We start from the raw sequence: 57,671 nt of genomic DNA, 5'->3' as shown, positions 1-57,671 counted from the left end.
CCAACGCTGCCGCAGTGCCCGTTGCCAGCGGTAACAGCAGCAGCAAAAACAGCGACCTGCTGAGCAGCGATCTGAGCAAGAGTAACAAAGGCTCGACGCTGAACGCGTTAAGCGCGGCGTTGGGTAAAGTGAGCAGCGACGACGCTGACGCCGCGGGCACGGCCACCACGAAAACCGGCAGCGCTGGCGTACTGCTGCCGGGCAACTCCGACAGCGCGACTGCTGCGGCAAAATCCAGCACTAACCCGGGTGCGCAGACGCTTGACTCAGCTTTTCAGCAGGTTATGAACCACGTCAGCAAAGATAACGACAAAGAAAATTCAAGTTCTGCCCTCAACGCGACGATAACCAATAATGTGATCAGCGCCGCTTCTTCCGCGCAGACCCCGACTTCAACCTCGACGGTCAGCGCGCCGGCAACGCCACTGCTGAATTCTCAGCTTGGCAGCCCGGAATGGCAGCAGGCACTGGGACAACAGATCCTGATGTTCAGCCGCAACGGGCAGCAGACCGCCGAGTTGCATCTGCATCCGCAGGACCTGGGCAGCATCCAGATCTCTTTGAAGCTGGATAATGACCAGGCCCAGCTGAGTATGGTGTCGAACCATAGCCAGGTCAGGGCCGCGCTTGAGGCCGCTATCCCTCAACTGCGTACCTCACTGGCTGAAAGCGGCATCAGCCTGGGTCAAAGTAATGTCAGTAGCGATGCATTCCAGCAGGGTCAGTCCTTTAATGGCCAGCAGGAACAGCAGCGTAATAACAACGGAAACCCGTTTAGTCTTGCTAATGAAAATGACAGTGATGTGACGCAAATTGCCGTACCTGCCGCCCTGCAGGCGCGTGCAGCTGGCTCCAATGCTGTTGATATTTTCGCCTGACGGCAACAAACGCGCAAGCTGATGGCAAAACTCGCGTCTTTTCTGCCTATTGTTTGGTGCAAGACGCGGGATAATTCGCTCATAAAGCCGTGGGACAGTGAGAAATATGACGTGGCACCGCCCCTCGAAAATAATCACAGGAAGTTACAGCTAATATGACTGATAACGCTAAAGCCAAAAGCGGCAAACGTAAGCTCCTGATACCCGTGTTACTGATCGTGACTCTGGTCGCTTGCAGCGTGGCGGGATATACAGTCTGGCACATGATGAAGGCGCCGAAAGATGCCGCTGCGGCTGCAAAGCCTGAGCCGCCACCTGCCCCGGTCTTTTTTGCTCTGGATACGTTTACGGTCAACTTGATCAACCCAGACAACGACCCGGATCGCGTGCTTTATGTCGGCTTCACCCTGCGCTTGCCGGATGAAGAGACCCGTCGTCGCATGAACGATTATCTGCCGGAAGTACGCAGCCGTTTACTGCTGCTGCTGTCGCGTCAGAATGCTACGGGCCTCGCCAATGAGCAGGGCAAGCAGCAGTTAGTGACACAGATTAAACAGGTACTGGCACCTCCGCTGGTGCAGGGACAACCACAGCAGGTCGTGACAGATGTACTGTTTACGGCCTTCATTCTGCGGTGATGGATATACATGGGCGATAACATTCTTTCTCAGGCAGAAATTGACGCACTACTCAATGGCGACAGCGATAGTGCGGCAGAAGATAAGGTCAGTACCGGGGGCGAAAGCGATATTCGCCCTTACGATCCCAATACTCAGCGCCGCGTGGTACGCGAGCGTCTGCAGGCACTGGAGATCATCAACGAACGTTTTGCGCGTTCTTACCGTATGGCGCTGTTTAACCTGCTGCGTCGCAGCCCGGATATTTCCGTCGGCGCGATAAAGATCCAGCCATACCATGAGTTTGCCCGCAATCTGCCGGTACCTACCAACCTTAACCTTATCCACCTCAAGCCGCTGCGTGGCACGGCGCTGGTGGTATTTTCGCCGAGTCTGGTGTTTATCGCCGTTGATAACCTGTTTGGTGGTGACGGCCGTTTTCCGACCAAGGTCGAAGGACGCGAGTTTACCCACACCGAACAGCGCGTGATCCGCCGTATGTTAAAGCTGGCGCTGGAAGCCTACAGCGAAGCGTGGAAGCCGATCTATCCGCTGGACGTAGAGTACGTGCGTTCGGAAATGCAGGTGAAGTTCACCAACATTACTACCTCACCGAATGACATCGTGGTCACCACGCCATTCCAGGTGGAGATTGGTAACCTGACCGGTGAGTTCAACATCTGTATCCCATTCAGCATGATCGAGCCGCTGCGTGAAACGCTGGTGAACCCACCGCTGGAGAACTCGCGTACCGAAGATGAGAACTGGCGTGACACGCTGGTGAAACAGGTTCAGCACTCGGAGCTGGAGCTGGTGGCGAATTTTGCCGATGTCTCAATGAGAATTTCCCGTCTGCTGGAGTTAAAGCCCGGCGACGTCTTACCGATTGAAAAACCGGACCGCATTATCGCCCATGTCGATGGCGTGCCGGTGTTGACCAGCCAGTACGGAACACTGAATAAACAGTATGCACTGCGCGTGGAACACCTGATCAACCCGATTTTGAATTCGCTGAATGAGGAACAGCCCGATGAGTGATACCAATAAGCCGTCCGACGACGACATCTCTGCGGACGACCTGTGGGCTGACGCAATGAACGAACAGGTAAAATCCTCTTCAACCGGCGGCGTGTTTAAATCGCTGGAAAATGGCGATATTGCTGCTGGTTCGCAGGATATCGACATGATTATGGATATCCCGGTGAAGCTCACCGTGGAGCTTGGCCGTACCAAAATGACCATTAAAGAGCTGCTGCGCCTGTCGCAGGGTTCGGTAGTGGCGCTGGACGGCTTAGCCGGGGAGCCGCTGGATATCCTGATCAACGGCTATCTGATTGCCCAGGGTGAAGTGGTGGTGGTCGCCGATAAATATGGCGTGCGCATTACCGACATTATCACCCCGACCGAACGTATGCGTCGTCTGAGCCGCTAAATGAATACCACCCAGCAGCAGCCAGCCATCGGGCAGCCGGCCATTTCTACCGGTTCAATGCTGACTCAGGTGAGCGGGGTACTGGCGGCGATTATTATTCTGATCCTCGCCTGCGCCTGGGTGGCAAAGCGCTTCGGCTTTGCCACTAAGCGCAGCGGCAGTGAGAAACTGAATATCAGCGCCAGCTGCCAGCTGGGACAGCGTGAACGCGTGGTCGTGGTTGATGTGGATGATGTGCGTCTGGTTCTGGGCGTCACCGCTCAGCAGATCACCCATCTGCATACCCTGCCGGCGAAACCGCAGCAGCAACTCCCGGAAGCACCGGCTGTGACGGCAGATTTCCGTCAGGTTCTGCAGTCGTTAATGAAAGGTTCCGGGAAGATAAAATGAAACGTCTCCTTCCACTGTTAGCACTGGTTTTGCTGATGCTGACTCCGAACGTCTACGCGCAGCTGCCTGGGCTTATCAGTAAGCCGATGGCTAACGGCGGCCAGAGCTGGTCGCTGCCGGTGCAGACGCTGGTATTTATTACCTCGCTGACCTTCCTGCCGGCAATATTGCTGATGATGACCAGCTTCACGCGCATCATCATTGTTTTCGGCCTGCTGCGTAACGCGCTGGGTACCCCCTCTGCGCCACCCAACCAGGTGCTGCTTGGCCTGTCGCTGTTCCTGACCTTCTTTATTATGGGCCCGGTGTTCGACAAAATTTATACTGATGCCTATCTGCCGTTCAGCGAAGACAAGATCAGCATGCAGGAAGCCATTGATAAAGGTGCGCAGCCGCTGCGTGAGTTTATGCTGCGCCAGACGCGTGAAGCGGACCTTGCGCTGTTTGCCCGCCTGGCTAACACGCCACCGATTGCCGGGCCGGAAGCGGTGCCGATGCGTATTCTGCTGCCGGCTTACGTCACCAGTGAACTGAAAACGGCTTTCCAGATCGGCTTCACGGTATTTATTCCATTCCTGATTATCGACCTGGTGGTCGCCAGCGTGCTGATGGCGCTGGGGATGATGATGGTGCCCCCCGCCACCATCTCCCTGCCCTTTAAGCTGATGCTGTTTGTGCTGGTGGATGGCTGGCAGCTGCTCATCGGCTCACTGGCCCAAAGTTTCTACTCTTAAGCGAGGCCACAAAAATGACTCCTGAATCGGTAATGGTTTTGGGCCACGACGCGATGCAGATTGCGCTGGCGCTGGCCGCCCCGCTGCTGCTGGCAGCGCTGGTAAGCGGCCTGTTAATCAGCCTGCTGCAGGCGGCTACCCAGATTAACGAACAAACGCTCTCCTTTATTCCGAAGATCCTTTCCGTGGTGGCAACCATCGTGGTGGCCGGTCCGTGGATGCTCAATCTGATCCTCGACTATATGCGTACCCTGTTCTCCAACCTGCCTTATCTGATCGGATAATGATTCTTTTTGACAGCAGTCAACTTTTATTCTGGATAAGTCAGCTATTCTGGCCGCTTGCTCGCGTGCTGGCTTTGATCATGACGGCGCCGCTGCTGAGCGAAAAATCGATTAGCCGCAAGGTGAAAATTGGTCTGGGCCTGATGATTACCTGGGTATTGATCCCGTCGTTCCCCCCAACCAACGTTACGCTGTTTTCGGTTGGCGGCTTCTGGTTGCTGATTCAGCAGATACTGATTGGCGTCGCGATTGGTTTTACCATGCAGTTTGCCTTTGCGGCAGTGCGTACCGCGGGGGAAGTGATTGGTTTGCAGATGGGCTTATCCTTTGCCACCTTCTTTGATCCGGCCAGCCGACTGAACATGCCGGTTCTGGCGCGCTTTCTCGATATGCTGGCGATGTTGCTGTTTCTCTCCTTCAACGGTCACCTGTGGCTGATTTCGATGGTTGCGGACAGTTTTCATACTTTGCCTATTGGTGGCGAGCCGCTGAACAGCAATGCGTTCCTGGCGCTGACCAAAGCCGCCAATTTAATTTTCCTTAACGGCATGAGATTAGCGCTACCGTTAATCACCCTGTTACTCACCTTGAACCTGGCCCTGGGTTTGTTAAACCGCGTTTCACCACAGCTGTCGGTTTTCGCTATCGGCTTCCCGGTCACCTTATCGATAGGTATGGTGTTCATGAGCCTGATGATGCCCCTGCTGGCGCCCTTCTGCGAGCATTTATTCAGTGAAGTGTTCGACTTACTGTCGACATTACTCAGTGAACTACCCGGCAAGTAAACTTTAGTATTCTCCCTCTGACACAAAAGCATTGTTAAGCCATCGAAATATATCAGTGCATTTTTCACACCATTATTTGCAGAATTTCCTTAAGGAAATTCTGATAAATGCACTAGCGCGGTGAAAATAATTCTTATTAAAACCCAGTTAGCGTATTTTAAATCCTCAAACCGGTGATTTGTTGCGAAACAGTTAACGGTTAAAAAATGGGCAAATGTCTGTTTTTAATGAAGATTTTATTTTTCTCGGTTTTTCTTGTTTTAAAATTCATTTTACGGCATTGTCAATGCTTCCCGCATGCCTACACTTTCGGGGAATGAATGTTTTTAGGATTCGTCCTATCAGAGTTTTCCTGATTCTGCGCGATAGTGTCGACGTCAGCGGAAAACTGTGTCAGGTGCTGTACTAACTCAGATGTCTAAGCAGTCTCGCTGCTAACCCTCTGAAGTGGGTGACTTGTCAGAGCATCGCTCTGTCAAAAGCCAAATTAGCAGTCAGCAAGGACGCATGAGTACTCTCGCCGTAGATGGCAAAGCTTTATTCAGGCTGGGTAAAAATAACAAGATCGTGATTAAGAACTCTTTGCTCTCGTACCGCAAGCGCGTAATTCATCGTTGATTTAAACGGAAAACAAATTTGGTGAGGGTAGCTATTATGCCAACGATTATTATGGATTCATGTAACTACACACGACTAGGCTTAAGCGATTATATGGCGGTTAAAGGGGTTAAAAAGAAAAATATAACCTCCGTTAACGACATGGACCAATTGCAAATTAAATGCCAGCAGCTTCAACCTGGCGTGGTCTTTATTAATGAAGACTGTTTCATTCATGAGTCCGATGCAAGTCAGCGTATCAGAGATATTATCATGCAGCACCCTGATACCCTGTTCTTCATCTTCATGGCTATCTCCAATATCCATTTTGAGGAATACCTCTACGTTCGTAAGAACTTGATTATTACATCAAAATCGATAAAGCCGGCGACTCTTGATACGCTGCTTAGCAGCTACTTTCAAAAGAAAGTCAGTCTGTCACCCCGCTACCACTCAGGCTTCGACGTCCATCCATTAACGCTCAGCCAGACTGAGTCTAATATGCTTAAGATGTGGATGTCAGGTCACGATACAATACAAATCTCAGATAAAATGCAGATTAAAGCCAAAACGGTTTCATCGCATAAAGGCAATATAAAACGTAAAATTAAAACGCATAATAAGCAGGTTATTTATCATGTGGTTCGTTTAACTGATAATGTCACCAGCGGTATTTACGTCAACGTAAGATAACGCACCGGGCAGGTCCGCCTTCGCTGACCTGCCCGTTCTCCGTTTGCAGAATGCTCAATCTGTGAGCCTGCTCCCACTTCAAGACCTAATCCTTTTCACTTCTTTGCCGATGGTTTGTAGACGACCGGAGCGTTCCTTCGTCCCTACTGACAGAGAGCAAGGATATGAAATCACAATTACAATCTCACGAGCAGCCGACCATCAGCTTTTGGCAACATTTGCGCCTGGTTCCCCTGTTCGCCGCCATTCTTGGCGGAATTCTGCTGTTGTTTGCCCTGTGTATCGGCCTCGCCAGTTATTTTTTAGTCCAGAGTAATAAGTCGCTCAATGATATTACGCAAGAAATTGCTATCCGCATGGCGATCTCAAACAGTTCTAATAATTTGCGCGCTGCGCGTTTGACGGTGATCCATGCCGGTGCCGCTGCACGTATCGGTGAGATGGATGAATTCAAAGCCAATCTCGCCAATTCAGAAAAGCGCATCAAATCGGCACGCGACAATTTCAATATTTACCTCAACCGCCCGGTAAAAACCCCGGCAGGGATAGCGCTGGACGTGGAGCTGAAAAAACGCTTCGACGCTTATATTAAGCAGGGACTTGAGCCGATGCTGAAAAGCGCGGGTGATGGCAGCTTTGAAGGCGTTATCGCCCAGGAAACGGATTACACCCGCAAACTGGATGACGCTTATAACGAAGTGCTTTTTAAAGCGATCAAGCTGCGCACTGAGCGTTCCGACGGGCTTAATGAGCAGGCCGCTGCGCAAACCCGCCTTGGCTTTATTATGATGGCGGCGGCATTCGGCCTCGCACTGCTGCTGACGCTGGCAACCTTCATCTTCCTGCGCCGGGTGGTGATTACGCCGCTGCGCCAGGCGGTGGAAAGAATTGAGCAGATCTCCCACGGCGATTTGACCGCGCCGCCGCAGGTCTGGGGACGCAGTGAGATCGGCAGCCTGGGGAATAACCTGCAGCTGATGCAGCAGGCGCTGGTGAAAACGGTAGGGACCGTGCGCGAAGGGGCAGTGGCGATCTATCAGGGATCGAGCGAGATCTCCGCAGGCAATACCGACCTCTCCTCACGCACCGAACAGCAGGCTTCCGCGCTGGAGCAGACCGCTGCCAGCATGGAACAGCTGACCGCCACCGTGAAACAGAACGCTGAAAATGCCCATCACGCCAGCCAGCTGGCTGCCGATGCGTCGGGTAAAGCGCGCCAGGGCGGAGACATTGTGACCGGCGTAGTCAATACCATGAACAACATCTCCAGCAGCTCGAAGAAAATTGCCGAGATCACCACGGTGATCAACAGCATTGCCTTCCAGACCAATATCCTGGCGCTGAATGCCGCGGTGGAAGCCGCGCGGGCCGGTGAACAGGGGCGCGGCTTTGCCGTGGTCGCCAGCGAGGTGCGCAACCTGGCGCAGCGCAGCGCCGGAGCCGCGAAAGAGATTGAGGGGCTGATCGCCGAATCGGTGGAGCTGATTGGTAAGGGGTCTTCGCAGGTGGGGCACGCGGGCAATACCATGGGTGAAATCGTTGATGCGGTACGCCGCGTGACCGATATCATGGCCGAGATTGCCGCCGCATCCGACGAGCAAAGCAAAGGGATCCAGCAGGTTAGTCATGCAGTAACCGAGATGGACAACGTCACCCAGCAGAACGCCTCACTGGTGGAGGAAGCCTCATCTGCCGCTGCGTCGCTGGAAGATCAGGCGGCGCGCCTGACTCAGGCGGTGTCGGCATTTAAACTGAGTGGTGGCGCGGTTGCTGCGGTGAAAAACAGCAGCGTCAGCAGCAAACCCGCAGCGTTAGCCGCCACGCGCCCGGCGCTGGTCAGTAATGAGAATTGGGAAACATTTTAAGCGGGGTTAAGATGGATAATCAGGGCGAGGCAGACCTCGCCCTGACGAGAGTTGAGGGGTTCGTTGTCGGGTCGACCTGTTACCGGTCGGCCCGTTGCAACAACTCTGTGGCCTTATCCAACGCTATGCCCTCTTTATTACGGATAATCACTTCGCCAATCTCCTCTGCACATTGCAGAATATTATGGTGGTGGCACGCCAGCGGGATCACCGTCAAATCTTCGCAAACTTGCTGCAATCCATTATCCTGCACTGCCAGAAGCTCTCGCATTACGTCATCCGGCAGCTGTGGGTTGGGCTGGGTCGCTTTGAACAATGTCACGCGTGTGGTCATCAGCCTGCGCGAAATAACACCTTGTGCAAGCCGCTGTTCCGTTCCTGCAATGGCCATTGCCCGCTGTGCCGCCTCCGCAGTAATGCCCAGGGCAGACAGCAGATCGGATGATGGCTGTTCTTCCACGGCTTGCTGATAGAAACTGTCGAGCAGATACAGTGACACCTGGCCGACGCCCCTTGCTTCCAGCAGCGCGGCAACCTCCAACGCGATCAGTCCCCCCAACGACCATCCGACAATCTGTACTGGCGAACTTCCGCTTAACAGCCCGTGTGCCGTCATCTCATCAAGATAGCGAGCGGCAAGCGTGGGCAGAGAATCAATCGGCGGCCGATGATAAAGATTGTAGTTGTCGATACCGAAGCAGTTTATGCGGCCCTGGAAGGCCTGCGCAAACGGATAAAACGCTTCAGCGCCAACCAGTGCCGGATGGATCATCCATAACGCAGATGCATCGGGCGTAGGGGTGTTGAGCGCTATCACCAGGCTGTTGTGCTGGCTGGCTAACAGATTTTTCAGGGTACGGCACTGGAACAGTTTCACCACCGGGACCGGTGACCCCAAAATTTCAGCAAGCCTGATGCACAAAGAGATCGCGATAATTGACGTTCCCCCGGCGCGGAAAAAATCATCGGTCATACCGATGCGTTCGCAGTGCAGCGTTTCCTGCCACAGCGCACACAGCTGCGCCTCCAGCGCATTTTTCGGGGCAACATAATCAGTTTCGCTACTGCTGGCCGGGGCAGGCAGTGCTTTGCGATCCAGCTTACCGCTGGAGCTAAGCGGCAACGCATCCAGCCTTACCAACGCGGTCGGGATCATATATAGCGGCAGTTGCTGACTCATGAATTCCAGCAGCTCAACTTCCACCAGCGGCTCCTCACAGACGTAGTAAAGGACCAGCCGTTGCTGGCTGTCGTCATTTCTGACAATCGCGCAGCAGGACTTGATGGGACTGAATGCCATCGCGCAGTCTTCGACTTCCCCCAGCTCAACGCGATAGCCATTCAGCTTCACCTGAAAATCCATACGGCCTAAAAATTCAAGGTTGCCATCAGGCAGATAACGCCCGGCATCCCCGGTACGGTAAAGCCTCTCCCCCAGCACCGGATGCCAGATAAAACGCTCATCGGTAAGGGTGCGATTACGGTAATATTCACGAGCCACGCCTGCCCCACCGATATACTGCTCACCCGGCAGACAAGGCGGTAGGATACGCATATGGCGGTCAAGCACGTAAAAGCGCTGGTGCGCCATCGCTTTGCCGTAAGGCACGCTGGGAGCAAGTATCAATCCGTCAGGAATCTCATAGATGATCGACCATATAGAACTCTCGGTGGCCCCCCCCGTACTGCTAATACGACAGTGCGGCTGCCACTGGCGAATACGCGCGGGAAGCTGTCGGGAGATCACTTCCCCCACCAGCACCACATTGCGCAAGGCGGGCCAGCTGGCGCCGGGCTGCACGCCGGACTCAAGATACTCAACCAGTAATGTCATCACTGACGGGGCAGAGTTCCAGAACGTCACGTCGTGCTCAATCATCAGGCGATGCCAGGCATCTGGCTGATAACGCTGGGCTTCCGACGGTATCACCATCGTTGCACCAGCCGACAGAATGCCAAAGATATCAAATGCAGAAATATCAAAGCTCAACGCGCTCAGCGCCAGCCCTCGATCGTGCGGGCCAATGCTCAGCTGCCGCAGCGTATCAACAATACTGTTCACAGCGCCGCGATGCTCAACTGCCACCCCTTTGGGTGCCCCAGTAGAACCGGAAGTGAAGATGACATACGCCAGTTCACCCGACGCCGCGAATACCGGTTCGCCCGGCTGCGGCTGCGGAAGTTCCGCGACGCAGCCGTGACTATCTATCGCCAGCAGGCGAGCATTGTCGGTGGACTGCCAGGCGGCACTGCTAATAATGATCCGTGATTGTGACTGGCTGATGATGGCGCGCCGTCTGCGCTCCGGCCAGGATCCATCAAGCGGCAGATACGCCCGGCCGGCCATCAGGATAGCCATTACGGCAATAATCTGCGCGCGCCCTTTATCCACCATCACTGCAATAGTCTCCGCCTCCATATCGGTAAACTGCCGTAGTTGCAGAGAGAGATGCAGCGCCGCCTGATACAGTTCGCCGTAGCTCAGTGCCCCGTCGCTGTCTATCAGCGCCACCCTCTGCGGCTGCCGCCGGGCATGCTGGATAAAGTCATGATGAATGGCACGCTCAAAGTCATACTGCGGCAGGCTGGACTGCCACTCTGCTCGCTGACGCAACACGTCGGCTGAGTCGATCAGATGCATCTCTTTAATGTGCAGGCGGCTATGATTCACCAGCTGTTGCAGGATGCGCAGATAGTAACGCGCCAGGTATTCTATGGTTTCAGCACTGAACAACGCCGTGGCGTAGTTAAATATCAGCTGCGTCCCCTCCGTTTTTTTCTGTACGCTCAAGGTCATATCAAACTTGGCTACCTGATAATTTTTGTTCAGGCTTTGTGGCATAAGCCAGTCAGGGAATGACGGATTAACTTCCTCATCTTCCAACAGGAACATCACCTGGAACAAAGGGTGAGAAGCCAGGTCGCGCGGCACCTTCATCATATCGATCAGCTGGTCCAGAGGCAGGCCCTGATACTGCTGAATTTCCATCACCTGGTCGAACACACCCTGTATGTACGCGGCAAGCGTGATGTCATCATCGATCTGCGAGCGTAGCGGCAAGGTATTAACAAAGAAGCCGATAACATTATGCACCTCCTCCGTCGGGCGGTTAGCGACAGGCGTACCGACCAAAATATCCTGCTGACCGCTGAAGTAGCTCAGCAGCAGGTTAAAACTGGCGAGAAACAGCGCGAATGGCGTTACGCCATGCTGCTGAACAAAATGCTCACATTGAGCACCCAGTTCTGTTGGTAACCTGATGCAATAATTGGCCCCCCGATGATCAACCTTTGCCGGGCGGGGGTAGTCGAGCGGCAGCTCAAGAGGTTGCCAGTTGTGCAGCTTATCCCGCCAAAAGTTTTTCAGCGCCTGCGCCCGCCCGGAGTCAAGATACTCTCGCTGCCAGCAGGCATAGTCACCATACTGTAACGCGGGTGCGGACAACGGCAGCGTGCTGCCCAAACAGCAAGCGGGATACAGCTCGGCCAGCTCGCGGATAAACAACGCCTGCGACCAGCCATCGAAAGCCAGGTGATGGATAACAACCAGGCAGTAAACGTCCAGCGTATTCCCCTCATACACCTGGTAAATCGTGGCGCGGGTCGGAATTTCTGTGCTGAGATTAAATGGACGGTCGATATCCTGCTGCAGCTGCCGCGGCCACTCACCCGCAGCCAGCATCATGCGAGCCACCTCGAGCGCTGCATCAGTTCGCACTGACTCGGCTAGCTGCGCCTGCTGCTGATGGATCACGCTGCGCAGCACTTCATGACGGGCAACAATCGCCTGCAAACTGTGGCAACAGGCGTCAATATCTGTGCCTGGCGCCAGCCGGAACAGCATCGGAACATGGTACAGATTGCTGCCACCGTTAAGATTTTCAATAAACCACAGCTGCATCTGTGAGTAAGAGAGCGGCCAGCGGTCGCGTTGCTGGGCCGGGATAGAAATACCCGCTGTCTGCGGCCCACTCTGCGCCAGGTAAGCGCACAGCGATCTGATCGTGGGGTACTGCCCTATTTCGCTCAGCGTAACCTGCTTTTTCAGCCGTCGGCTAAGCTGGTAGCTGGCCTGGATAGCCAGCAGGGAATTGCCCCCCAGCGCAAAGAAGTTGTCCTCTACGCCGATTGGCTCCACGTTAAGCAATTCGCGCCAGATATCGCAACAAATCGTCTCTTCATGACTCGCTGCCTCCACAAACGCCTGCGCCTGAGGCACTGCTGGCGGCAGTAAATCGCGCGCGACTTTGCCATTCAGCGTCAGGGGGATCTGCTCAAGCTGCATAAGGGTTTTTGGCACCATGTACTGCGGCAGCTGGGCGCGTAACTGCTGAAGCAATAAGACAATATCAATCTCTTCACTGGCAGTGATATAGGCGACCAGAACCCTTTGGGGAGCGGAAGTCAATATCACGCAACAGCCCGTTATTCGCGGATAAGCCAGCACCACGTTTTCAATTTCACCCAGTTCAACCCGGTAGCCATTGATTTTGACTTGCTGGTCAATGCGCCCCATGAATTCGATATTGCCGTCGCTGAGGAAACGCCCGTAATCGCCAGTGCGATACACGCGCTGCTGCAGCTGGTGATGCCAGAAGAAACTGGCGTTGGTTCGCTCTTCATCCTGATAGTAACCGCGCGCTAATCCCTCTCCGGCAATAAAGAGCTCGCCTTTAACCCCTTCGGGCACGGGCCGCAGCCAGCGATCCAGGACGTAAAATTGTTCATGGGGCAGCGCCCGACCATACGGGATACTGACCGTCAGCACCTTTTCAGGTGGAACTTCGTACAGAATTGAGAAAATGGCGGCTTCTGTCGCGCCGCCTGCACTGCAGAACTGGCAGTCAGGTGCCCACTGGCGACAGCGCTCGGGTAAGGATGTGGCAATCCAGTCCCCTCCCACCATGACCAGCCGCAACGCCGGACGTGGGCGATCGAGGGATCCGGCATTAATAACGTAATCCAGCAACAGCTCCAGCAAGGCCGGAGCACTGAGCCAGAGGGTCACCCGATGCGACATCATCAGCTGATACCACGCCTGCGGGCTGGCGCGATGTTGTTCGGCAGGCATCACTACGGCGCCACCGACGGAAAGCGGGGCAAAAATGTCCCAAATGGCAAGGTCAAAACTCATTGCGCTGAGCGCCAGGCTGCGATCGTGCTTATCAATGCTGAAACGACGCTGTACCCCTTCCAGGGTATTCACCGCGCTACGATGTTCAATCGCGACCCCTTTCGGCGTACCGCCAGAGCCGGAAGTGAAAATAATATAGGCCAGGTCATTCGCGGCCACCTCCACCGGCGGCAGTAGCTGCTCTGCCAGCGGCAGTTCCGATGCCAGCCCCCTGCGGTCCAGCAGAATGACCTTGACGGCTTCACTGGCCCACGCTTCGCTGCTCAAAACGGTGTTAATCCCGGCCTGCGCCATGACCGCCAGTCTGCGCTGCAGCGGCCAGGCCTTATCCATTGGCAAAAAGGCTTTACCACACATCAGCACCGCGAGTATCGCAACAGGCTGCTGTCGCCCCTTATCCGCAAGGATAGCGACAGCTTCTCCAGTCACTTCCCCCTGTAATCGTAACTGGGTCGCCAACATTTGTGCGGCCTGATACAGCTCACCGTAGCTCATCTCGCCCCGATCATCGAACAGCGCTGCTGCCTGCGGGTTTTGCTGGGCATGACGAATAAAGTCCTGATGTAGCGGACGTTCAAAGTGATAGTCAAATGCTGCTTTCGGCGGCGAGAGGGCGATACCCGCCCCCAACCCGGCTGCCGCTAGCGGCCGTTCCTCATGCTCTATCAGCTGTTGCAGCATCTGCAGATAGTAGTGGGCGAGCCGGGAAATCGTTGATTTTCTGAAGAGTGCACTGGCAAAGTTGAAGCGCGCACGCATCCCCTCCTGGCAAGGCTTGAGCGTCAGAGTCAGATCAAATTTCGCCGTTCTCTCTTTCTCACTCAGATCCACCAACGACAGCCACTGCGGCACAGCGTCAGAGTGCTCCTCGCTTTCCAGGCTGAACATCACCTGAAACAGCGGATGATGGGAAAAGTCACGCGCAATGGCAAGATGGTCCACCAGCTGCTTCAGGGACATATCCTGATGCTGCTGCACCTGACGGGTGTTGTCCGCCACCTGACGGATAAATTCAGCGACAGAAAGTTGATTGTCCAGCTGGTGGCGCAGCGGCAGGGTATTGACAAAAAAGCCGATAAGATTTTCCAGCTCCGCCTGTCCGCGATTAGCCAGCGGCGAACCCACCACCACGTCGTCCTGCCCGGTATAACGGGATAACAGCAGCACAAAACCGGCCAGGGTCACGGCATGCAGCGTCACGCCCTGCCTGCGGGCCAACGCACGTAACGCCTCAATAAGCGCCGCCGGCAGCAGCACTTCAACATTATCACCCCGCACATCGGCGAAGGCTGGCCGGGAAAAATCCATCGGGATATCAAGTGGCTGAAGCCCGTCAAGCGCCCGAAGCCAGAAGTCCAAAGCGCTTTGCTGATTCGCCTGCTGCTGCTGCCACAGGGCGTAATCCAGATATTGCCGTTCAGGCACGACGGGATCCGCTGACGCTGTCTTACCGAAGTGCTGATATAAATCGTCGAGCTCCCGCATCACCACATTCAGCGACCAGCCATCAAAGGCAATATGATGAAATACCAGCAGGCAGGCGATACGTGCAGTGCCCGACACATCCTGATAATGATAAATCGTGGCCCGTATCGGAATCTCACGTTTCAGATCAAAGGGTTGCTGCAGTGCCTGCTCGACGCTGGCTGTAACATGGTCTTCCGTTGGCAGATGTTTCTGCGCCACTGTCAGAGTCTGTTGGGTAACTTGCTGGCTCGCTTCGCCCTGCTCATCCTGCACTATCAGGCTGCGTAATACCTGATGTCGCGCAACCAGCGCCTGCAGGCTGATAGCCAGCCGTTCGCAGTCAATTGTCGGGTCAAGCTGGAGCATCAGCGGCGTCAGATAATGTGTCGCCTGTGCAGACAGCTGCGCCATAAACCAGAGCTGAGACTGCTGGAAAGAGAGCGGTCCTCTGTCACGTCCCATGGCTGGAATAGTGACCTGTGGCACCGTTTCGTTGCTCAATGCCAGCTGATGGCTCAGCGTGGCAACGGTAGGATACTCACTCAGGGTTAAGGGCGACACATGCAGGCCAGTCCGCTTGTAAATCTCATGGCAGTATCTGATCGCCAGAATGGAGTCGCCTCCGAGAGCGAAGAAGTGATCGTCAGTGCCCGCCTGGCATTTCAATAGCTGATTAAGCAGTGCCAGAAGCTGGCTTTCCAGCGCATTGGCAGGCGCCCGATAGTGAGTACAGCTGTCAACGCTCTGCGGTTCGGGCAGCGCCTTATAGTCCACTTTGCTGTTGAGCGTCAGCGGGATCGCCGCAATCGCCCTCATTGCGCCAGGAATCATATACAGCGGCAGCTGAAGTTTAAGCACCTGTATGATCTTCTCTGCCGTGAGAGTACTGCCTGGCGACAACACGTACCAGGCTCGCAGCTGGAGCACAGGTTCGCTCTGCACGGCCGCGACCGCCCCCTGCACTCCCGGGATAGCGCGCATCACACTTTCGATCTCACCCAGTTCAATGCGATGACCGTGAATTTTTACCTGCTGATCTTGACGCCCGCAATACTCCATACTGCCGTCAGGCAGGCGGCGCGCCTTATCGCCGGAACGGTAAAAACGTTGATAATTTTCACCCTCCTCCAGCAGATTGTCCGTAAAGGTGCTCGCCGTCAGCTCCGGTAGGTTGAGATATCCGCGGGCCAGCCCAATCCCCGACAGGCAAAGATCGCCAACCACGCCAGTCGGCAGTATGTGCCCCCGTTCGTCGACGACATAGCAGCGCATATTGTCTATGCTGCAGCCAATATTACGCGCGCCATTATGCTGATAGAGGTTCACACTCACGCTGACCGAGGCTTCCGTGGGCCCATAGAGATTTGAGACGCGCATTCCCTGCGCCAGATAGTGGTTCAGTACCTCCTCCGCCACCGACTCGCCGCCCATACCGATGTAGCGCACAGATTCAGGGAACGCCGGGCAGGTACTGAGCAGGGCCGGTGGCAGGAAGCAGAAATGAATCTGCCAGGCAGCCATTTGCTGCGTCAGCTGCTGTAAATCTTTGCGCTGCTGTTCGCTGGCGATGTGCAGGCTGTGCCCGTTATGCAAAGCGATAAAGACTTCATAGACATGCGCGTCAAAGGCCAGGGTGGCAAACTGCAGGCAATTCAGCACGCCGCGCTCATCCGCAAGAATGCGGCGGGTGTGGCCGAGAATGGTATTGATCGCCCCACGGTGCTCACAGAGGGTCCCTTTGGGGCGCCCGGTGGTGCCGGAAGTGTAGATGACATAAGCCAGCTGTCGGTTATCAATCCGCGGCAGGTGTACCACTGGCTCATCGTCGTTGCACGGCGCCAGCGCATCTATCAGCAGGCAGTGTATGTTTTCTGCCCCTGTGCGAGCACGGTCCTGCAGGCTGGTTTGTGTCAGGATGATTGGGCTAGCCACATCCTGCAGGATCCAGCTCAGCCGCTGCTGCGGGGTGTGAGGGTCAAGCGGCACATAGGCTCCCCCTGCTTTCATGATCGCCAGCATACCGATGACCGCATCGTTGGTTCGCTCAATAAACAGCGGGATCAGGGTCTCCAACAGCATCGGCTCCCCCGTCAGCTGCCGGAAGGCGGTGTGCAGCTGGCTGGCCAGACGGTCAACCCGCTGTGACAGTTCGCCATAGCTAAGGCAGCCCTGTTCGTCGCGCAGGGCAATCCGCTCTGGATGGCGGCTGGCATGCTGCTCAAAACCGGATAGCAGTGTGGTAGAGCGCTGTATGACCACTTCGGGCTGGCTGCTCCACTGGTCGCGCAGTCGTGATTCCTGCTGGGCCGTGATCAAAGGGAAATCGGACAGCGGCCTGTCCGGCTGCTGCAAAGCCGCGTCCAGCAGTTCGCAATACTGTTCCGACATCTCAATCATCTGACGCTCATCGAACAGATCTGTGCGATATCTCAAGCGAAAATCGAAGCCATCATCAGCGGGTTGATACTCCAGAAGCAGCTCTGAACCGGATAGATCAATATTAAATCGATTGTTGATGCTGAGCTGGCAACCTTCCAACGAGAAAGGCGCATCCTTGAGATAAGCCTGGGAAAAGTTAACATTCAAATGTTGAATGCCAGTCTGTCTGATAACTTCATAAATCGGCAGCTGAGTATGGCGCAATTTTCCCGACGCTTTAATTTTTCGGATATAATTGATGCTTAGCTGATATATATCACGAAACGTCGACTCAGCAGAGAGGCTCAGAGGAAAAATCCCCATATTCACCTGAGCGCCGTAATACATCTCACTGCCGCCATCAATAGACACCGGATAGCCAATACAGACCGATTTGTCCTCTGACATTCTGGCAAGAAGAGTAGCCCATAATGTTTTAAAAATCAGGAAATGGCTCGCGTATTTCACACCGGATTTCAGACTATCCCACTGAGTATAAGAGATGTGAAAACGGACCTCAGACGAGTGTATCTGACCTGGTAGGGTGTTCTGATGGATTTTTGGAATATCATTAACTTTTTGACAACCCGCCAGCATCTCTTGCCAAAAATCCACTGAATTAAATTCAGTGCGCAGGCGTGATATCTCTTGCCTGAAACGGGCATTCTGTTCATCGATGGTTTCTCTGTTTTTGCGGCCGAACGGCTGTTGGCCCCGGTGATTATAATAGTGAGATAACGCGTCAATAAACTCCTGCCCCGAAAGGCCATCGAGGAGGGTATGATGCAGGATGACAATCAAATCATGGTGATGCGCATCGTGCCTTACCAGCAAGAAGCGGCAGAGTGGGCCACTACGCAGGTCAAAGGGGGCCTTTACTCGCGCGGACAGATCGCACGACGGGTCAAGCTGCTCAAGTATGATGCTTTTATTACCCGGCACCCAACGGAGTTGGTCGCCGCTATCACTCAGCACGTGACTAAACAGAATATTTTCTTCGACTAACTTTGCAATCGCATTTTCCAGACGTGCGATATCTAATGGCCCATTTATCGCCTGATCGACGACTAAATTATACTCACAGGATTTCGGATTGATTAAGAATTCATTCCAGAAAGTTTCAGTATATGGCGATACCGAAAAATCAATCATATTAACTCCATTTAAATAAACACAAACTTTTACTCTCGAATTTCTGCCGGAGTATGTTTAGAAATTAACATTAAATACGCCTAATTTCACACAGACAACTTATCTCAAAAAATGATGATAAATAAAATTATATTTTAGAAAAATAAGAAAAGAGCAGAGTTCACCAACGTCATAAGTTTGATTAACATAAAATGACGTAGGTTATGGCGATTTATCCGATTTACAGAGGGGGGATGATCATATTCGGTCAACGTGGTGAGCTAAAAAACCTTTGTCAGGGCATCAACAGGCACGGCAAGCCCCGCCCCTGCACTCGTTGAGGGGATCAATAGCAGAGGTCGGGCATGCCCGACCCGCTGTTAAAATTCAACCTGCGTATGGCGAGCGATCAGCGAGCGTAGCGGCACGCTGCTTTTCATAATCGGTGACTTGATCACGATATAGCTGAAGTACTTGTCGATGCCGACCTTGGCATCCAGCAGCCCTTCAATAACTTCCTGATAGTGCTCAATACTGCGGGTGATAAAGCGCAGCAGATAGTCGTAGCCGCCGGTGATCAGATGGCACTCCATCAGCTCGTCCACTTCGCGGATCGCATTTTCGAACTTGAGGAAATCCTCGCGTCGGTGACCGGAGAGCGTCACTTCGGTGAACACCGTGACTGAATCGGTGATTTTAGTCAGATTAATATGCGCTTCATAACCGGTGATAAAGCCCGCAGTTTCCAGACGCTTCACGCGTTGCAGGCAGGGGCTGGGCGAAAGCCCGACGGCGTCGGCAAGATTGACATTGCTGATACGGCCATCTTTCTGTAGCTGTACCAGAATGTTGATGTCGATACGGTCCAGTTTCATTAAGCCGTTCATAAAACCCCTCATTGGTTCACGTCACCCAGATGGTATAGCACGCTTAATCACTGGTACGCCAGTGATTTAACATCGCGTGCTATCCGGGCGTAATTATCAATAAAAGCAATAATATCAATGAGGAAGAGTGGTCAACCCAGGCGTCCGGTGGCGCGTGCCAGAGCGATATCAAAGATATGCAGCGCCTCTTCCAGCTGTGAGTCGCTGGTCACCAGCGGGGCAAGGAAGCGCACGGTATTACGCTGCAGGCCACACTTGATCAGCAGCAGCCCCTCCTGGCAGGCGCAGTCGAGGATCTTCTGCGTCAGCGCCGCATCGGGCTGCTTGCTTTCGAAGTCGATGATCTCCACCGCCTGCATAAAGCCAATGCCGCGCACCTCGCCGATGCAGGCATATTTATCCGCCAGCTGCTGCAGGCGCGCACTCATCTGCTCGCCGAGCTGGTTCGCACGCTCCAGCAGGTTGTCGTGCTCAAACAGATCGAGCACCGCCAGCGCAGCCGCGCAGCCCAGCGCGTTACCGCCGTAGGTGCCGCCGAGGCCGCCAGGGGTTGGCGCATCCATAATTGCCGCTTTACCCACCACACCGGAGATCGGCAGCCCGCCGCCGAGGCTTTTCGCCACGGTCACCAGGTCCGGCACCATCCCGGTGTGCTGGAAGCCAAACATCTTGCCGGTACGGCCAAAGCCGGTCTGCACTTCGTCACAGATCAGCAGAATGCCGTGGCGGGTGGTGATCTCACGCAGCGCCTGCATAAACGCCGGGGAAGCCGGCAGGAAGCCGCCATCGCCCTGCACCGGCTCGATGATTATTGCCGCTACGCGCTCCGGCAGGATCTGCACCGCAAACAGGGTATCCAGCGCTTTTAAGCAGTCCGCTTCGGAAACGCCGTGGAACGCGTTCGGGAACGGCACGCGGTAGATATCGCCGGGGAACGGGCCGAAGTTCTGCTTATACGGCTGGCTCATGCCGGTTAAGGTCACCCCCAATAAGGTACGGCCGTGGAATGCACCGTCAAAGGCAATAATGCCGGGGCGATTGGTGTGCGCACGGGCAATCTTCACCGCGTTCTCTACCGCTTCCGCGCCGCTGGTAAAGAACACGCTTTTGAACTCTTCACCGCCGCCAATCAGCTTATTCAGGCGTTTTGCCAGCTCAATATAGCCCGGGTACGCTGCCACCTGGAAACAGGCGTGGGAAACCAACTGCAGCTGCCGGGTGACGGCATTAATCACTGCCGGATGGCTGTGGCCGACGTTTAATACGCCGATGCCGCCAACGAAATCTAAATAGCGATTACCTTCCACATCCCACACTTCGGAACCTTTGCCTTTGGCAATCACAATCGGGTGCGCGGTGACCACGCCGCGCGGCACGTTTTCGGCACGGGCGTCCAGTAACAGGGCGTTATCAGAAAATGTCTGCTGCTCAGCCAGTAAATTATGCATTGTATGCCTCATTGACGTGAAAATGATGAATTGCCCCAGCGGGCATCTGCCAAGTATCGCAATAAGCCGGACCATTAAGCTGCCGTTCCGGGAGCGGCAGCAGCATTAACTTTCGTAATTCGGGCTAATCTTTCGGTTAAATTTCTGGTCCGAGCGTTTCCTGCACCAGCGCGCAATACCAGCGGATGCCGAACGGGATCAGCGCATCGTTAAAATCATATTCGGAGTGGTGCAGCGGGCGGCTGTCGGCACTGCCCAGCCACAGATAGGCACCGGGTTTTGCCTGCAACATAAACGAGAAATCTTCCGAGGTCAGCGCCGGTTTAGGCGCCTCGGCGTGCGCCAGCCCGGCACGTGCCGCCGCACGTAATGCGGTGGCCGCCTGTTCAGCGCCGTTAATGGTTGCCGGATAGTAACGGTCATATTGCACCGCAGCCGTCAGGCCGTGGGCGGCGGTGACGTGCTGCGCCAGCTCGCGCATGCGCTGCTCAATGCGGTCCTGCACGGCGCTGTCAAAGCTGCGCACCGTGCCGCTCAGCGTGGCCTGCGCCGGGATCATATTGTGCGAGAAGCCGCCGTTGATGCGCGTGACCGTCAGCACCGCCGGGTCGCACGGGTCGAGATCGCGGCTGACGATGGTGTGCAGGGCCACCACCAGCTCGCTGGTCGCCAGCAGCGTGTCCGGCGTCAACTGCGGCTGCGCGGCATGCCCGCCGCCGCCCTCAACGCGGATAGAAAACGCATCGCCCGCGCCCATGATAGGCCCCGGGCGCGTCTGCACCACGCCGAGCGGCAGCTGCGGCCAGTTGTGAATGGCGTAAACCTCATCGCAGGGGAAGCGCTCGAACAGGCCGTCGTCGATCATCGCCTGCGCGCCTGCCAGCCCCTCTTCTGCCGGTTGGAAGATGAAATTCACCGTGCCGTCGAACTGCGCATCGGCGGCGAGCGCCTGCGCCGCGCCGAGCAGCATCACCGTGTGGCCGTCATGGCCGCAGGCGTGGCAGACGTTCGGCTGCTGGCTTTTCCACGGCTGGGTGCCGTTATCGGCCATCGGCAGCGCATCCATATCGGCGCGCAGGCCGACGGCACGCGGGCTGGTGCCGCGCTTCAGCACCCCGACTACACCGGTTTTACCGATGCCCTGATAGACTTCCAGCCCCAGCCGGGCCAGGAATTCCGCCACCAGCCCGCTGGTGCGGTGCTCCTGATAGCCCAGCTCCGGGTGCTGGTGCAGATCGCGCCGCAGCGCCACTAATGCCGCAATATCCATCTCAATATCCCTGTTCGCGGTCGACCACGCCGACCATGGATTCACCGCGTTCATAGCGGCGAATATTGTCCAGCAGCGCTTTTACCGCGCTCTCCGGCTGGGTCTGGCTGGCAATGTGCGGCGTCAGCCAGATGGCCGGATGCTGCCAGAAGGCGTGCCCGGCGGGCAGCGGTTCCGGGGCGGTAACATCAACCACCGCCGCGCTCAGCTGCTGACGGTCGAGGGCAGCCACTAAGTCGTCATGATTGAGCTGCGCCCCGCGCCCGACCTGCACCAGCGCCGCGCCGGGCGGCAGCTGACTGAAAAGGTCGGCATTGAGCATCCCTTCGGTGCTGGCGGTGAGCGGCAGCAGGCAGATCAGGATATCGCTACGCGCAAGAAACTCAGCCAGCCGCTGGTTACCGGCAAAGCACTGCACGCCGGGCAGATCGCGTGGGGTGCGGCTCCAGCCTGCGCAGTCAAACCCGAGCGCCACCAGCGGTTTCAGCACCGCCTCGCCCAGCGCGCCGAGGCCCATCACGCCAACGCGCCGCTTGCCGGCGGTCTGTACCGGGTGCGTCTGCCAGATGCCCGCGCGCTGCTGTTGCAGATAGCGCGGCATATCGCGATGCAGGCCTAGTACGGCAAAGGTCACATACTCCACCATGCCGCTGGTCAGGCCCGGCTCGATCATGCGCACCACCGGCAGCTGCGGCGGCAGGCTGGCGTAATCGAACTGGTCTGCGCCCGCCCCGACGGAAAACAGCACCTTCAGGTTGGGAAACTGCTGCATGATATTGTCCGGCGGCACCCACGCGACCAGGTACTCCACCTCATGCGGGTTGCCAAACTCCGGCCACAGCCGGAAGCTGGCCGCCGGGGCCATTTCCGCCACCAGCGCGGCCCACTTCTGCCCGCGCTCGGGCTCTGATTTGTAGACAATATTCATCAGGCCATCGCCTGGCTCATTAGCCCGAATGCCTGCATGCCACCGCTCTCCGGCTGCCAGGGTTGCCCTTTGACCATGGTGGTTGGCGCATCCACTTCTACCAGCCCCAGCGTATTCAGCCACGGGCCAAGCCCGGCCGAACGGTCGCTATCAATGCGCACAAACTGCCCCGCTACGCCGCTTAGCAGCTCGCTGACCAGCAGTTTAGCGTTGGCGAGATTGCGCGCCACAATCGGCCCGATGGCATAGCCGTGACCGAAGCGGCGCAGGCTGGCGAACCCGGCAGCGGTACCGTTCTCCTCCAGCACCAGGAAGCGTTCGGCGCGCTCAAGCAGATGAGTGATCAACAGCGGGCGCTGCTGGCCGTGCGCCTGGCGGTCGAGCGCGGTCAGCAGCGCGGCATCCTGGAGGCCCGCGCTGCGCATCCGCTGCTGCGGCCCGCAGGCGATGGCCGCTACCGGAGCCAGTTCGCGGCACTGGTGCTGCTCAACGTGGCCGGTAGCGACAAATCCGAGTTTTTCATACAGCGGCTGCCCGGCGGCGGTGGCGTGCAGGCGCACGTTGCTGCCTTCAAGCCTGGCCAGCGCCGCCTGCATCAGCTGTTTGCCAATGCCGCGCCCCTGCTGTGCATCATCGACAATCACCAGGCCAAGGGTGGCGTAATCCTTGCCCCAGCGCCAGAACAGGAGGGTACCGACCAGCGTCCCGTGCTCTTCCGCCGCCAGCCCTTCCCCTAGCAACAGCGCCTGCTGCCAGTCCGCGCGCCGGTGCGGCCACTTAAGCTGCTGGGTAAGCGCATAAGCCGCATCCAGATGGGTTTCGTTCATTGCTTTGATTTCAAGAGTCATCACTGTTCCTTACATCATGCCCGGCGCATCAAGGCCGGAACCGTCAATCAGGCGTTCATAGCGGAACGGCTTCGCATCAACAATCGGGGTATCGTGGGTGGCGAGATCGGCGGCAAGGCGCCCGGCACCGGGACCGATGCCAAAGCCGTGCGCGCTGTAACCCGCCGAAATAATCAGGCCCGGTAGCTTGCCGACGGGGGAGATCACCGGCACCGCGTCCGGCGTGCTGTCGATCATCCCGCCCCACGCCTGCTCAAGGCGCACGCCCGCCATCGACGGGAACTCGCTGCGCATCGCCGCCAGCCCCTCCTCCACCATCGCCATATCGGGATGCGGGTCGAGGATGCGGACTTTCTCGAACGGCGACACGCCATCCAGCTGCCAGCGCGCCAGCGCTTCCGGGCCGCGGATAAACGGGCTAATGCCGAGGTTAATCGTCAGGTTTTTACGCCGCGCCTTAAAGGTCGGGTAGAACTGGCGGGCGTAACGCAGCCCCTGCGCGCCAGGCTCAAGGCGGCCACGGCCGGAAACAGAGACGGTATAACTGCCGTCGAGCTGCGGGCGGCAGGCAAAGCCCGGCGTATATAGCGGCAGGGCAATTTTTTGTTCAATCGGCGCGGTGCGAAAAGCGGTGCCGATCACGTTGCCAAGCGGCAGATCGATACCGTGACGACGGCAGAACATAGATGTCCACGCCCCGCCCGCGCAGATCACGCTGCTGGTTTTGATCAGGCCGCGTTCGGTCACCACGCCGCTGACCTTACCGTTAGTGATATCCAGACCGCGCACCGCGCACTGCTGAAACACCCGCCCGCCAAGGCGCTGCGCCGCTATCGCCAGGCCCGGTGCCGCCAGTGAGGGTTCGGCATGACCATCGGTTGGCGATGACACCCCGCCCAGCCAGCGGCTGGAGCTGCCCGGCGTCATCTCTTTAGCGCGCGCGGCGGTGAGGATTTCGCTGTGAAAATCATAGCCTTTCGCCATGGTGTTCCACGCTTCCCAGGCGTTGATGTCAGCCTGGTTTTGGGTGGCGTACACCAGCCCGCTGCGGCGGAAGCCCAGCTCTTCGCCGGTCTCTTCGCCCAGTTCGGCCCAGCGCTGCAGGGCGTACTTGATCAGCGGCAGTTCGCGCTCGTCGCGGTTCTGCTGGCGGCACCAGCCCCAGTTGCGGCTCGACTGCTCACCGCCGACCAGGCCCTTTTCAATCAGCACCACGCTGACGCCTTTTTTTGCCAGTTCATAGGCCGCAGCCGCCCCGGCGATCCCGGCACCAATCACCACCACATCCGCTGCCGGTGGGAAATGCGGGCTGTCCTGTACGTATCGAATCGGTGCTGGCATGTTGTTCCTTACCTGAAAATTTTTTTATTGCGGGCGAGGCATGCCTCGCCCCTACAGAGTGTGGCGTAGGGGTCAGGCACGCCTGACCCGCTCCGGGTCTACAACGCGATATCGCTCTCCTGGTGCTCGTCGAGCCAGCCCTGGCGCAGCTCCGGTACCGCGCGCTTCAGGCGCTCATAGTACAGCTCGCTTGACGGCTTGTCGTAATCGGCGCGCGCCACCTGGGTGACCATGCGGCCATTTTTTACCACGATAATTTCGTCGCACACCGAGCGCACCGCGTGCAGGTCGTGGCTGATAAACAGCACCGACAGGCCCAGCTCGCGGCGCAGCTCGGTAATCAGATCCAGCACCGCCGCCGCTACCACGGTATCCAGCGCCGAGGTCACCTCATCACAGAGGATCAGGTCCGGCTCGGCGGCCAGCGCGCGCGCCAGATTGACGCGCTGCTTCTGCCCACCGGACAGCGACCACGGCTTGCGCCACAGCACGTTGCGCGGCAGGCGTACCAGGTCGAGTAGCTGGAACATCCGCCGCTCCAGCGCTGCACCGCGCAGCCCGTGGAACAGCTTCAGCGGGCGCTTGAGAATGGTCTCGATAGTGTGCGCCGGGTTGAGCGCGGTATCCGCCATCTGGAACACGTACTGAATGCGGCGCAGCTCGTTTTCCGGGCGCTGGTGCATATCCCCGGCAATATAGTGGCCGTTAAACAGAATATGGCCGCCGCTCGGCTTGTTCATTCCGGCTATCGCGTGCGCCAGCGTGGTTTTGCCGGAGCCGGACTCGCCGATAATGCCAATCGCCTGGCCGCGATAGAGCTTGAAGTTAATCTCTTCGAGGATCTTAATCTTCGGCTGCCCTTCGCCGTCGAGCGGGCCGTACCCGGCGCTGAGGTCGCGCACCTGCAGCAGCGGCTGCACGTTCTCATCCTGCTCCTGCCACGGGCTGGGGCGCGTTTTCTGCTTCGCCGCCTCCAGCAGCAGATGGCTGTACTCCGCCACCGGGGCGCGCAGCAGCTGCTCTGTGGTGCCGTATTCGGCGATATTGCCCTTTAGCAGCACCAGGATTTTATCCGCCATCTGCGCCACTACCGCCAGGTCGTGGCTGACGTAAATGGCGGTGGTGCCACGCTGGCGCACCACGCGGCGGAAGGCCTTCAGCACCTCCACCTGGGTTGTCACGTCGAGCGCGGTGGTCGGTTCATCGAGGATCACCACCTCCGGGTCGCTAATCAGCGCCATCGCCGTCATCAGGCGCTGTAGCTGCCCGCCGGAGACCTGATGCGGATAGCGGTCACCGATGGTTTCCGGGTTGGGCAGCGCCAGTTCGCGGAACAGCTCAATCGCTTTGGTTTCAGCAGCGGCGCGGCTCATCACCCCGTGGATCACCACCGGCTCGACCACCTGGTCCATGATCTTCATCGCCGGGTTAAACGAGGCCGCGGCACTCTGGGCGATGTAGGCTACCTTGTTGCCGCGAAACTGGCACAGCTGCGCGGGGGTTAATGAGGTGACATCGGTTCCGGCCACGTGCACGGTGCCGCCCGCAATCTTGCAGCCGTGGCGGGCATAGCCCATCAGCGCCAGCGCAATGGTGGTTTTGCCAGAGCCGGACTCACCGATCAGCGCCAGCACTTCGCCCTTCTGCACGGTGAAACGAATATCGGAAACCAGGCTTAACTCATGGCCGTCGTCAGCGCTGGCGGTGACGCGCAGGTTCTCGACCGACACCATCGGGGTGGAGGCGTGTGGCGTAATATTCATGCAACCCCCTTAGCGACTACGATTAATGAACGCATTGACTGTAAGCTGTCGATAAACAGGTTGGCGCCGATAGTCAGGCTGGCAATCGCCACCGCCGGCATCAGCACCGCCGGGGAGCCGTCAAACAGCCCCTGCAAGTTTTCACGTACCAGCGTGCCCCAGTCGGCATAAGGCGGCTGAACCCCAAGGCCAAGGAAGCTCAGGCCGCTGAGCAGCAGCACGATATAGACGAAACGCAGGCCGAAGTCGGTGAGCATCGGGTGCAGCATATTCGGCAGGATGTCGTGGATAGCAACGTACAGGCGGCTTTCACCGCGCAGGCGCGAGGCCTGCACGTAATCCATTGAACGCAGGTTCGAGGCCATGGCATAGGCGATACGGTAGGCGCCCGGCCAGTAGGTAAACACCGCGGTGATAATCAGCATCGGCAGCGACGAGCCAAACACCGCAACGATCATCAGCGCCAGAATTTTGCCCGGTAGCACCAGCATCGCGTCGTTGATGCGCCCCAGCACCTCCTCCAGCCAGCGCCCGGCGACCGCCGCCAGCAGCGCCAGCAGCGTACCAACCAGGCTCGCCAGCAGCGCGGCACTGAGCGCCAGGCCGATAGAGTAGCGCGCGCCGAACAGAATACGGCTGAAGATGTCGCGCCCGAGGTAATCGGTGCCGAACCAGAACTCGCGGCTGAAGTCGCCGAACAGCGGACCGCCGCCGATATCCTCAAGATTGTGCGGCGCCAGCGCGGTGCCGAATACCGCCATCACGATCCAGAACAGGGTGATCAGCAGGCCAATACGCCCGCTGACGGAGAGAGATTGAAAAAAGCGCCACGGCAGCGTGAGTGTGTTCATCAGCCCCTCCACTTAGGATTGAATGCAATAGTCAGGACGTCAGCAATCATCAGCAGTACCAGGTAGCAGACGGCGAAGAACATCACGCACAGCTGCACCACCGGCAGGTCGCGGTTGCTCACCGCATCAACCATCTGGCTGGCCAGCCCCGGATAACTGAAGATACTTTCGATAATTATCACCCCGCCAAACAGGTAGGAGAGGCTGAGGGAGATGGCGTTAGCAATCGGTCCGACCGCGTTGGGCAGCGCATGGCGCAGCATGGCACGCAGTGGGGAGACACCTTTCAGCAACGTCATCTCCAGGTACGGGCTGTCCATCTGGTTGACGATCGCGGCACGCGTCATGCGCGCCATCTGCGCCACCACCACGCAGCACAGGGTCATCACCGGCAGCGCGAAGGTGCGCAGGAAGCCGAGAAAATCCTGATGCGTGGAGCCGAGCGACATCGCCGGCACCCAGTGCAGCTTAACGGCGAAGATGATCACCGCCACGGTCGCCACCAGGAACTCCGGCACCGCGACCACTGCCATGGTGCTGACCACCAGCGCCCGGTCCAGCAGCGAGCCGCGCTTCATTGCGGCAGTGATGCCGATGATCAGCGCGACCGGCACCGAGACCAGGGTGGTGGTCGCCGCCAGCTGGAAGGTGGCAGGAATACGCTGCGCCACCAGCTGGGTCACCGGCAGGTTACTGGCAAACGATGTACCGAAATCACCATGAAGCATTCCGAATAGCCAGCTGAAATAGCGCATCAGCAGCGGCTGGTCGAGCCCGAGCTGCTGGCGCAGCGCCGCCACCGTTTCTGCGGTCGCCGACTGGCCAAGGATCATCTGCGCCGCATCGCCCGGCAGCATGCTGGTAATGAAAAATACCAGCGCTGAGACGATAAAGAGCGTAAGTAAACCCGACCCTATTCGCCGGAGTATCAGTATGAGAATGTACCGGTTCATCGCCGTTCTCCTGCTCAGTGTGTAGAGATTAAGCCGACAGCCACGCGAACTCATGGAAGCGGTAACCCATCATCATGCCCGATGGCCAGGCCTCCACCCCTTTCACCTTATTGCTACAGCCATCCATGGTGCTGATAAAGGCCGGGATCAGGGTGCCGCAGTTGTCGTACACCAGCTGCTGCATGTCGCCATACATCTGCTTGCGCTTCGCCTGGTCGCTTTCGCCGCGGGCGGCGCTCAGCAGCTGATCGAACTGGGCGTTTTTCCAGCCGGATTCGTTCCAGGGCGCCGAGGACTGGTAAAACTGCGAGAACAGCATATCCAGCGTCGGGCGCGGGTTAATTGAGCCGTAGCCGACCGGATCTTTCATCCAGTGCGCCGACCAGTAGCCGTCATACGGCACGCGGCGCACCGCAACGTTGAGACCCGCACTACGGGCAATCTGCTGCAGCAGCTGGCCGCCTTCTACCGCCCCTTCGATATTTGGCGTGGTGATCACTTCCACCTTCGCGCCGACCATATTGGCTTTTTTCAGGTGGAATTTCGCTTTGTCGAGATCCAGCGGGCGCTGCGGGATATCCTTATTGAACATCGGGTGCCACGGCGGAACCGGGGTATCGTTACCGACGGTACCAAAGCCCTGCAGCACGGTTTTCACGATCATTTCACGCGGCTGCAGATACTTCATTGCCAGCACGAAATCTGGGTTGCTGCCCGGCGCTTTATCGGTGCGAATAATCAGGTCGCTGTACATGCCGGACTTGCTCTCCATGATGGTGAACTGCCCGTTCTGCTTCAGGCGTTTCACATCGTTAGCGGAGAGCGTAGAGACGATATGCAGGTCGCCGGACATCAGCGCATTGACGCGCGCCGCCGGATCGGTGACGCCCATCAGCTCCACTTCGTCGAGGTGCGGCAGGCCCGGCTTCCAGTAATTTTTGTTCTTCGCGCCCAGGGTACGCACACCCGGCTGGAACGCCTTCAGGACGAACGGCCCGGTGCCGATGGCTTTGCTGAAGTCTTTGGTGCCGTCCTGCACAATCAGGAACGAGCTGGTGGCGAGGATTGACGGCAGGTCAACGTTGGCCTGCTCCAGCACGATCGAGACCTCGGTCGGGCTGACCGCTTTAATCTCTTTCATCTGGCTGGCGAGGGTGATCACCGTCGAGGCCACCGCCGGATCTTTATGGCGGCTGAGCGAGTAAACCACATCGGCGGCGCTCAGGGCTTTGCCGTCGTGGAAGGTGACGCCCGGGCGCAGTTTGATGCGCCAGTTGATACCGTCGGTACTGTCAAATGACTCCGCCAGCGCGGGCTGCGCCTTGAGGTTTTTATCCAGCTCGGTCAGGCCGCTGTAGAACATAAACTGGCGGCAGTAGTCGCCGCTGTTGCTGCCTTTGGCCGGGTCGAGGGTATCGCTGGCTGAGGCATTCGCCACCGCCGCACGCAGCTTGCCGCCCATTACCGGGGTTTCCGCCGCGAAGCTGAACTCCGGGAAGCCGATCAGGCCGGTACTCATCACCGCGCCGGCGGACAGCAGCTTCATCATGCCGCGTCGTGAAATGGCAACATCCGTTATCGCCTGGGTCAAATTCGGGTTAACGCGGCTAAATTCTTTGCGAAATTTACTCATCTGCACACCCTCAAAATCGTTATGGTTGAAATCGTTAAGAGAAGCGATCCTTCGCCTTATAGTAGAGACCCGCGACAGGCAGGAACCACGGTTTGCCAAAGTAGCCGGGAACCGCAGGCCAGGCGCTGCGCTGCCAGGGATTGTTATTGGCTTTTTCTGCAACCAGGTCCGCCATGACCCGGCCCATCCACACTGACATCTGGGTACCGTGCCCGCTGTAGCCGAGCGAATAGAACACCCCTTCGTGCTCACCCGCGTGCGGCAGGCGGTCGGCAGTCATATCCACCAGCCCGCCCCAGCAGTAATCAATCGGTACATCACCCAACGCCGGGAACATTTTCTGCATGCCGGCTTTCAGCACATCGCCGCTTTTGGCGTCGGAGGTCGGGCTGCTGACGGCGAAGCGCGCCCGTCCGCCAAACACCAGACGCCGATCGGCGGTGGTGCGGATATAGTTGCCCAGATTGAGCGACGTGACGTAGGTACGGTCACCCGGCAGGATCTGCTGTAATAAAGAGTCGGGCAGCGGTGCGGTGACGGTAACAAAGCTGCCGACCGGAATGATGCGGCGCTGGAACCAGTCAAACGGACCGATGTTGGAGCAGCCGGTGGCCATCAGCACTTTTTCAGCGACGATATCGCCCTGCGCGGTGCTGACGCGGTGACGGTAGCCGTTGAGGCGCGTCAGGCCGGTAACGGCACGCTGCGGATAGATGGCGGCGCCGGCGCGGGCAGCGGCTTCGGCCAGCCCCACGCCGAATTTGCCCATGTGCATCTGCCCACCGTGGCGCTGTAACAGCCCGCCGTGGAAGGCGGGCGAGTCGATTTCCCGCTTCACATCGTCGGCACTGAGGATTTCAACATCCGGGTCGACGTGGCGTTTCATCATCTCGCACGCCGCCACCAGCGACGGCAGGTGTGAGGCCTTGCTGGCCAGCTTCAGCTTGCCGCAGCGGCGGAAGTCGCAGTCGATCTGTTCGTCAGCCACCACGCTCTGCACGTAATCGACCGCATCGGCGAACGCCCGGTAGTAGCGCGTCGCCTGCTCCACGCCCTGGCTCTCCACCAGTGCCGAAAAGTTCTGCGCCACCCCGGTGTTACAGTGGCCGCCGTTGCGGCCGGATGCCTGGCTCATCACCTCGCCCGCTTCCAGCACCACCACGTTCACCCCGCTGCGCGCCAGGTTCAGCGCCGCCGAGATGCCGGTAAAACCACCGCCAATTACCACCACATCGGCGGTGGCAGGCAGGTCGCCTGTCGCTGCACCGGTGAATGCGGGTGCCGTTGCCTGCCAGAATGATTCCAGTTTCATCGCTCTGCTCCTCTGAGGCTTACAGCCCTACTACGCCAGGAAGTCCGCCAATATCTTTAATCTCGGTGTACTCGTAGGCCGGGTTGCCCGGGCCGTGACCGCGATTAACAAACACTTTGTTTTTGATGCCGAGGTCATAGGCGGTCATCAGGTCATAACGCAGGCTGCTGGAGACGTGCAGGATCTCTTCCGGCCCGCAGTTCAGCTTGTTGAGCATGTACTCGAAGCCCTTCATCTGCGGCTTATAGGCACCGACCTCTTCGGCGGTGATCGTCATGTGGATCGGGGCGCCGAGGCGCGGCACATGATTTTTGATCAGCTCATCGGTGGAGTTGGTCAGCAGCACCAGCGGAAATTCTTTGGCAACAGTGGCCAGGCCTGCCGGCACGTCGGGATGCGGCCCCCAGGTTGCGCAGGCGGTCATCACTGCAGCACAATCCTGGTCAGTACACTCCACGCCCCATTTGTTGCAGGTGCGGTACAGCGCGTTAGCCACCACCAGCGGATAGAGCTTAAATGCGCCCAGCACTTCATCCATGCGGTAGTGAGAGAAGTCGATGGTGAAGGCCTCCATACGGTCCGGGCTGACGCGATCGGCGAACACGGCGGCGGCGGCACCGGCCATGTCGAAGTTGATCAGCGTGCCGTAACAGTCGAAGGTGATGTATTTCGGTTTAAACACAGCCATTACGCTACCTCTTTAGAGTTCGGTTTATGGATGAAATCAGTGACTAGAAGTCGATCAGTACGCTTTTGTATCGCTGGCAGGCTTCGAACGCCTGGCGGCCCAGATCTTTGCCGATGCCGGAGCCGTGGAAGCCGCCGGTCGGAATAATGAAGTCGCCGGAGCGGCCATAACGGTTGATCCACACGGTGCCAGCGGCAATGCCGCGCATCGCCCGCAGCGCACGATCAATATTTTTGGTGTGTACCCCGGCGCACAGGCCGTAGGTGGGGTGGGAAGCCAGCGCCAGGCCTTCGGCTTCCTCATCGAAAATCTGCACGGTGAGCACCGGACCAAAGATCTCCTCCTGCACCGCCGGGTTATCGTTGGTCACCCCCGCCAGCAGCGTCGGCTGCCAGAAATAGCCCTCTCCGGTATCTGCAAAGCGCTGCCCGCCCACCAGTACTTCCGCACCCTGCTGGCGTGCGCTGCTGACCACCGATTCGACCTTCGCCGCCTGGCGCTGGTCAATCATCGGCGCATAGCGGCTGCTTTCGTCCCAGGTCACTCCGGCGCGGAAGCCCTGGCACAGCGCAATCAGTTTGCTAATCAGCGCGTCGTGCACGCCGCGCTGCACAATCAGGCGGGTTCCGGCCACGCAGGCCTGGCCGCCGTTGGCGGTGAAGCCGCGCAGGATGCGCCCGGCCACTTCGCCAATATCGCCGCAGTCGTCAAACACCAGCTGCGGGCTTTTGCCGCCCAGCTCCAGCGTGACCGGCTTCATGCCGTTAAACGCCGCGTCACTCATAATGCGTGCGCCGGTGGCGGTTGAACCGGTAAAAGAGACTTTGCGCACCAGCGGATGCGCCACCAGCGCGCTGCCGGTAACCGCCCCGCCGCCCTGGATAATATTAAGCACCCCGGCTGGCAGGCCCGCCTGCACCGCCAGCTCCGCCATGCGCACGGTGGAGAACGGCGTCAGCTCGGAAGGTTTCAGCACCACGGCATTTCCTGCTGCCAGCGCCGGACCGCATTTCCATGAGGCCATCGACAGCGGGAAGTTCCATGGCGTAATCGCCCCGATCACCCCGTAAGGCTCCGGCACCAGCATGCCGAGACTGGCATCGCGCGTCGGCAGCACGTCACCGCTGTATTTGTCGGCACACTCGGCGTAGAAGCGAATCGCTTCGGCAGTAAAGGGGATCTCGTGATTAACCACGTCATAGATCGGGCGGGTAGAGCCAAGCGACTCCAGCTGTGCCAGCAGCGGATCGGACTCAATCAGGTCCGCCCAGCGCGTCAGTACTGCAGCGCGCTGGCGCGGCGGGCAGCTGGCCCAGCCGCTGGCGCGTGCGGCGCTATCCGCCACGCTGACCGCTTCATCGACCAGCGCCGCATCCGCCTGGTACACCTCCCCCGCCAGCAGGCCATCGGAAGGACGCTTGACCGCCAGCTGCTCACCCTGCCCGCGAATATGCTGACCATTAATGAAATGTCCTGCGGGAAGTGCAATTTTATCCGGGTTAAAACTGAGCATGGTGTGTTCCTTATTTAGCCTGCTAACTAATGCTTTCTGGTACTGAGTAATATTGCATTTGTATTAAGCAATGCAGAAAGTATGCCAGCCCTGGGAAAAAATAATAATGCGTAAAAGCGGGGTGAAAAAAATTTTGTGCCGTAATGACGGTGGTTTTTCTCCAGTTAAGCCGACTATTTAAATAGATGATTTTCATCACAAAACGAATGCACCAGCGCGGTGAATCCGGTACTAAACTTGCACCAATTCAGCGCGGACGTTTTGTCAGGCTTTCATTAAGCCACGGGTTTATTTATAAAAAAGGCCCGCACCTTTTCGGGTGCAGGCCTTTTTTAACGCTTAAACTTTATTTAGCTTTTAAAGACTGCCGAAATGAAACGCTTTTGATTCGAGATATTCTTCAATGCCGTAGCGCGAGCCTTCGCGCCCGACGCCGGAGAGTTTAATTCCACCAAACGGCGCCACTTCTAAAGAAACAGAGCCGGTATTAAAACCGACCATACCAAATTCCAGCGACTCTCCCACTCGCCATGCGCGGCGAATATCTTCGGTGAAGAAATAAGCCCCAAGACCGTAAGGGGTATCATTCGCCATATTTATCGCTTCTTCTTCTGTGTCAAAAATAAACAGCGGTGCGACCGGGCCAAAGGTCTCTTCATCGGCAATGCGCATGGCGCGGGTAACGCCGCCAAGCACCGTCGGCGCCACGAAGGTGCCGTTACCGTTGCTGATGCCGCCGGTTAACAGCTCGGCGCCGTGGCTGAGCGCATCTTCAATATGGCCGTTCACTTTGCTTACCGCCGCCGCGTTGATCAGCGGGCCGATGGTGCTGCCGTCGGCAAAACCATCGCCCACTTTCAGCTTCGCCACCTCTTCCAGCAGGCGGGCGGCAAAGCGCGGGTAGATAGTACGCTGAACCAGAATGCGGTTGGCGCAGACGCAGGTTTGCCCGGCGTTGCGGAATTTACTCATCATCACCCCGCTGATAGCAATCTCGAGGTCGGCATCGTCAAAGACGATCAGCGGCGCGTTACCGCCCAGCTCGAGGCTCAGGCGCTTAATGCTGTCCGCGCTCTGCTGCATCAGCAGCTGGCCGATGCGCGTCGAGCCGGTGAAGGAGATTTTCCGCACCGTGCGGCTGCCGGTCAGGGTTTCGCCAATCTCTTTGGGTAAGCCGGTGACAATCTGCAATACCCCAGCCGGGATGCCTGCGCGCTGCGCCAGTGCAATCAGCGCCAGCGCCGACAGCGGGGTCAGCTCCGACGGCTTAACGATGATCGGGCAGCCTGCGGCCAGCGCCGGGGCAACCTTGCGGGTGATCATCGCAATCGGGAAGTTCCACGGGGTAATGGCGGCGGCGACGCCAACCGGCTGCTTCAGCACCAGGATACGGCGGTCATCGCTCGGTGCCGGAATGGTGTCGCCATAAATGCGGCGAGCTTCTTCGGCAAACCACTTCACAAAACCCGCGCCGTACAGCACTTCGCCCCTGGCTTCCGCCAGCGGTTTGCCCTGCTCGGCGGTCATGATGGTGGCCAGGTCGTCAGCATTGTCGAGGATCAGCTGATGCCATTTTTCCAGCAGCAGCGCACGCTGTGCGTTCGGCGTCTTCGCCCAGCTTTTACGTGCCGCATCGGCAAAGGCTATCGCCTGCTCGGTTTCCTGAGCGCCGAGCGCCGGAATAGTACAGAGCACTTCACCGGTTGACGGGTTGGTGACCGGCAGCGTTTCGCCGTTGAGCGCGCCCTGCCATTCACCGTTAAAAAAAGCCTGCTGGCGCAGCAGAGTAGCGTCCTGTAAACGTTGTGCGAGCATAGCGTCTCCTTAATAAGTTCATTTCACTTTAACGGAGGCGCGGCAATCAATGCTGCGTTATCACAGTGTGGGGAGCGCGCGGAAAGGGGTTTTCGCCGGGGAAACGAAATTTTATGCCGTGGCCGGTGTCATCGCCATCACCTGTAGGGGTTGACCTTCTTTTTCGGTCAACCCGCTGTGTGAAAGGACTGTCTGTGAACACCGTATTTTTGTAGGGGTTGACCTTCTTTTCCGGTCAACCCGCTGTGTGAAAGGGCCGATCGAAAAAGAGGATCGGCCCCTACTGTCTGTGCACCGTATTTTTGTAGGGGTTGACCCTCTTTTCCGGTCAACCCGCTGTGTGAAAGGGCCAATCGAAAAAGAGGATCGGCCCCTGCTGTTCTGCGATTTGCCGTTAAATCTGGAAATCGATCACCGTTTCCTCTTCGTTCAGCGACAGTGCCTGGCGCTTGATCTCTTCCAGTGACAGATTGGCGTTGCACAGCTCGAGGAACTGCCAGACAAAATTACGCTGCAGCTGGCCGCGCTTCAGGCCCAGCCACACGGTGTTTGACTCAAACAGATGGCGCGCTTCCAGCCGGGTGAGCTGCGAATGCTCATCCAGCTGGCAGGCCTGATCGGCCAGAATCCCCACGCCTAATCCCAGTTCAACATAGGTTTTCACCACGTCGGAGTCCTGGGCGCTCAGCACAATATCCGGCTTCAGGCTGGCACTGTGGAAGGCGCGATCCACGCGGGAGCGCCCGGTGATCCCCTGGCGGTAGGTGATCAGCGGATAACGGCTGAGCGCCGCCAGGGAAACCGGCTGCTGCTGCTCCAGCTCGTGCCCTTTCGGCACCAGCAGCGCGTGATGCCAGCTGAACCACGGGAAAGCCGCCAGCGCCGGGTTGTTGACCACCTGCTCGCTGGCGATGCCGATATCCGCCTCCCCCGCCACCAGCATTGAGACGATCTCCTGCGGAGAACCCTGGTTGAGTTCGAGACGGACATTCGGATAGAGCGCGCGGAAGGCCTTGATCACTTTCGGCAGACTATAGCGTGCCTGGGTGTGGGTGGTGGCGATGGTGAGGACGCCGCTCGATTCGTTAGTAAAGACATCGGCCAGGCGACGGACTTTTCCAGCTTCATCCAGAATGCGTTCGGCAATGGTCAGCAGAGCTTTACCCGGTTCGGTCATGCCGAGCAGGCGTTTGCCGCGGCGGATAAAAATCTCTACGCCCAGTTCATCTTCTAAATCACGTATATGGCGGCTGACTCCAGACTGGGAGGTGAACAGCGCATTAGCCACTTCGGTGAGATTAAACTCGCAGCGTGCCGCTTCCTTAATGATTTTAAGTTGCTGAAAATTCACGTGCGTTCCTCTCTCGGTTATCTGCTGGTTTACATCATGTTAAGGATGCAAATTGATAGCAACAAATAATAAAAAGAGGTTTTATATGCTTTTTAGCGATAAGGCGGGCGGTGAGGCGCGCGACTGCGCGCCCGGCACAAAGGGGAGTTAACTGACCAGCATCAGCTCGCGATCTTCCACCACCGGCTTATTAAGCAGCGACAGCAGAATGTTTTTCACCGCCTGCGCCGACGGCGACAGGGGTTCACGGGCAGAGACGTTAAGAGAGAGCGGCAGGTTCAGCGTCGGGCTGGTAATCCGCGCCATCCAGGCATTGGTCGAGCTGACCAGCGCGCGCGCCGCGGACTCTGGCAATACCGTCGCCCCCATACCGCTGGAAACTGCCGAGGTCAGCGTGGCGATGGACTCTATCTCACCGATAATACGCGCGCTGAGGCGGCGCAGGGAGAATGCTTCATCAACCCGTTTGCGCACGGCGCTGTAGTCACGCGGCAGGAACAGGTTCATCTCGGCAACGTCGGCGAGATCGATGCTTTGCCCCGGACAGGCGCTGGCGCCCACCAGATATAATTCCTCTTTCATCAGCGCAATGCTGGTGATGCCGGCCGTCGGCGCACGATCGTACAGCACCGCCATGTCAAGCTGCCCATTCATCACTTTTTCGTTTAGTGAAGCCCCGCTGTTTTCGTGTAAGTACACCAGCACGTCCGGGAACTGTTCACGCACGGTTTGCAGCAGCGGCATGGTCAGTGAGGAGGCGGCCGTACCCGGCGCGAGGCCAATCGAGACCTGCCCGCTCAGCGCCTGCCCGGCATTAATTACCGCAGTCTGTGCCTGCTCGCACTGGCGTAAAATCGTGCGAGCGTGGGAATAGAGGATTTTACCCGCTTCGGTAGGCGTCACGCCGCGCTTGGTGCGGATCAGCAGCTGCTGGTCCAGTTCATTTTCCAGCGTGGCCACCTGCTGGCTCAGCGCAGGCTGTGCAATATGCAGGACTTCTGCAGCCTGAGTCAGGCTGCCGATGTCGACGATTTTTACGAAATACTTCAGTCGTCTTAAGTTCATAATGCCTCCGTCGCGTATCCCCGAATGCCAGCAGCGCTGGCGGTTTATAATAAGTTTTCACTCTGACCCAATCAGGATTGCAAGCGGCGTGCCAGAATTTTCCTAACGGCTTGCCGCTCAGGTAAAGGGGGCGCTAACAGGCGGTAAAATAAGAGAATCTGATTACCGCTGGCGCAGAGATTAATGAGATTGATATCTGGCAGGTCAGAGCAGTTGACGGGATTGCACGCCGATGGTGCAGAAAATGCGTTGAGGATGTGCAGGTCTCTGGCGTATGTGTAGAGAGGTCGTATCCATCTTAAGGGTCGACCGGACCAAAAGGTCGACCCCTGCAATTTTGTAGCCTGTTAGCGTTTTTTACGGTTGCGGTACATATCAATCGATACTGCGGCGACAATAATCATCCCTTTGATAATGTCCTGCACGTAGGCATCGACACCGACGAAGGTAAAGCCGCTCTTGATCAGGCCGAGGATCACCGCACCGATCAGCGTGCCGGTAATGCGCCCGACGCCACCCATCAGACTTGAGCCACCAATAACCGCCGCAGCGATGGCATCCAGCTCGTAGCCCAGGCCCATACTTGACTGCCCGCTGCTGACGCGCGCCGCCAGCACCACCCCGGCCAGGCCGGACAGCCCACCGGCAATGGTGTAGACAATAATCAGATACTTATTGACGTTAATACCGGAAACTTTGGCGGAAACCATATTGCCGCCGATGGCGTAGACATATTTACCGTAGCGGGTGTGTTTCAGCGCGATATGGAAGATAACCGCGACAACCAGGAAGATAATCACCGGCATTGCACCCTGACCGATGGAGGTAAAGCCGTCGGACAGGAAGCTGATAGGGTTACCCTGGGTGTAATACTGTGCCAGACCGCGAGCGGAAACCATCATCCCCAGCGTGGCGATAAATGGCGGGATGCCGGTTTTGGTGATCAGCACGCCGTTAACGATACCGCACAGGATGCCCACCCCGATCCCCGCCCCTATCGGCAGTACCGCCGGCATATCCACCAGTGACGGGAACATGGGCGAGAGGCTTTCCGAGGTTTGTGCCAGGCTGGCCGCAACCACCGCCGTCAGCGCAATGACCGAGCCGGAGGATAAATCGATACCGGTAGTAATAATGACCTGCGTTACCCCCACCGCGATAATCCCGATAATGGCTACCTGCAGCACAATCAGCACCAGGCGGTTCGGGTTCATCAGAAATGACTGATCGCGTACATACCAGCCGAAGGCTTCAAAAATCAGCGCGATACCCACCATCACCACAAAAATACCGGTATCTTTGGGCAGCTTGCTTTTAACATTATCAAAAAACGATGGCGCTTCAGCCGACTGTTGCGTTGTCATTTTCATCTCACTCATGTTGTTTACCTCACGCCCTTATTCGGACGCCAATGACAAAATGGTTTCCTGGTCGGCGTCTTCTTTATCGAGGATGCCGGTAATACGTCCACCGTGCATCACCATCACGCGGTCACTCATACCGATGATTTCCGGCAGTTCAGAGGAGACCATAATGATGGCGACGCCCCGGCTCGCCAGTTCGCTGATCAGGCGGTAGATCTCCGCCTTCGCACCGACGTCAATGCCACGGGTAGGTTCGTCAAGGATAAGGATTTTCGGCTGTGCCAGCAGCCAGCGGGCGATTAACACCTTCTGCTGATTACCGCCGCTGAGGTTGTTAATAATCTGGTCCATGGTCGGCGTCTTGATATTCAGGCGCTTAATCTGTTCCAGGCAGTCTTTCGCCATATTGCCATGATTGACGAAGCCGCCTTTGGCGCTGTAGTCAGTCATTTTGACGATGCTCATGTTCTCCATCACCGACAGCACAAGGAACAGGCCCGACTTCTTACGGTCTTCCGTCAGGAAGGCGAGGCCTTTTTCAATCGCGCTGGCCGGGGAATCGATGGTGGTCGGTACGCCGTCGATCAGGATCTCACCGCTGTCTGTCGAGGTCATACCAAACAGGCTTTCCATCACTTCACTGCGGCCGGCACCCACCAGCCCGGCGACGCCGAGGATCTCACCGCGGCGCACGCTGAAGCTGATGTCCTGGAATACCCCGTTGCGCGTCAGATTGCGCACCGTCAGCACATCTTCACCGATATTGCTGTCAGTTTTCGGGAACAGCTGAGTGAGCTCACGCCCGACCATCTGGGTAATCAGCGACTGACGCGTGTAGTTGGCCGTCTCGTTACTGCCGACCCATGCGCCGTCACGGAACACGCTGACTTCATCGGTAATGGCAAAAATTTCATCCATTTTGTGGCTGATATAGATGATGGCTTTTCCCTGCGAACGCAGGTCACGAATAATGGTGAACAGATGCGCCACTTCGGTTTCCGTCAGTGCCGATGTCGGTTCATCCATAATGACGATGTCTGAGTTCCACGACACCGCTTTGGCGATCTCCACCATCTGCTGGGAGGCGATACTGAGATCGCCCACCATCTGCTCGGGACGCAGGCGAATATTCAGCTTAACCAGCAGATCTTTGGTTAGGCGGTTGAGCTTGCCGTGGTCAACGAAGCCGAATTTCATCGGCTCGCGACCCAGCCAGATATTTTCGGCGACCGTCATATGCGGTACCAGATTCAGCTCCTGGTGGATCATGGAAATTCCCGAACGCAGCGCATCCAGCGTGTCGGTAAACTGCACGGGTTCACCCTTAATGCGGATCAGCCCCTCATCGGGACGGTAGATCCCAATGAGGCACTTCATTAAGGTGGATTTCCCCGCACCATTCTCCCCCATCAGAGCATGCACCGTTCCCGGCTTGATTCGAAACGAGACGTTACTTAACGCCTTAACGCCCGGGAAAAATTTGCTGATGCCTTCGGCTTCTAGCGCATATGCGGTCATTTACTACCTCCGTACAACCGGTTCAGAGAACGTTATTTCTGGTTTTTACTGGTGAACTTCTCGTAGTTCTCTTTGGTGATCAGCTGGAAGGGAATATCAACAATCGGCTGCACTTTCTCACCTTTCACCAGCTTCACAGCGGTCTGTACGGCACCTTCGCCCTGACCTTTAGCGTCCTGGAATACGCTGGCAACCATCTTGCCGTTCTTAATCATCTGCAACGCATCCGGTGTACCATCGACGCCCGCCACCAGGATGTTATTAGGGTTTTTACCTAATGCCTGCAGCGCACCAATCGCCATTTCGTCGTTGTTTGACGCAATCGCCTGGATATCATCACCCGCGGTCAGCCAGTTACTGGTGACGTCTACCGCATCGTTACGGGTGAATTTCGCGGTTTGTTTCTGTACCACTTTCAGGCCAGGATATTTCGCCACAATGGCTTCCACGCCTTTGGTACGCTCGCGCGTGGCTTCGTTGGCGAGGTCACCTAACAGAATGGCGACGTTACCCTTGTAGTTCATGCGTTTTGCCAGCGCTTCCATCTGCAGGCGGCCTGCCAGCTCGGAGTCAGAACCGACGAAGGCCATTTTGCCGGTCAGGGTAGTGGCGGGTTTGCGGTTGACGAACACCAGCGGGATGCCGGCTTTGGTGGTGAGATCAACAATGGGTTTAACGGCGTTGGTATCTACCGGGTTAACGATGATGGCATCGACGCCCTGGCCGATGAAGTTTTGAACCTGTTGCAGCTGCTGTGCGACATCGCCTTTAGCGTCTTCTACCTGGCCTTTAACATTCTCTGCCTTCATCTCATTGTTGATTGAGTTGCGCACGATAGTTAAAAAGTTGTCATCAAACAGTGCCATAGAGACGCCAATCTGGAGATCTTTGGCAAAGCTGGTGACAGGTAACATACACACTAACAGTGACGCTAAAATTGTTTTTTTCACGTTCATGGCAAAGCCCTTATTATCGTTAGCATGCGAAGGTTCGCTGATACGGCGAATGAAAAATTTCTTTTACATTCACTCAACTTCACCGACGGCTTTATTAAAATGTAGGGGGTGACTATTTCGGGTAATACTCTCTTTCAGGGTACGGCTAAACGGGTCTGTCTTTTATTTATATAAACAACAGGTTAGTTAAAACTCACACCACCTTCTTTGCGCATCCCCGCTGGCGTCATCGCAAAACAGTTTTTTTGTTTCATAATCACACCAACTGAAACTTTCACTATGAAAGCATCGAAACGCATGTTTTAAAATCAGCAAATAACAAAAATTTGACACACCTCTAACATCGGCAAGGGAAAGGCGGGAAAGTGAGATCTGGCGCAGAGATTGAGGAACGAGCAGAAATAAAGGAAAAGTATCAGAACGCTGCTTTTGTCAGCAAACGCACTCAGGTTGTCGATTGGTACTTTGACATTTCGCAGGCACGCCGTTAACATGCGCCCCGTTCACACGATTCCTCTGTAGTTCAGTCGGTAGAACGGCGGACTGTTAATCCGTATGTCACTGGTTCGAGTCCAGTCAGAGGAGCCAAATTCTATTCTCATCGCACTGTATGCATCCTGTTGCTATCCAGGTTCAACAAGCCCGCGTGAAAAACCTCCCGATGTTTCTTTGATCTCCCCTCTCCCCAAAAAATTGCTTGATTTACCCGCTGCCTGCTCAGTAACCTGTCGCAGTTCACACACCATTAAACTTTATGAAACGGATTTTCATGAAACGGACTTTTCCTGCGGACGTCTGTCCACCCAAGACGCTGAGACGCATTCTCGCCGGGCTGCTCTTCGCTGGCGCTTCCCCGTTACTGGCTGCCACGCCATCCGACGCGCCCGACCGGGCTGCTTCCGCTATTGACGCGCGCGAACAGCAGCGCCAGCAAGAGCGCGAGCGCGCCCTGCAAAGCCAAAATAACCCGCAGTCCGATGTGCGCCTTGCCCGCCCTGAGCTTGAGCGAACCCAATATCCCGCTGATGAGCACCCCTGTTTTACCATCAACCGCATCGCCCTGGTCGGTGAGTCTGCCGGGCGTTTTCAGTGGGCGCTGAAAGCCGCCGCTGACGCCAAAGGGCGCTGCCTGGGCGGCCAGGGCATTGTGCTGGTCATTAATCAGGTGCAAAACGCCATACTGGCTAAAGGCTGGGTCACCACCCGCGTGATGGCGCAGGAGCAGGACCTGACCACCGGCGTGCTGACCCTGACCCTGCAGCCCGGGCGCATCGGGGAGATTCGCTTTGAGCAACCCGTTTCGTGGCGCGGGCGGCTGTGGAACGCCCTCCCCGCCTCATCGGGCGACATGTTGAATCTACGCGACATTGAGCAGGGGCTGGAGAATTTCCGGCGGGTGCCCAGCGCCGCGGCCGATATCAAAATCGTCCCCGGCAGGCAAGATGCCACCAGCGACCTGCTGGTCAACTGGCAGGAAGCCCGGCCGGTGCGGCTTAGCCTGGGGCTGGATGACAGCGGCTCTAAAAGTACCGGGCGGTATCTGGGTTCCGCCACGTTAGCCCTTGATGCCCCCTTTGCGCAGAACGACCTCTTTTACGCCAACGTGGGTAAAGATCTGTTCCAGCACGGGCCGTTTGGCAACCGCTCGCACACCCTGAACTACTTTTTCCCGCTGGGCTACTGGGGTGTTGCCGCCAATTACAACGACTACACCTACCACCAGAATATCCCCAACGCCAACGAAGTGCTGCGTTACAGCGGTAAAAGCGACAACGCTCAGCTGACGCTCTCCCGGCTGCTGTACCGCGACCAGTCGCACAAGATCACGCTCAACCTGCGCGGCTACCGCAGGCACTCGACTAACGCCGTAAACGACATCGATATCGAACAGCAGAAGCGGCGCACCGCCGGCTGGGAGCTGGGGCTTAACCAGCGCAGCTACCTTGGGACCACCACTCTGGACGCAAATATCAGCTGGCGGCGCGGGACCGGCGCGTTCAACGCCCTTCCCGCCCCGGAAGAGTCGCGTCATGAAGGCAGCGCTCGCACGGGGATCGTGCTCGGGGACCTGGGTATCAATCAGCCCTTTACCCTGGGTGGGCAACCGTGGCGGATTTACACCAGCCTGCGCGGGCAGTGGAGCCCGAACGCGCTGACGCCCCAGGAGCGCATGGCGATTGCCGGACGTTACACGGTGCGCGGCTTTGACGGCGAACAGGTGCTGTCCGGGGAAAAAGGCCTGCTCTGGCGTAACGATATCGCCTGGAACGTATTCGCACGCGGCCACGAGCTCTACCTCGCGGCCGACTATGGGCGGGTAGACGGCCCGGGTACCCGATACCTGGTCGGTCACCAGCTTGCGGGCAGCGCGGTTGGCGTACGCGGCGCGCTGTGGGGCCGGTTCAGTTATGACCTGTTTGCCGGCCTGCCGATCTACAAGCCAGCAGGCTTCCACACCTCGGGTGCCACGGCAGGCTTTAGCGTTAATCTGGAAATCTGAAACCCGGCAGGGCGTGATTACGCCCCCTTTTTTGACAATGGACGAAACGGACTGACTTTACTCAGGGAAGAACCTCATGAACAAACATTGCTATCGCCTGATATTTAGCCGCACCCACGGAGAGCTGCGGGTCGTATCCGAACTGGCCCGCAGCTGCAGCAGCGAACCCGGACAGCATCGCGGTGTCGGCATCGCGGGGGAGAACCGTTTATGGGTGACCCTGCGGCGTGCGGTATGGCTGCTGGGGCTGGCAATGTTTGCCGCGCCGGTGATGGCCAGCGGCATTGTGGCCGACGGCAGCGCCGCGCCCGGCCAGCGGCCGGAGGTGATCGCCACCCAGAACGGCCTGCCGCAGGTCAATATCACCGCCCCTAACCAGGCCGGGGTGTCGCATAACCAGTATCAGCAGTTCGACGTCGATCACAAAGGTGCCATCCTCAACAACTCGGCGGTGATGACCTCCACCCAGATGGCCGGCATGATCCAGGGCAACCCCAATCTCAATCCCAATAGCGCGCCGGCGCGAGTGATCCTCAATGAAGTGAACAGCAATAATCCCAGCCAGCTGCGTGGCTTTCTGGAAGTAGCCGGCGGCAAGGCGCAGGTGATTGTGGCTAACCCTGCCGGCATTGTGTGCAACGGCTGCGGCACCATCAACGCCGGGCGCATGACGCTGACCACCGGCAAGCCGCAGATGAACGCAGACGGCAGCCTGGCGGGGTACCAGGTTGAGCGCGGCGTGATAAGCGTTGAAGGGGGCGGCCTCAACGGTGACGCCCGTCATGATACCGGGTACGTCGACCTCCTCGCCCGTGCGGTAAAGGTTAACGCCGGGGTCTGGGCCAAAGAGGAAGTCTCGGTGGTCGCCGGCCGCAACCGTATCAGCGCGGACGGAAAAAGCGTGGCGCCGCTCTCAGATAACGGCAGCGCTAAGCCCCAGATGGCGATAGACATGGGCCAGATGGGCGGCATGTACAGCGGCAGTATCCGCATGATAGGCACCGAAGCCGGGGTGGGCGTGCGCAATCAGAACGCGCAGGTTCAGGCGGGCAAGACGCTGACCGTCAGCAGTGAGGGCAGGCTCAGCTGGCAATCAGATGCGCAAAATGCGACCACGCAGGCCGGTGGCGATATCAGGATGGCAGCCAGAGACGCCGTCGACTATCAGGGTAAATTACACGGCGGCGGCCAACTCTCCGTACAGAGCCGCGAGGGTAAGCTGACGCAGTCAGGCACCCTCGCCGCGGCGGGTGATGTGCAGCTCAACGCCGCTCGCGGCATAGCGAGCAGCGGGCACCTTCTGGCGGGCAGCGATGCCAATAGCCAGATCAACCGCGATGCCAGCCTGCGCCTGGAAAGCCAGGGCGATATTCGCGCCAGCGGCAGCCTGCTCAGTAAAAAAGAGGTTGATGTGAGCGGACGCCGGGTCGACATCAGCGGCGCGCACGTCGCGGCCAGCCGTGCCCGGCTAAACGCCCGGGAAGGCGGCGCGGCGCTGCGAGATTCAGCGATAGACAGCAAACAGTTGGTCATCAACACCGCCGCTGATATTGATGCGCGCCAGGCTCAGGTGAAGGCCGGCCGCTGGGACGTCACTGCGAACAACCTGTTCAACCAGCAGGCTACCTGGTCCCAGACGGGAAGTGGTGAAAGTCGCTTCGCGCTGACGGGACGGCTGGACAACAGTGACGGCACCATAGAAAGCCGCCAGCTCAGTTTCAGCGCGGCGGCGCTGACCAACTCGCGCGGCAGCCTGCTGGCACTCGATAATGCGGCGCAGCAGTGGCGAGTCAGTGGCCTGCTCGACAATGCGGGCGGCGAGCTCGGCAGCAACGGCGACCTGCGGCTTGACGCCGGCAGGCTGGACAATCAGAACGGCACGGTAAAAACCCAGGCCGCGCTGGCGGTGACCACCTCCGGCGCGGTCAGCAACGCGGGTGGTAACCTGCTGGCCGGTAACGCCCTGACGCTCAGCGCGGGCGGTGATGTCAGCAATGAGTCCGGCACCCTGAGCGGCGGCCAGCTCACCCTGAGGGCCGGGCAGCTGGATAATACCCAGGGGCAGGTCATCAGCCAGGGCGATCTTGACCTGACGGCAGACGGGCTGGACAACCAGCGTGGCCTCATCGGGGCGGGTAAAGCACTGGAGATTCACACCCGCGACTGGGATAACCGCAGCGGCACGGCGCAGGGCGAAACCTCACTGACGGCGGTGGCAAACGCCCTTAACAACGACGACGGCAAGCTGCTGAGCGGTGAGCAGCTCACCCTCAGCGCGGCGGGGCTGCTCGCGAATGGCAAGGGTGAAATCAGCGGTCAGTCGCTGATGCTGACGACCGGCAGTCTGAATAACGCCCTGGGTAAGATCGTCGCCCAAAACGATGTCACCCTGACAGCGCAGCAGGGGCTGAACAATGCCGGCGGCTGGCTTGAAGCCGGAAATGGCCTCGCGTTAAACGCCGGGGGCGACTGGGATAATCGTGGCGGTACCGCCCAGGGCGGCCATCGGGTCAACGCCAGTGCGCTGTCGCTCGACAATACTGGCGGCAGGCTGCAGTCCGGTGGTGACCTTAGCCTGAAGAGTTCAGGCGATATCCTTAACCGCACCGGCAAGCTGACCGCGCAGCAGGCACTCAGGGTCAACGCAGGCGCGGCCAGCCTGTTTGACAATGACGGCGGTTCGCTGCAGAGCGGCGGCGCCCTGACCCTGCAGGGCGGACGGCTGAACAACCGTCAGTCGGGGCGGATTTACAGCCAGAACGCACTGTCACTCAGCCTTGACGGGGAATGGAACAACCAGGGCGGCACCCTGACCGGCAGCGGCAGCAGCTGGGTGCGCGCTGCAAACCTGCTGAATGCTCAGGGGGCTATCAACGCGCTGGACAGCCTGGACATGCAGTTCAGCGGGAAGCTGGATAACGGTCAGGGACGTATTTTCAGTCAGCTGTCGCAAACGCTCAACGCGCAGGACATTGTCAATGTCGGTGGCTGGATGGGCAGCCAGGGCAGCTGGCACGCCGTCAGCGGCAGCTTTGACAACGCGCAGGGCAGCGTGCAAAGCCAGCAGGATGCACAGCTTGCAGCGAACTGGCTGGGCAATGCGCAAGGCGCCCTGCAGTCGGCGGCGGACCTGGTGCTGCACGTTGCGCAGGATATCGATAACCACGGCGGCAAGGTTTCCGCGCAGGGGGTGCTTGCCGTGCAGGGCTCGACTGCGGATGCGCACGCCGGGGCAATCAACAATGCGGGCGGCCAGTGGCTGGCGGGAGAGGCACTGAACATTGCCGCCCTGAGCCTGAACAACAGCCAAAACGGTCAGCTGTACAGTCAGAAGCTGCTGCGCCTGAACCTGAACGGCGAACTGGATAACCGTGGCGGCAGGCTGCAGAGCGGCGACGCGCTGTCGCTTGACGCACAGGCCCTGAACAATGCCGGCGGCACGACAGACGCCCGGCAGGCGCTGACGCTGCGCATCCTCAGCCTGCTTGATAATACTGGCGGGACAATACGCAGCAACGGTGACCAGCGGGTCACGGCGGGCAATATCAATAACCGACAGGGCGTATTCAGCAGCCGCGGTGACATTGACCTGGCCACGGCACAGCTGGACAACGCCGGCGGCACGCTGATCGGTCAGGGTGCAGGCACCTATCACATTGCGCGGCTTGACAACCAGCAGGGCAAGGTTCACAGCGCGGCATCGCTGACGCTTGACGCCACGCGGGTGAATAACCAGGGCGGCCAGCTCGTCGCCATGCAGGCGCTGAAGCTCAGGGCGGACGCGCTGGACAACAGCGCTCAGGGGACGATCAGCAGCCAGGCGTCGCTTGACCTGCAAGCTGACAGCCTGAACAACCGCGACGGCGGCCTGATCCTGGGCACCACCCACACCGGCATCCGCGCGCGCGACATCGACAACGCAGCGGGACGGCTGCAAAGTGCGGGCACCCTCACCTTCACGGATGTCGCCACGCTGGATAACCGCCAGGGACAACTCCTTGCCAACGGTAATATCGCCATTAACGGCGGACTGTCGCCGAGCGACTCACCGCTCGCCCTGCTCAATCAGGGTGGACGGATAGAGAGTGCCGGTGACCTGACCCTGCATACGCGCACCCTGGAAAATCAGCGCGGCACCCTGCTCGGGCTGCAGTCGCTCACGCTGAGCGCGCAGCAGGATTACACCCGCACCGCGGGCGAAACCGTCAGCAGCAACGGTAAGGTGACGTTCTCCCTGAGCGGTGCCTTTACCAACCTGGCGGATTGGTTGCTACCGGGCGAACTCATCCTCAATGCGGCCAGCATCACCAATCCGGCGGTCCTGGTGGGCAAGACACTTCAACTGACGACCGGGACCCTGCAAAACAGCGGGCGCATTGAAGCGGACACCATGACGATGAACGTCGATACCCTGGACAACGCCGCGGCGCTGATGGGCGACGATATCACCGTGCGCGCGCGTGCTCTCGACAACCACGGCCAGCCTGCGGTCATCGCAGCGACCCACCGCCTGACGTTGCAGGCCGGCGAGCGCCTCAGCAACCGGGATGGCGCCCTGCTCTACAGCGGCGACAGCCTGTCGCTTCACAGCGATGACCTGATTGAGAACCGGGCGAGCTTTATCGAAGCGGACGGCGACCTGGCCGTCGAGGCCCGCCGGCTGGACAATCTGCGCGAAGGGCTGGAGATCCAGCGCGATGCAGAAAAGAGCGACTATAAGTGGCACCGCTACAACTACTACTGGCGCACCTATGGTTCGGCGGTCAACCCCGATAAAAGCACCATGGCACCGACCACCCAGCAGCTGACCTTCCAGGATGACGCGGCGGCGCAGAGCAACCGCTACGGCACCCTGCTGGCCATTGATGCGGCGGGCAAGCGCGCGCAGGTGCGCGTAAAAGATAATAAAGGCCAGCTGACCGACCTGTGGGTTAACTACCTGGCGCTTAAGCCGAATGCCGACGGCAGCTACGCGATGACGTTCTATGAAACGCGTGGGGGAAACCAGCTGGCAACCATCCCGACGCCCTATCAAAACGGCTTCCACTGGGAGCACGACTGGACGCAGGTGCTGACCTGGGACCCCGAAAAGCACATTGATATCGACAGCGCACCGTTTATTACCGATTACAACAATTTCCGCGAACGTACCGAGAGCGGCACGGTGACCCGCGACAGGCTGGTTTCCGAAGGCATCGGCGCGCGCATTCTGGCAGGCGGCAATATGCTGCTGCGCATTACCGGGCAGTTGCTCAATGACGCCAGCGTCATCACCGCCGGTGGCAACCTGACGCAGGATGGCGGTGGCAGCGTGGACAACCGCGGTTACTCGGTCAATGAACGGCGGCAGGCAGTGATTGTCGACCATTACGACAAGGACACCCATCACTGGTATCCGACGTTCAACCGCGATGAAACCACGGCGCTAACCACCGTTGACGGCATTATTACCGGCAACGGCACGGTGACCATCAACGGCGCCAGCATGACCAACACCACGGTAAACCAGGCGCAAATCAGCCGGCTTGAGTCGGCATTAAACGCCGTGGACGCCGAACGTGCCGAACTGGAGCGCAACCCGCTGGCCTTCACGGTTGAAGGTGCTGCCCCCGTGGTTGGCGACACCGCGCTTGCGCCGGGCGCCACACCCTCCTCGCCGCTGGGGCGCCCGCTGCTGCCGGCCGAGCTGGCGCTTACCCAGTTACAGCATCTGGGCAATGTGGCGACCGCCATTCCCAATAACGCCCTTTTTGCCCAGCATACGGCGCCAGCCAGCCCGTTCCTGGTGGTCACCGACGAACGCTTTACCAACCGCGATAAGTTTATCAGCAGCGATTACCTGCTCGACCGGGTGGGCTATGACCCAGCGCAGGTGCACAAACGCCTGGGCGACGGTTTTTACGAGCAGCGCCTGGTGCGTGAGCAGGTGCTGGCACTCACCGGTAAAGCGTCCGTCAAGGGGGAAGATGCGATGGCGCAGTACCAGCAGCTGATGAACAACGGTAGCCAGGTCGCACAGGACTTCCATCTGGTGCCCGGCGTGGCCCTGACGCCGGAGCAGATAGCCGCGCTGCAGCAGGACATCGTCTGGCTGGTGAGCGAGACGGTGCAAACGGCCGACGGCCCGCAAACGGTGTGGGTACCGAAAGTCTACCTGGCGCAGAGCACGCTGCGCCTGAGCGGGGATGGCGCGGTGATTGGCGGCGGCAATCTGCAGCTCTCGGCCAGCAGCATCACCAACGCCGGCAACCTGTTTGCCGACAAGGCCCTGACGGTCGACGCCGGGCAGTTCATGCATCAGGGTGGTGACATCAAGGCCGGCAGCATTGACGTGCAGGCAGACACCCTGTCGATGAGCAGCAACCTGCAGGACGCGCTGCGCCAGGCGACGATGAGTGCCGACGACATCAGCCTGCGCGGCACTGATATCGGTCTTGCGGGCGCCAAGCTGACTGCAACAGATACTCTCAGCCTGAGCGCGCGCAACAATCTGACCATTACCACCGCCAGAAGCAGCCACACGGCTGACCTCAGGGTTATCTCCGGCTCAATGGGCAACCGTACACGCGGCGGCACGGAGGCGGCCGGCTCCCGGATGGCGCAGGTTAGCGGCGAATGGCAGCAGGCGCTGGGGAGCGAGCTTAACGCCGGCGGCAATCTCACGCTCAATGCCGGGCGTGACGTGACGCTGACGGGCAGCCAGCTCCAGGCAGGCGGCCAGCTGGGCGTGCAGGCCGGGGGTAATATCAACCTCCTTGCCGATAAGACCACCAATAGCACGCACCTGGACGCCAACAGCCGGACTTCGTCAGTCAGCAACAGCCGTGAGGAACAGCGCCTGGCATTAAGCGCACTCGGCGGAGACCAGGGCGTCACCCTGGTGGCAGGCAACCAGCTGCTGGCCGAAGGCGCACAGGTTGCCAGCAAAGAGGGCCGCATCGGCATCAGCGCGCAGGACGTGACGATTAAGGACGCACAGACCCACACGCAGGACCAGGACAGCGAAAACAAACGCGAGGGCAAGACCAAAAGCCATCGCATCGAGCAAACCACACGCGAGACCAGCAGCGGCAGCACCTTCAGCGGTCAGCAAGGGGTCACGGTTATCGGGCGTGAAGGCAATGTCACCGTCACCGGCAGCGCCCTGCACAGTGACCAGGGCGCTATCGCCCTGCAGGCGAAGCAGGATGTGACCCTCAATACCGCCACCGAACGCGAGTCAAGCTTCAGTGAAGAACGGTCTCAGAAAAAGGGCTTCCTGAAAAAAAGCAGCAGCCACAGCGTGGCGCATGACGCCACTACGCGCGAGAAAGGTACCCTGCTCAGCGGGGAGAGCGTCAGCGTCAGCGCTGGCAATGACCTGACGGTAACCGGGTCGGCGATTGCTGCCGACCGCGATGTGAACCTGCAGGCCGGACATAACATTGATATCGGTGCGGCCACCGAGACCGACACCCACTACCGGCTGGATGAGAAGAAAAAGAGCGGCCTGCTGGGCAGCGGCGGCATCGGCTTTACGATTGGTAAGCAGTCGAGCAAACACGAAGTCGACGAGAAAGGCAGGACCCAGAGCCAAAGCGTCAGCACCGTCGGCAGCAGCCAGGGCAATGTCAGCATCACCGCAGGCAACCAGCTGCACATCGGCGGCGCCGACCTGGTGGCGGCCAGAGATCTGGCGCTGACCGGTGACAGCGTGGCTATCGACCCCGGCTACGACCAGCGCACCCGCCGGGAAACCTTCGAGCAGAAGCAGAGCGGGCTTAACCTGGCGCTGTCGGGCAGCGCGGGCAGCGCGCTCAACACCGCCGTCAGCACGGCTCAGCAGGCAAGAAAGGAAGGCGACGGACGCCTGAACGCGCTGCAAAACACCAAAGCGGCGCTGTCCGGCGTGCAGGCTGCACAGGCCTGGGCGCGTGACGACGCCCTGACCGGGGCGGCGGATGCGAAAAATGCCGCAGCCGGCCTGCAGTCGGGTGATGAAGGTGCCGCGCAGGGGGCCACCAACACCGTTGGCGTTACCGCCTCCTGGGGCAGCCAGTCGTCGAAGAGCGAAACCCGCACCGACAGCCGCCAGTCGCAGGGCAGCACGCTCAACGCCGGGCAAAACCTGTCGATAACGGCAACCGGTAAGAATAACGCCGCGCAAAGCGGCGATATCGCGATATCCGGCAGCCAGCTGAAGGCGGGCAAAAACCTGACGCTTGACGCCGCGCGGGATATTACCCTGCACTCCGCGCAAAACAGCGAATCCACAACGGGCACTAACAGCAGCAAAGGCGGCAGCGTCGGCGTGGGTATCGGCGCCGGTACGGGCGGCTACGGCATCAGCGTCTCTGCCGGGGTGAACGCCGGTAAAGGGCATGAGAACGGCAGCGGCCTGACCCATAGCGAAACCACACTCGATGCGGGCAGCCATCTCAGCCTGAGCAGCGGCCGCGACACCACCCTGAAAGGGGCGCAGGCCAGCGGGGAAAAAATCACCGTTGACGCAGGGCGCAACCTGACGCTGGAAAGCGAGCGGGACAGCGACCGCTATAACGCAAAGCAGCAGAACGCCAGCGCGGGCGGCAGCTTCACCCTCGGTTCGATGACCGGTTCTGCCAGCGTCAGCGCCAGCCGGGACAGGCTGAACAGCAACTTTGACAGCGTCAAAGAGCAGACCGGGCTGTTTGCGGGCAAAGGCGGCTATGACGTCAGGGTCGGCGAGCATACTCAACTGGATGGCGCCGTCATTGCAAGCACCGCGGACACGGACAGCAACCGCCTTGATACCGGCACGCTGGGCTGGAGCGACATCCACAACCAGGCGGATTACCGCGCCACGCACAGCGGCGGCAGCCTCAGCACCGGCGGGCCGGTGGGCAAGGACCTGCTGACCAATATGGCCGGCGGCATGCTGTCGGGCGCCAACAACAGCGGCCATGCAGAGGGCACGACGAAGGCCGGGGTCAGTGAAGGCGCCCTGCTCATCCGTGACCAGGACGGGCAGCAGCAGGATGTCACCACCCTGAACCGGGATACCGACCACGCCAACGACGGCAGCATCAGCCCGATATTTAATAAGGAGAAGGAGCAGAACCGGCTCAGGCAGGCCCAGCTTATCGGCGAAATCGCCGGTCAGGCGATGGACGTTATCCGCACCCAGGGCGACATCGCCGGGCTGAAGGCGCAGACCGACCCGGCGGCGCTGGCGCAGGCGCGGGAGCAGCTGAAGAAGGACGACAAACCGTTCCGCGAGTCGGACGTGCTGCAGCGCGCCTATAACAACGCGATGCAGCAGTACGGCACCGGCAGCGACCTGCAGAAGGCGGCACAGGCGGTAACGGGCGCGCTGACGGCGCTGGCGGGCAACAACCTGGCCGGGGCGCTGGCGAGCGGCGCCTCGCCGTATCTGGCGACGGAAATTAAGAAGCTGACCACCAACCCGCTGACCGGCAAGGTGGACGTAACCAGCAACGCGATGGCGCACGCGGTGCTGGGCGCGGTAACGGCGCAGCTGAACAACCAGTCGGCCGTGGCCGGCGGGCTGGGCGCCGGCGGCGGCGAACTGGCGGCGCGCTACATCGCCGGGCAGCTGTTCCCGGGCAAAACCGCAGAGCAGCTGAGCGAAAGCGAGAAGCAGCAGGTCAGCGCGCTGAGCCAGCTGGCCGCAGGGCTTGCAGGCGGCCTGGCATCGGGCGATACTGGCGGTGCTGTGGCGGCGGCCCAGGCGGGTAAGAATGCTGTTGAGGATAACTTCCTGGGGGCCACATCCTCCGACAAGCTGGATAAAGCCATTGAGAAAATTAAGAGCGGCGATAAATCCCTAGCTGCCGCCAATGATCTGATAAAGCTGGAAAATGCCGATAAGCGCAGCGATGCGCTGGTGTCGAAATTTAACAAATACCCCTCGCAGATGAACAGCACGGAACGCGCCGAGCTGGCGGGGTATCTGCGCGTTTACGCGGCTGAAATGGAAAAAGAGTACGGTCCGGCAGTCTCGCAGGAACTGGTCAAAGGGCTGTTGTCGGGCCGGGATTATATCAAGCGTAATCCTGACTCAGCGGCGATGAGCAAGGCTCAGTCGATAATGAATACCTGGGGCTACCATAAATCGAATGCCAGCATCGGCGATGCGCCACTGATATTTGGTGGAAGCGTGCTGGGAGTGACTGTGAAAGGTATGGCGGCTAATGCAGCAATCGGTGTGGGAGTTAATACTGGCGTTCAGCTTGCCGGAAAAGATCCGTTCAGTTACGTCGATGTCATTATGGCAGGAGTAACAGCGGCAGCCACAACAGGAAAAGGTATAATAGCTTCAGCCCCCGTCAATATGGGTGGTGCAGCCATTGGGAGCGGGATTAAGGGAGAAGATCCGCTTAACTCTATGGCTGGTGCGGCTGCGGGTACTGCCGTTGGTGGCGTAGGTGGCGAAATAATAAAAGGTGTCGGTTCAAAACTTGGAAAAGATGCAGTATCTGATTTAACAGGTACGGTTCTTGGTGGCTATATCGGTGAGAAAACAGGTAATGCTGTAAAAGATGAACTCGATAAGAAGGATAAAACCGATGCAAAAAAATAATCTTTTTATTTTAGTCAAACTGATATTGAGTTGCCTGATTTTATTTCTCATTGGCGATTTTGTAGCTGAACTACTTGCATCAGCGATTATTTATTTTAAAAAAGGTTTTTTCCAGTTCAGTTGGAGCGATGTGTTTGACTCTTTCTTAAGATCAGGCTATGTCGGCGGCCTTATTTTAGGTATTGGGATCTGGATAAAAATTTTGTTAAAGGCAAGAACGGCTCAGAAGACTCCATCTGAGTAAACTTTCGATCCCATCCGGAAGCGGTTAGGATTGTTGTTGAGAATAACTATCTGAGCAACGCCCAGAAAGCTCAGAAAGATAAAGAAATCGCAGCATGTCAGACCCTGGCCTGCAAAGCCGGAGCGCAGGCGAAATGGACGACGATAGACCTGGGACAGGATGGCAGCTTTGCAGCAGGTATGGTGGCCGGGGTTCCGGCAGGGTTGTACGACACGATAGACAGCATCGTGAAAACGGCCAGCAATCCGCAGGAAACCTATGACGCATTGAAATCGCTGTTTAACAGCGGTGATGTTCTGGGTAACGTGTCTGATGCGGTGAAGCAGTCCTATATTGAGCGTATCAATCGGATGGAAGCCGAGTACCAGAAAGCCGGTGCCAGCGGGTCGTTTAACGCAGGTGTCAAAGGCGGGAAACTGGTTACCGATATAGCCGGGTTGCTTGCTGGCGGTGCCGGGGTGGTAAAAGGTGGTGCGGTACTGACGGAGAAGGTGGTCGCGAAAACCACTGGTATGGTGGAAACAGCCTTAAAATCTTCGGTTGTTAATAAAATTCTGGAAGCAGACCGAATCGGCAGTGGGCTAAAACCAGACCCTACTCATAGAGGTGCAAGTTATCTGAGCCGTGAGCAATTGATGGATGGAAAAGTTTTTACTATCAAAGGCGGTGATGGTATAGAAAGAAAATTGTTGCAAGCTGAAGGCTCATTTAATGATAAGAAAGGTATATTTGAATATATCTATGATAATAAAGGAAATGTAACACATCAAAGATTTATTGAAGGTGGCAACATTACCGGCATTCCTAACCAACGACCACCGAAGGTAAAATGAAATGAATTTATATCCAATACCTTTTGATTTTATTGATAAAAGTGCTCATCTTTCATGGTGTGATATAAAATGGGGTTGTGAAAATAACCTCATCACCTCAGACGTGCCAATAAAAAAAGCAGAAAAGAATGTATTAACAGGAAGTTATACTAATCCTGAGCTTGAATTATCATTCGTTATACTTGGTGAAGTAAATCATGTATCTCCTTTTTTAAAGGAATTATGTTCAGAACTTGAGCTAAAAGATGATCAGATGACCAAAAAAAAGTGGCTATTTATTGTCCTGAGTTGGCTCTGGAATAATCGTAATAGCTTTGAAGATCCATTAGCTGAAGTTGAGAAAATTTATGCTGATTTTGATTACCCATCAGAAATAGAAGGTTTTATTAAATATATGCCTCCTTCTGATGGATATGACCCATCAAAGCACTCTCATATGGAAAATATTAATCATTTAATGGATAAGTGGAAAAACTATTTAGAAAAGGAAGTGGCTGTAATAAAGAGTTAGATAAATCCCAGCCAACTGGCTGGGATTTTACTTTCCACTTAGTCAGCTACCCTTAGCCGCCCGCTTCTGTGGTGCAGCAATCACCTGAATCACCTCCAACAGCTCGCGCTGCTTACGCGCGGAGAGCTTCGAGCAGAGCTGGCGCAGGGTCTGCATTATCTCCGGTTCCGGTGGCGGTATTTCCGCCGTCAGCACCAAACAGCCGTTCATCACCCGCACGTTAACCGCCGTCCCGGTTGCAAATCCCGCCACCCTTAAGTGTGATGGACGTTGCCTTTTTATGCGTCTTCCAGTCGCGAATATCACCCAAGGTATAACGGCGGGTTTTTAGCTCCGGCGCTTCAGTTGTCACAGCTTCTGGCTTAGTATCCTGTTCAGCCATAAATGGCCGGCGGCATGCTGTCGGGCGCCAACAACAGCGGCCATGCAGAGGGCACGACGAAGGCCGGGGTCAGTGAAGGCGCCCTGCTCATCCGTGACAAGGACAGGCAGCAGCAGGATGTCACCACCCTGAACCGGGATACCGACCACGCCAACGACGGCAGCATCAGCCCGATATTTAACAGGGAGAAGGAGCAGAACCGACTCAGGCAGGCCCAGCTTATCGGCGAAATCGCCGGTCAGGCGATGGACGTTATCCGCACCCAGGGCGACATCGCCGGGCTGAAGGCGCAGACCGACCCGGCGGCGCTGGCGCAGGCGCGGGAGCAGCTGAAGAAGGACGACAAACCGTTCCGCGAGTCGGACGTGCTGCAGCGCGCCTATAACAACGCGATGCAGCAGTACGGCACCGGCAGCGACCTGCAGAAGGCGGCACAGGCGGTAACCGGCGCGCTGACGGCGCTGGCGGGCAACAACCTGGCCGGAGCGCTGGCGAGCGGCGCCTCGCCGTATCTGGCGACGGAAATTAAGAAGCTGACCACCAACCCGCTGACCGGCAAGGTGGACGTAACCAGCAACGCGATGGCGCACGCGGTGCTGGGGGCGGTAACGGCGCAGCTGAACAACCAGTCGGCCGTGGCCGGCGGGCTGGGCGCAGGCGGCGGCGAACTGGCGGCGCGCTACATCGCCGGGCAGCTGTTCCCGGGCAAAA

The 57,671-nt window shown here is 58.0% G+C and carries 35 protein-coding genes, 1 tRNA gene and 2 pseudogenes (1 of these 38 running past the window's edge); 17 read left to right on the top strand and 21 right to left on the bottom strand.

Annotated elements, in window-relative coordinates; all coding sequences use genetic code 11:
- The 10 genes from QLG07_RS04805 to QLG07_RS04760 form a co-directional block, all read left to right on the top strand.
- Positions 1 to 878, top strand: partial view of a flagellar hook-length control protein FliK gene (locus QLG07_RS04805; RefSeq protein ID WP_282468618.1) — the 3' portion only. It extends 424 nt beyond the left edge of the window; 878 of the gene's 1,302 nt are visible here — the last part of the coding sequence; its start codon lies off the left edge, out of view; it ends in the stop codon at positions 876 to 878.
- 155 nt (positions 879 to 1,033) lie between these two features.
- Entirely contained in the window at positions 1,034 to 1,516 is a 483-nt protein-coding gene (gene fliL, locus QLG07_RS04800) for a flagellar basal body-associated protein FliL (RefSeq protein WP_048916358.1), read from the top strand.
- A 9-nt stretch (positions 1,517 to 1,525) separates the two neighbouring features.
- Complete coding sequence (gene fliM / locus QLG07_RS04795; RefSeq protein WP_048916359.1) at positions 1,526 to 2,533, top strand: flagellar motor switch protein FliM; 1,008 nt, start codon at positions 1,526 to 1,528, stop codon at positions 2,531 to 2,533.
- A complete protein-coding gene (gene fliN / locus QLG07_RS04790) occupies positions 2,526 to 2,927 on the top strand; it encodes a flagellar motor switch protein FliN (protein ID WP_048916360.1) in 402 nt (133 codons plus the stop codon). The genes fliM and fliN overlap by 8 nt, the downstream gene beginning before the upstream one ends.
- Complete coding sequence (fliO, locus tag QLG07_RS04785; RefSeq protein ID WP_282468617.1) at positions 2,928 to 3,317, top strand: flagellar biosynthetic protein FliO; 390 nt, start codon at positions 2,928 to 2,930, stop codon at positions 3,315 to 3,317.
- Positions 3,314 to 4,051 (top strand): flagellar type III secretion system pore protein FliP, encoded by a 738-nt coding sequence (gene fliP, locus QLG07_RS04780; RefSeq protein ID WP_048916362.1) that lies wholly within the window; start codon positions 3,314 to 3,316, stop codon positions 4,049 to 4,051. The genes fliO and fliP overlap by 4 nt, the downstream gene beginning before the upstream one ends.
- 14 nt (positions 4,052 to 4,065) lie before the next feature.
- Complete coding sequence (gene fliQ / locus QLG07_RS04775) at positions 4,066 to 4,335, top strand: flagellar biosynthesis protein FliQ (RefSeq protein WP_048916363.1); 270 nt, start codon at positions 4,066 to 4,068, stop codon at positions 4,333 to 4,335.
- On the top strand, positions 4,335 to 5,120 hold the full coding sequence (fliR, locus tag QLG07_RS04770; RefSeq protein ID WP_282468616.1) for a flagellar biosynthetic protein FliR: 786 nt from the start codon (positions 4,335 to 4,337) through the stop codon (positions 5,118 to 5,120). The genes fliQ and fliR overlap by 1 nt, the downstream gene beginning before the upstream one ends.
- A 654-nt stretch (positions 5,121 to 5,774) precedes the next feature.
- Positions 5,775 to 6,410, top strand: a complete 636-nt coding sequence (rcsA, locus tag QLG07_RS04765) for a transcriptional regulator RcsA (protein ID WP_282468615.1) — start codon at positions 5,775 to 5,777, stop codon at positions 6,408 to 6,410.
- Positions 6,411 to 6,574: 164 nt separating this feature from the next.
- On the top strand, positions 6,575 to 8,275 hold the full coding sequence (locus tag QLG07_RS04760) for a methyl-accepting chemotaxis protein (protein ID WP_282468614.1): 1,701 nt from the start codon (positions 6,575 to 6,577) through the stop codon (positions 8,273 to 8,275).
- A gap of 79 nt (positions 8,276 to 8,354) precedes the next feature.
- Here QLG07_RS04760 and QLG07_RS04755 read toward each other — a convergent pair whose 3' ends face one another.
- The 20 genes from QLG07_RS04755 to QLG07_RS04660 all read right to left on the bottom strand — a co-directional run bounded on the left by QLG07_RS04755 (position 8,355) and on the right by QLG07_RS04660 (position 41,929).
- Positions 8,355 to 18,446 (bottom strand): non-ribosomal peptide synthetase, encoded by a 10,092-nt coding sequence (locus tag QLG07_RS04755; protein WP_282468613.1) that lies wholly within the window; start codon positions 18,444 to 18,446, stop codon positions 8,355 to 8,357.
- Positions 18,447 to 18,805: 359 nt separating this feature from the next.
- Positions 18,806 to 19,312, bottom strand: a complete 507-nt coding sequence (locus tag QLG07_RS04750; protein WP_048915662.1) for an Lrp/AsnC family transcriptional regulator — start codon at positions 19,310 to 19,312, stop codon at positions 18,806 to 18,808.
- A 131-nt stretch (positions 19,313 to 19,443) separates the two neighbouring features.
- Positions 19,444 to 20,760: a 4-aminobutyrate--2-oxoglutarate transaminase gene (gene gabT, locus QLG07_RS04745; protein WP_099754917.1), complete on the bottom strand. Its 1,317-nt coding sequence runs from the start codon at positions 20,758 to 20,760 to the stop codon at positions 19,444 to 19,446.
- A gap of 136 nt (positions 20,761 to 20,896) precedes the next feature.
- Entirely contained in the window at positions 20,897 to 22,024 is a 1,128-nt protein-coding gene (locus QLG07_RS04740; RefSeq protein WP_253539569.1) for a M20 aminoacylase family protein, read from the bottom strand.
- Between the two features lie 7 nt (positions 22,025 to 22,031).
- Positions 22,032 to 22,958 (bottom strand): glyoxylate/hydroxypyruvate reductase A, encoded by a 927-nt coding sequence (locus QLG07_RS04735; RefSeq protein WP_133623375.1) that lies wholly within the window; start codon positions 22,956 to 22,958, stop codon positions 22,032 to 22,034.
- Positions 22,958 to 23,806 (bottom strand): GNAT family N-acetyltransferase, encoded by an 849-nt coding sequence (locus QLG07_RS04730; RefSeq protein ID WP_048915658.1) that lies wholly within the window; start codon positions 23,804 to 23,806, stop codon positions 22,958 to 22,960. Before QLG07_RS04730 ends, QLG07_RS04735 begins: the two co-directional genes overlap by 1 nt.
- A 9-nt stretch (positions 23,807 to 23,815) precedes the next feature.
- The gene (locus QLG07_RS04725) at positions 23,816 to 25,147 is read right to left on the bottom strand and encodes an FAD-binding oxidoreductase (protein WP_282468612.1); all 1,332 of its coding nucleotides are present in this window, start codon (positions 25,145 to 25,147) and stop codon (positions 23,816 to 23,818) included.
- A 98-nt stretch (positions 25,148 to 25,245) separates the two neighbouring features.
- Entirely contained in the window at positions 25,246 to 26,910 is a 1,665-nt protein-coding gene (locus tag QLG07_RS04720; RefSeq protein WP_187497258.1) for an ABC transporter ATP-binding protein, read from the bottom strand.
- Positions 26,907 to 27,761 (bottom strand): ABC transporter permease, encoded by an 855-nt coding sequence (locus tag QLG07_RS04715; RefSeq protein ID WP_282468611.1) that lies wholly within the window; start codon positions 27,759 to 27,761, stop codon positions 26,907 to 26,909. The genes QLG07_RS04720 and QLG07_RS04715 overlap by 4 nt, the downstream gene beginning before the upstream one ends.
- Entirely contained in the window at positions 27,761 to 28,714 is a 954-nt protein-coding gene (locus QLG07_RS04710; protein ID WP_282468610.1) for an ABC transporter permease, read from the bottom strand. Before QLG07_RS04710 ends, QLG07_RS04715 begins: the two co-directional genes overlap by 1 nt.
- Positions 28,715 to 28,742: 28 nt before the next feature.
- Complete coding sequence (locus tag QLG07_RS04705) at positions 28,743 to 30,347, bottom strand: ABC transporter substrate-binding protein (protein ID WP_191150151.1); 1,605 nt, start codon at positions 30,345 to 30,347, stop codon at positions 28,743 to 28,745.
- A gap of 34 nt (positions 30,348 to 30,381) precedes the next feature.
- Positions 30,382 to 31,659, bottom strand: a complete 1,278-nt coding sequence (locus QLG07_RS04700; protein ID WP_048915652.1) for an FAD-binding oxidoreductase — start codon at positions 31,657 to 31,659, stop codon at positions 30,382 to 30,384.
- Positions 31,660 to 31,678: 19 nt separating this feature from the next.
- Positions 31,679 to 32,347 carry a haloacid dehalogenase type II gene (locus QLG07_RS04695; protein ID WP_282468609.1) on the bottom strand — a complete coding sequence of 223 codons (669 nt, stop codon included), beginning with the start codon at positions 32,345 to 32,347 and terminating at the stop codon, positions 31,679 to 31,681.
- Between the two features lie 43 nt (positions 32,348 to 32,390).
- The gene (locus QLG07_RS04690; RefSeq protein WP_282468608.1) at positions 32,391 to 33,860 is read right to left on the bottom strand and encodes an aldehyde dehydrogenase family protein; all 1,470 of its coding nucleotides are present in this window, start codon (positions 33,858 to 33,860) and stop codon (positions 32,391 to 32,393) included.
- Positions 33,861 to 34,217: 357 nt separating this feature from the next.
- Positions 34,218 to 35,675, bottom strand: a complete 1,458-nt coding sequence (locus tag QLG07_RS04685) for an NAD-dependent succinate-semialdehyde dehydrogenase (protein WP_048915650.1) — start codon at positions 35,673 to 35,675, stop codon at positions 34,218 to 34,220.
- Between the two features lie 394 nt (positions 35,676 to 36,069).
- Positions 36,070 to 37,026, bottom strand: a complete 957-nt coding sequence (cbl, locus tag QLG07_RS04680) for an HTH-type transcriptional regulator Cbl (RefSeq protein WP_048915649.1) — start codon at positions 37,024 to 37,026, stop codon at positions 36,070 to 36,072.
- Between the two features lie 147 nt (positions 37,027 to 37,173).
- A complete protein-coding gene (gene nac, locus QLG07_RS04675; RefSeq protein WP_133623367.1) occupies positions 37,174 to 38,091 on the bottom strand; it encodes a nitrogen assimilation transcriptional regulator NAC in 918 nt (305 codons plus the stop codon).
- A 347-nt stretch (positions 38,092 to 38,438) separates the two neighbouring features.
- Positions 38,439 to 39,470, bottom strand: coding sequence for an ABC transporter permease (locus QLG07_RS04670; RefSeq protein ID WP_133623366.1), 1,032 nt, complete (start codon positions 39,468 to 39,470; stop codon positions 38,439 to 38,441).
- 18 nt (positions 39,471 to 39,488) lie between these two features.
- Positions 39,489 to 40,973, bottom strand: coding sequence for a sugar ABC transporter ATP-binding protein (locus QLG07_RS04665; protein ID WP_048915644.1), 1,485 nt, complete (start codon positions 40,971 to 40,973; stop codon positions 39,489 to 39,491).
- A 32-nt stretch (positions 40,974 to 41,005) separates the two neighbouring features.
- Positions 41,006 to 41,929, bottom strand: a complete 924-nt coding sequence (locus QLG07_RS04660; RefSeq protein ID WP_048915643.1) for a sugar ABC transporter substrate-binding protein — start codon at positions 41,927 to 41,929, stop codon at positions 41,006 to 41,008.
- Positions 41,930 to 42,441: 512 nt separating this feature from the next.
- Here QLG07_RS04660 and QLG07_RS04655 point away from each other — a divergent pair.
- From QLG07_RS04655 to QLG07_RS04630, 6 genes are all read left to right on the top strand, one after another.
- Positions 42,442 to 42,517, top strand: a tRNA-Asn gene (locus QLG07_RS04655).
- 181 nt (positions 42,518 to 42,698) lie between these two features.
- Positions 42,699 to 44,429 carry a ShlB/FhaC/HecB family hemolysin secretion/activation protein gene (locus tag QLG07_RS04650; RefSeq protein WP_282468607.1) on the top strand — a complete coding sequence of 577 codons (1,731 nt, stop codon included), beginning with the start codon at positions 42,699 to 42,701 and terminating at the stop codon, positions 44,427 to 44,429.
- Positions 44,430 to 44,505: 76 nt separating this feature from the next.
- Entirely contained in the window at positions 44,506 to 54,990 is a 10,485-nt protein-coding gene (locus tag QLG07_RS04645; RefSeq protein ID WP_282468606.1) for a hemagglutinin repeat-containing protein, read from the top strand.
- Complete coding sequence (locus QLG07_RS04640; protein WP_191150450.1) at positions 54,977 to 55,234, top strand: hypothetical protein; 258 nt, start codon at positions 54,977 to 54,979, stop codon at positions 55,232 to 55,234. The genes QLG07_RS04645 and QLG07_RS04640 overlap by 14 nt, the downstream gene beginning before the upstream one ends.
- A 227-nt stretch (positions 55,235 to 55,461) precedes the next feature.
- Positions 55,462 to 56,067 carry a hypothetical protein gene (locus tag QLG07_RS04635; RefSeq protein WP_282468605.1) on the top strand — a complete coding sequence of 202 codons (606 nt, stop codon included), beginning with the start codon at positions 55,462 to 55,464 and terminating at the stop codon, positions 56,065 to 56,067.
- A gap of 1 nt (position 56,068) precedes the next feature.
- Positions 56,069 to 56,578 carry a DUF2247 family protein gene (locus QLG07_RS04630; protein WP_099755297.1) on the top strand — a complete coding sequence of 170 codons (510 nt, stop codon included), beginning with the start codon at positions 56,069 to 56,071 and terminating at the stop codon, positions 56,576 to 56,578.
- A 42-nt stretch (positions 56,579 to 56,620) separates the two neighbouring features.
- On the opposite strand, the pseudogene QLG07_RS04625 reads toward QLG07_RS04630, so the two are convergent.
- Positions 56,621 to 56,888 (bottom strand): annotated as a pseudogene (locus QLG07_RS04625) (hypothetical protein).
- A gap of 86 nt (positions 56,889 to 56,974) precedes the next feature.
- Between QLG07_RS04625 and QLG07_RS04620 the strand changes: the two are divergent.
- A pseudogene (locus QLG07_RS04620) lies at positions 56,975 to 57,671 on the top strand (hemagglutinin); the annotation flags it as partial.

The organism is Erwinia sp. V90_4, assembly GCF_029967685.1.
Taxonomy (GTDB): Bacteria; Pseudomonadota; Gammaproteobacteria; order Enterobacterales; family Enterobacteriaceae; genus Erwinia; species Erwinia aphidicola.
Note: the sequence above shows the minus strand (reverse complement) of the source record. Positions and strands in the feature narration are given on the sequence as shown.

Coding starts and splice junctions, on each gene's coding strand:
- fliL (WP_048916358.1), top strand. CDS start 1,034: ATGACTGATAACGCTAAAGCCAAAAGCGGCAAACGTAAGCTCCTGATA.
- fliM (WP_048916359.1), top strand. CDS start 1,526: ATGGGCGATAACATTCTTTCTCAGGCAGAAATTGACGCACTACTCAAT.
- fliN (WP_048916360.1), top strand. CDS start 2,526: ATGAGTGATACCAATAAGCCGTCCGACGACGACATCTCTGCGGACGAC.
- fliO (WP_282468617.1), top strand. CDS start 2,928: ATGAATACCACCCAGCAGCAGCCAGCCATCGGGCAGCCGGCCATTTCT.
- fliP (WP_048916362.1), top strand. CDS start 3,314: ATGAAACGTCTCCTTCCACTGTTAGCACTGGTTTTGCTGATGCTGACT.
- fliQ (WP_048916363.1), top strand. CDS start 4,066: ATGACTCCTGAATCGGTAATGGTTTTGGGCCACGACGCGATGCAGATT.
- fliR (WP_282468616.1), top strand. CDS start 4,335: ATGATTCTTTTTGACAGCAGTCAACTTTTATTCTGGATAAGTCAGCTA.
- rcsA (WP_282468615.1), top strand. CDS start 5,775: ATGCCAACGATTATTATGGATTCATGTAACTACACACGACTAGGCTTA.
- QLG07_RS04760 (WP_282468614.1), top strand. CDS start 6,575: ATGAAATCACAATTACAATCTCACGAGCAGCCGACCATCAGCTTTTGG.
- QLG07_RS04755 (WP_282468613.1), bottom strand. CDS start 18,446: ATGATTGATTTTTCGGTATCGCCATATACTGAAACTTTCTGGAATGAA.
- QLG07_RS04750 (WP_048915662.1), bottom strand. CDS start 19,312: ATGAACGGCTTAATGAAACTGGACCGTATCGACATCAACATTCTGGTA.
- gabT (WP_099754917.1), bottom strand. CDS start 20,760: ATGCATAATTTACTGGCTGAGCAGCAGACATTTTCTGATAACGCCCTG.
- QLG07_RS04735 (WP_133623375.1), bottom strand. CDS start 22,958: ATGAATATTGTCTACAAATCAGAGCCCGAGCGCGGGCAGAAGTGGGCC.
- QLG07_RS04730 (WP_048915658.1), bottom strand. CDS start 23,806: ATGACTCTTGAAATCAAAGCAATGAACGAAACCCATCTGGATGCGGCT.
- QLG07_RS04725 (WP_282468612.1), bottom strand. CDS start 25,147: ATGCCAGCACCGATTCGATACGTACAGGACAGCCCGCATTTCCCACCG.
- QLG07_RS04720 (WP_187497258.1), bottom strand. CDS start 26,910: ATGAATATTACGCCACACGCCTCCACCCCGATGGTGTCGGTCGAGAAC.
- QLG07_RS04715 (WP_282468611.1), bottom strand. CDS start 27,761: ATGAACACACTCACGCTGCCGTGGCGCTTTTTTCAATCTCTCTCCGTC.
- QLG07_RS04710 (WP_282468610.1), bottom strand. CDS start 28,714: ATGAACCGGTACATTCTCATACTGATACTCCGGCGAATAGGGTCGGGT.
- QLG07_RS04705 (WP_191150151.1), bottom strand. CDS start 30,347: ATGAGTAAATTTCGCAAAGAATTTAGCCGCGTTAACCCGAATTTGACC.
- QLG07_RS04700 (WP_048915652.1), bottom strand. CDS start 31,659: ATGAAACTGGAATCATTCTGGCAGGCAACGGCACCCGCATTCACCGGT.
- QLG07_RS04695 (WP_282468609.1), bottom strand. CDS start 32,347: ATGGCTGTGTTTAAACCGAAATACATCACCTTCGACTGTTACGGCACG.
- QLG07_RS04690 (WP_282468608.1), bottom strand. CDS start 33,860: ATGCTCAGTTTTAACCCGGATAAAATTGCACTTCCCGCAGGACATTTC.
- QLG07_RS04685 (WP_048915650.1), bottom strand. CDS start 35,675: ATGCTCGCACAACGTTTACAGGACGCTACTCTGCTGCGCCAGCAGGCT.
- nac (WP_133623367.1), bottom strand. CDS start 38,091: ATGAACTTAAGACGACTGAAGTATTTCGTAAAAATCGTCGACATCGGC.
- QLG07_RS04670 (WP_133623366.1), bottom strand. CDS start 39,470: ATGAGTGAGATGAAAATGACAACGCAACAGTCGGCTGAAGCGCCATCG.
- QLG07_RS04665 (WP_048915644.1), bottom strand. CDS start 40,973: ATGACCGCATATGCGCTAGAAGCCGAAGGCATCAGCAAATTTTTCCCG.
- QLG07_RS04660 (WP_048915643.1), bottom strand. CDS start 41,929: ATGAACGTGAAAAAAACAATTTTAGCGTCACTGTTAGTGTGTATGTTA.
- QLG07_RS04650 (WP_282468607.1), top strand. CDS start 42,699: ATGAAACGGACTTTTCCTGCGGACGTCTGTCCACCCAAGACGCTGAGA.
- QLG07_RS04645 (WP_282468606.1), top strand. CDS start 44,506: ATGAACAAACATTGCTATCGCCTGATATTTAGCCGCACCCACGGAGAG.
- QLG07_RS04640 (WP_191150450.1), top strand. CDS start 54,977: ATGCAAAAAAATAATCTTTTTATTTTAGTCAAACTGATATTGAGTTGC.
- QLG07_RS04630 (WP_099755297.1), top strand. CDS start 56,069: ATGAATTTATATCCAATACCTTTTGATTTTATTGATAAAAGTGCTCAT.